The following is a 55866-nucleotide window of genomic DNA, read 5'->3' as shown; positions in this document are numbered from 1 at the left end:
GCTGGAGCCGTCGGCCCGCGAGCACGAGGAGCTGCTGGAAGCCGCGGCGACCGGCGACGTGGCGCGCACCGAGTCGCTGATGAACCACCATCTGCGCCACATCCGCGGAATCTGGGCGGACCGTCCCGAGCACCGCTGACTCACCGCAGATCCCAGGAGTGCGCGCAGGGCATCACCCCGGCCGCGGCGAGTTCCTCCCGATGCCGGATGATCTGCTCGATGACCTCGACGTCGTCCGCCACCGGGTGCCGGATGCCGGGCGCGGGCCATCGCACCTGCGGCATCGAGGCGGTCAGCGGCACCTCCGGCAGGGGGACGGTGAAATAGACCGCCTTACCGGAGACCTGGGCCGTCCCAAGCCTGCAGCGGGTGGGATGAACGCCCCAGCGTCCGCCGATCTCCGACGTCAGCGCGCTCACGAGCGTCAGCCCGCGCCCGCAACTGGCCTCGGACGGCGCAAGGGGCCCGGCCGGAATATAGGCGGGACCCCGCCAGGGAGCGGCGTCGAACACCGTGAACATGACCCGCGGCCGGTTCAATCGGCTGACGTACGCCCACACTTCGGCCCGCTCACGGTCACCGTGCAGGATCGCGTTCGCGGCCAGCTCCGAAATGATCGTCTGTGCGTCCTGGACCGTGTCCGGGGCCATCCCCAGCCCGATGGACACGGAACGGACGATGGACCGCGCGATCGCCGCCGCCTTCGGATCGGGCGGCAGCGGCCAGACCGGAAAGGCACCGCCGCTCAGTGAGGCGACCCCTTCCTCGTCCATGTGTGACTTCTCCGTCATGACGCTCGCTTTCCACGAGTTCACTGGCCGGTGCGCGCGGGACCGCCGGGAGAGGGCAGCGGTGAGGAGCCCTCTCCCGGCGGCCGGAGGGGACAGCGGCTCCCTTCTGCCGTCGGCGCGATCACGTCAACGACCGTGGGCTCGGTTACCGCTGCTTCCCGTGATCGCTCACTCTTGTGGAGGAGTACGGGAAGTATGGCCGTTTCGCTCAGCCGGGAGGCATCAGCTACGGCATAATCTCCGGCTATGGATCTCGATATCGGTCATCTGCGCATGGTGTGCGCGATGGCGGAAACGGGAAGCGTCACCCGGGCCGCGGCGCGGATGGGCGTGTCACAGCCCGCCATGTCGAGCCAGCTGCGCAAAGTCGAGGAACTGGTCGGCGGACGGCTCTTCGTCCGCAGCCGCTCCGGCCTGGAACCGACGGCGCTCGGGCAGCAGATCATCTCCCGAGCCCGGACGGTGCTGGCCGAACTGGACACCCTGATCGGCGACCTGCCCGGGAGCGGAGAGCCGAACGCGGCCCTCGGGCTCGGCAGCGTCCATCTGGCCTGTGTCGGAAGCATCGTGGCGCGGGTCAGCGAGGAGGTGCCGGGACGGCAGGTCTCGCTGCGCATCGAGCCGTCCTCGGCGCTGCTCGGAGATGCGCTCAACCGAGGCCATCTCGACGCCGCGCTGCTGGGGATCATGGAGGGGTTCGACGTCACGCTGAACCCGCCGGTGGTCAGCCGCACGCTGGTGCCCCGGTACCCGATCTTCGTCGCCCTCTCGGCGCACCATCCGCTGGCCGGGCAGAACGAGATCGACCTGATCGACCTGAAGGACGAGTCCTGGATCGGCCCGCCGGGCGCCGACGACGGCTCGCTCGCGTCGCTGCGCGCGTCCTGCCGTGCCGCCGGCTTCGAGCCGGTCGTGCGCTTCGAGGCGCCGAGCGGCGCGGCCTGCCCGCTGGTGGCGGCGGGGCACGGGGTGCGCCTGGTGGATCCGTCGTGGCCGCCGCAGCCCGGCACGGTCGTCCGGCCGCTGACCGGGGAACCGCAGGTCGCGAAGCTGATCGTGGCATGGCGCCGGGACCGGCTGAACGACGAGGACGCCACCGCCCTCTACCGGGGTTTCGCGGCCGCTTTCGTGGAGCACGCGGACCGGCATCCCGCGTTCGGCGCCTGGTGGCACGCGCACCCGCACGTCCATCCGCTGCTGTGATCATGCCCTGCCGCTGTTACCCCCACGTGGAACGGTATTCTGATCGCGGGTGGGGAGGAGGCGTCATGGATACGGTGGCCGATGCCGTGGTCGGATTGCCGGACCTCGGCGGTCACAGCAGCCTCCGAAGGCAGGTGGCCGAGGCGCTGCGCAGCGCGCTGGCCAGCGGAAAACTCCGGTCGGGCGTCGTGTACTCCGCGCCTACGCTGGCCGAGGAGTTCGGGATCTCCGCCACACCTGTGCGCGAAGCCATGATCGACCTGGTGCGGGACGGCCTGTTCGAGGCCGTCCGCAACCGCGGCTTCCGGGTGGTCCCCCTGTCCGAGCAGGATCTCGCCGAACTCAGCGAGATCCGCGAACTGGTCGAGATCCCGGCCGTCCTGGGGCTGGCCGGCGCCGTCCCCGAGGAGGCCCGCGCACGGCTGCGCGCCCTGGCCGCCGAGGTCACCGAGGCGGCGGCGAAGGACGACCTGCTGCGTTTCATCGACGCCGACCGCCGTTTTCACGCCGAATTGCTCAGGCTGACCGGCAATCAGACGCTCGTCCGGACGGTTCTCGACCTGCGCAGCCGGTCCCGGATGTACGGGCTCATCCAGCCCACGGCCACGCAGACGCGGATGACGGCGGCCGACGAGCACGTCCGGCTGCTGGACGCGCTGGTCGCCGGGGATGCCGACGCGGCGAGGGCCATCATGATGCGCCACCTCGACCACGTGCGAAACGTCGGAGCCTGAGCCCCCGGCGCTAGATCTGTGCGGCTTGACCCCTTGGCAAAGACCATTTTACATTTTACAGTGCAATTTCACATTGCATAGCGGACGCCACGGCACCCGGCCGTGGCACCCCCCGGTCCGCGAAGGAGGAACCCCCGAATGGTCCGCCAGAAGCGCAGACGCGCCGTCACGGTCCTGACCGTGGCCGCCGCTCTGTCCGCGGCTTCGCTCTCCCTGCCGGCGCACGCCGCCGTGCCGGGCGACCGCGGTGCGCCCCCCGCCCCGTCCCCCCGCCAAAGCTCCCAGCAGCTCCAGAAGGAGGCCAAGCAGACACTCATCAAGCAGATCACGAAGGACCACGGTGTCTCCGCCGCCGAGGCGCAGCGCCGCGCCGACCGCCAGCCCGCCCAGTTCAAGCTGGCGGCGAAGCTCGGCAAGGATCTCGGCGCCGCGTACGGCGGCGCCTGGATCGACCAGGCGCACGGCGGCAGGCTCACCGTCGGCGTGACCAAGAACGCGGCGGCGCCCAAGGCGCAGGTGGCCGCGAAGGCGTCCGGCATGAGCGACACGAGCACGGTCAAGGTCCGGTACAGCTTCGATCACCTGCAGAAGGTGTCCGGCGAACTGGCCAAGCGGATCGCCAAGGCCAACAAGGGCGCCAAGAGCGGCCTTCAGACCGGCCTCGTCACCTCCGGCAACGTGGTGAAGCTGAGCACGCTGCGCGGAGCCAAGCTCACCCCCGCGCAGAAGGACGTGCTGAGCTGGGCGAAGCGCACCTACGGCAGTGCGGTGAAGGTCTCCACCTACGCGCACAAGTCGGTGCCGCTGTACTGCTACGACGACTACAGCTGCGACCCGCCGCTGCGGTCCGGACTGGCGATCTTCACCGGCGGCGGCCGATGCACCAGTGCGTTCACCGCGTACTCGGGCAGCAGCTACTACATGCTCACCGCCGGGCACTGCGCGGAGATGGGCTACTGGTGGGACGTGTCCACCTACAGCTACGGCTACCAGAACGTCGGCGGCGCCGTCGACTACACCTTCGGCTGGTACGGCGACTACGCGATCGTCTCGGTCGATAATCCGGGCTGGTGGCAGCCGCGCGGATGGGTGTACCCGCAGACATCCATCTACGGCACCGAAAGCGACTACGTCGGCGGATACGTGTGCAAGCAGGGCTCGACCACCGGGTACACCTGCGGAGCGATCACCGAGATCGACGCCACCGTCTCCTACCCGGACCGGACGCTCTCCGGCATGACCTGGAGCGAGGCGTGCGACGGTCCCGGTGACAGTGGCAGCGGCGTCTTCGACGGCAACTACGCCCACGGCATCCTGAGCGGCGGCCCCAACTCCGGATGCGGCATGATCCACGAACCCATCGGCCGGGCCCTGTCCAGCCTGGGTGTGTCGCTGCTCAGCGGCTGACATCTCCGGCTCGGTCCCTCACAGAGAGAAAGGGGCGGTGCCGTACCCGGTCGCGGGTGCGGCACCGCCCCCCTCGTTCGCTCTCCCCCTCGGCTACGCCGTGAGGGACTGCATCCAGATCTCGATCTCCTCGGGATGGCGCGGCAGGTCGGAGGACATCAGCCGGGCGCCGTGCTCGGTGACCACGACGTCGTCCTCGATGCGGACGCCGATGCCGCGCAGTTCCGGGGGCAGCGTCAGGTCGTCCGGCTGGAGGTAGAGCCCCGGCTCGACGGTCAGGACATGCCCGGGACGCAGCACCCCGTCGAGGTACTGGGACGCCCGGGCCGCCGCACAGTCGTGGAGGTCCATGCCGAGCATGTGCCCGCTGCCGCAGAGCGTGTAGCGGCGGTAGCTGCCCGACTCGGGATCGAGCGCCTCCTCCGCGCTGCGCAGCACGCCCCAGTCCTGCAGGCCCTCGGCGATGACGCGCATCGCGGCCATGTGGAAGTCGCGGAAGCGGGCGCCGGGCTTGACCGCCGCCAGTCCCGCCTCCTGGGCGTGGTAGACGAGGTCGTAGACCTGCCGCTGCCGCGGGGTGAACCAGCCGCTGATCGGGAGCGTGCGGGTGATGTCGGCGGTGTAGAGGGTGTCGGTCTCGACGCCGGCGTCGAGGAGGAGCATCTCGCCGAGGCGCAGCGTGCCGTCGTTGCGGATCCAGTGCAGGACGCACGCGTGCGCGCCGGAGGCGGCGATCGTCTCGTACCCGACACCGTTGCCCTCCATGCGGGCGATGCGCTCGAACGTCCCCTCCACCCAGCGTTCCCCGCGGGGAAGCCCCGTCGCCTGCGGCAGCACGGCGGCGACGGCGGTGAACGCCTTCACCGTGTGGTCCACGGCGGCCTGGAGCTGGGCGATCTCCCAGTCATCCTTGATCAGGCGCAGCTCGGCGGCGACGGCGGCGAGTTCGCGGTCGAGGTCCGGGTCCCGCACCGGGACGGCCGCGTCCACCGCGGGGTCCACGCCCCGGATCACCCGGGTCGGGCACGGGCCGCGGAGCGCTCCGGGGAGGTCGTCCAGGGGCGCGCAGGTGATCCCGAGCTTCTCCTCGGTCTCGGCGAGGGTTTCGCGCGGGCCGACCCAGAACTCCCCGTGCCGGTGGTCGCGGTAGAAGCCCCTGTCACTGCGGGGGGACCGAGGTCTGCGATACAGGACCGCGTCGTGCCCCGCCGCTGTAGGCTGCAGCACCAGGACGGCATCGGTCCCGGTGTCCGCCGTGGAGTCACCGGAGAGGTGGGCGTAGACGGTGTGCGGACGGTAGCGGTAGTCGCAGTCGTTGCTGCGGACCTTCGGCGGCCCGGCGGGCAGGACGAGTCGTTCGCCGGGGAACTGGGCCGACAGGGCGGCGCGCCGTTTCTCCGCGTACGGGGCGACGGACAGCTGGGCCGGGGGTGGTTTCTCGCTCGCAGCCCAGTCGCGGGTCATGAAGGAGGCGAGAGCCTCGGAAACGGGCAAATCGTGACTACCCGTAGCGAAGCGGTCGGGGGGGTGGGTGTCCATGTCGGACATGTCCTCCATGTGGAAGTCCCGGATGTGGAGATTCGATAACGGGCCTTGCAGTGCAATTGCACTGTACTATTTTATATGGCACTCCGCCCGACAATGCACGGAGATGCCATGAAACGTCCGGTACGGACCTGCTTCACCCTCGCTCTTTCGCTCGCCGTCGCCGGCGGGCTGTCCGCCTGCGGCTCGGGGGACGACGACTCGTCCGCCGCCAAGTCCGGCGGCACCCTCACGGTCCTCTTCAACGATGACTTCGCCCATTTGGACCCGCAGCGCAACTACGTGATGTTCGCAATGGACTTCGGTACGCGGCTGCTCTACCGGACACTGACGACATATGCCGCGAAACCCGACCAGGAGGGCACCAAGGTCGTCCCGGACCTGGCGACCGACACCGGCACCACGTCCGACAAGGGGAAGACCTGGACCTTCCACCTCAAGCCCGGCCTGAAGTTCGAGGACGGCTCGCCCATCACCAGCGCCGAGGTCAAGTACGGCGTGGAGCGTTCCTTCGCCCCCGACCTGCCGGAAGGCCCCGGATACGCCCGGTCGATGCTGGAGGGCGGCGACAAGTACAAGGGGCCCTACAAGGACAAGGACGGCCTCGCCTCCATCGAGGCGCCGGATCCGCAGACCATCGTGTTCCACCTCAAGGAACCGTCGATGGACTGGCCGCTGATCACGACGCTGCCGACGTTCGCGCCCGTCCCGAAGGCCAAGGACACCGGCGTCAACTTCGACAAGCGGCCCTTCTCCTCCGGCCCCTACAAGGTGGAGTCCTACGACCGGGGCAAGAAGCTGGCGCTCGTCAGGAACACGTACTGGCAGAAGTCGAGCGACGGCGTCCGCCAGGCCAACCCCGACAAGATCGTCGTGGAGGAGGGCATCGCCCAGCCCACCATCGACCAGCGGCTGATCGCCGACCAGGGCAATGACCAGCGGGCCATCACGCTCTACAGCGTCGCCTCGCCGAGCATGCCCCGCATCCTGACCCGCCCGGACGTCAAGAAGCGGTTCGTCAGCGCGACGAGCCTCTGCACCCGGTTCCTGGGCATGAACACCTCCAAGCCGCCGTTCAACGACCCCAAGGTGCGGGAGGCGATGCAGTACGCCATCGACAAGGAGGCGTACCGCACCGCGCACGGCGGCAGCGGCGTCGGCGAGCTGGCCGGCTCCTACCTCCCGCCCGCCATGACCGGCGGGCAGCCCCAGGACGTCTACAAGGCGCCGCCCAACGGTGACCCGGCCAAGGCCAAGCAGATGCTCGCCGCCGCGGGCAAGAGCGCGGGCTTCTCGATCAAGCTGACCACGACCAGCAGCGAGCAGGGCAAGGCCGAGGCCGAGGCGGTCCAGCAGGGACTCGCGCGGGTGGGCGTGAAGGTCGAGATCAACGCCGTCTCGAAGAGCGTCTACTACGACACCATCGGCGACATCAAGAAGGAGGACGAGCTCGTCTTCTACGGCTGGTGCGCCGACTACCCGTCCGCCAGCTCGTTCATCCCGCCCATCTTCGATGGGAACAACATCACCCCGAAGGGCAACACCGTCGTTCACCAGCTGAACGACAAGGGGATGAACGAGAAGATCGCCGCGGCCATGAAGGCGAACGACCCCGCCCAGTGGCAGGCGGTCGACCGTGACCTGATGGGCCTGTCGCCGATGATCCCGCTGATCCACGACAAGCTGCCGCTGCTGCACGGCTCCAAGGTCACCGGCACCTTCGGTCACCCCATCTGGGAGGGCGAGTTCGACTTCGCCACCATCGGGGTCAAGTAATGGCCGCCCCGCCCCTCACCACCGAGGCGGCGGGCAGCGCGTCCGCGCCCGCCGGCCAGTCGCCGTGGCGACTGGTCGGCGGGCGGCTGCGCCGTGACCCGGCCGCCCTCGCCGGGCTGGCGATCATCGCGCTGTTCGTGCTGATGGCGATCGCCGCCCCGCTGCTCACCGCCCTCAACGGGCACGGTCCCAACGAGTTCCACCCCGAGAAGATCGATAAGGCGCTCGCGGGCGCGCCCAAGGGCGCGTTCGGCGGCATCGACGGCGACTTCTGGCTCGGCGTCGAACCCGGCACCGGCCGGGACGTCTTCAGCCGCATGGTCTACGGCGCCCGCGTCTCGCTGCTGATCTCCGTCGCGGCCACCGGCGTGGCCACCGTGGTCGGCACCGTCCTCGGGCTCACCGCCGGCTTCGCCGGCGGCCGGATCGACACCTTCATCAGCCGCATCATGGACATGGTCCTGTCGTTCCCGCAGCTCATCTTCATGATCGCCCTCGTCTCGGTGCTCCCGGAGGGGAACCGGATGCTGGAACTGGTGTTCGTCATGGGCTTCTTCGGCTGGCCCTATATCGGGCGCATCGTCCGCGGGCAGACGCTCACCCTGCGCCACCGGGAGTTCGTGGACGCCGCGCGGGCCACCGGCATGCTGCGCACGCGGATCGTGTTCCGCGAGGTCCTGCCCAACCTGCTGGCGCCGGTGCTGGTCTACGCGACGCTCACCATCCCGATCAACATCGGCACCGAGGCGGCGCTGTCGTTCCTCGGCATCGGCGTCCGGCCGCCGGACTCGTCCTGGGGGCAGATGATGTCCAAGGCGATCGACTGGTACCAGGTCGATCCGACGTTCTTCGTGGTGCCCGGCGTGTGCCTGCTGCTGACCGTGCTGGCGTTCACGCTGCTCGGCGACGCGTTCCGGGACGCCCTCGACCCGCGGGGAGCCGGCCGATGATCCGCTACCTCGCGCTGCGCTTCGCGGGACTCGCGGGCGTGCTGCTCGTCATCTGCGCGGTCACCTTCACGATCTTCTACGTGTTCCCCGCCGACCCGGCGCTGCAGGCGTGCGGGAAGTCGTGCACGCCGGAACGCCTGGCCATGCTCCATCACCAGATGGGGCTGGACCGTCCGCTGTGGCAGCAGTTCACCGACTACCTCGTCGGCATCTTCGCCGGACGCTCCTACGGCTCGGGGCCGCTCGCCGTCCAGTGCCATTTCCCGTGTCTCGGGTTCTCCTACCAGAACAACATGCCGGTCTGGGACCTGATGATGCAGCGGCTCCCCACCACCGTCTCGATCGGCGTCGGCGCCGCCCTCCTGTGGCTCGTCGGCGGCGTCACCGTCGGCGTCGTGTCGGCGCTGCGCAAGGACTCGCTGCTCGACCGGACGATGATGGTCGGCACGCTCACCTCCGCGTCCCTGCCGATCTACTTCACGGCGATGGCGCTGACCGTCGTCGTCGTCCAGATCGGGGGCCTGCTGCCGTACTCCAGCTACGTGCCGATCGCCGAGGATCCCATCGGCTGGACGAAGAACCTCATCCTGCCGTGGGTGGCGCTGGCGCTGCTGTACGCGGCCATGTACGCCCGGCTGTCGCGGGCGTCGATGGTGGAGACGATGGCCGAGCCGTACATCCGCACGGCCCGCGCCAAGGGCCTGCCCGAGCGGACGGTCGTCACCAAGCACGGGCTGCGGGCCGGGCTCACCCCCGTCCTCACCGTCTTCGGCATGGACCTCGGCGCGCTGCTCGGCGGCGCCGTCATCACCGAGAGCGTGTTCGGGCTGCCGGGCCTCGGCCAGCTCACCATCGACTCGATCAACAAGTCCGACCAGCCGGTCGTGATGGGCGTCGCGCTGCTGGCCGCGTTCTTCATCACCTTCGCCAACCTCGTCGTGGACCTGCTCTACGCCGCGATCGACCCCCAGGTGAGGTACGCATGAGCCTGCTGACCGTCCGGGACCTCGTCGTCGAGTTCCCCACGCCGAAGGGCACGGTCCGCGCGGTGGACGGGCTGTCGTTCACCGTGGACGAGGGCCGCACGCTCGGCATCGTCGGCGAGTCCGGCTCCGGCAAGTCCGTGACCAGCCTGGCGATCATGGGGCTGCACGACAAGGCGCAGGTGTCCGGGTCGATCGACCTCGCGGGCACCGAGGTCGTCGGCGCGGACCGGGAGAAGGTCCGGGCGCTGCGCGGCCGGCGGGTCGCAATGATCTTCCAGGACCCGCTGTCGTCGCTGCACCCGCACTACCGGGTCGGCGAGCAGATCGCCGAGGCGCGGCGGCTGCACTTCGGCGCGTCCCGCCGCGCCGCGCACAAGCACGCCGTGCAGCTCCTCGCCGACGTCGGCATCCCCCATCCGGACGAGCGCGCCGGCGACTATCCGCACCAGTTCTCCGGCGGCATGCGCCAGCGCGTCATGATCGCCATGGCGCTGGCGTGCGAGCCGGACCTGCTGATCGCCGACGAGCCGACCACCGCGCTGGACGTGACCGTCCAGGCGCAGATCCTGGAGCTGATCGCGCGGATCCAGCGCGAGCGGGGCCTCGCCGTCCTGATGATCACCCACGACCTCGGGGTGGTCGCGCGGGTCGCCGACGACGTCCTGGTCATGTACGCGGGCCGGGCCGTGGAGCAGGCGACCGCCGACGAGCTGTTCGCCGGGCCGCGCCACCCCTACACCCGCGGCCTGCTCGGCTCGCTGCCCCGGCTGACCGGACCACCCGGTGAGCTGACCCCGATCCCGGGTGCCCCGCCGTCGCTGTTGCGCCCGCCGGCGGGGTGCCCGTTCCACCCCCGGTGCTCGGAGCGGATCGACGTGTGCGAGACGACGCGCCCGGCACTCCAGGGCGCGCCACACCCGGCGGCCTGCCATCTGCTCACGATCGAGAAGGAGGTGGCGGGATGACGGCGCTGCTCCACCTGGAGGGGCTGACCAAGACGTTCCAGACCCGGCGCGGGACCGTGAAAGCGGTGGACGGGATCGATCTGGAGGTGCGGGCCGGGGAGACGCTCGGGCTGGTCGGCGAGTCCGGCTGCGGGAAGTCGACGACGGGGCGGATGCTCGTCCGGCTCCTGGACCCGACCGGCGGGCGGATCACCTTCGACGGGCGCGACATCACCGGGCTGTCCCAGCGGCAGATGCGCCCGCTCCGCAACGACCTGCAGATCATCTTCCAGGACCCGTTCGCATCGCTGAACCCGCGGCACACGGTCGGCTCCATCGTGGCCGCGCCGCTACAGGTGCAGGGCATGGACGAGGGCAACCATCGTTCCCGCGTGCAGGAGATGCTGGAGTTCGTCGGGCTCCACGCCGAGCACATCGACCGGTACCCGCACGAGTTCTCCGGCGGGCAGGCGCAGCGGATCGGTATCGCGCGGGCGCTGATCACCCATCCCCGGCTCGTCATCGCGGACGAGCCGGTGTCGGCGCTCGACGTGTCGATCCAGGCCCAGATCGTCAACCTGCTGGCACGGCTGCAGCGCAAGCTCGACCTGGCGTACGTGTTCATCGCGCACGACCTGGCGGTGGTGCGGCACGTGTGCAACCGGATCGCCGTGATGTACCTCGGCCGGATCGTCGAGATCGGCGACCGGGACGCGATCTACGGCTCGCCGGCGCACCCCTACACCAGGGCGCTGCTGTCGGCGATCCCGCTGCCCGACCCGGTGGCGGAGCGGACGCGGGAACGCATCGTGCTCCGCGGCGACCCGCCGAGCCCGTCGGCTCCCCCGCCGGGCTGCTCGTTCCACCCGCGGTGCTTCAAGGCGCAGGACCGCTGCCGGACCGAGCGCCCGCCGCTCGCTTCGGTGGCCGGGCGCGAGGTGGCCTGCCATTTCCCGGAGCTCGGCCCCTTCGGCTGACCGTCCCGCAACACGCCGACCGTCCCGCAACACCGGGCCGGGGCCGGACCGCGCGGTCCGGCCCCGGCCCGTTCCCGGTTCCGGTCCCGCTCATCTAGCGGGAGCGGCGTCGCAGGGTCGCCAGGCGGGCGGCTATCCGGTCCATGGTCGCGTTTTCGGGATTCCAGCCCCGGTGGAGGAGGGCGGTCAGGAGCGCCTCCAGGTAGGGGGCGGGGCGGGGCGGGCCAGGAAGGTCTTCGTCACGGGGATGACCTCCCAGCGCATCTCTTCGGCGAGCCAGCGGCGCCGGCCGGCGTCGTGGGCGCGGGCCTGGGGGCCCGTGTGGTGGCGTTCGCCGTCGTATTCGAGGCCCACCCGGAATTCCGGGTAGCCGAGGTCGATGTAGAGCGGCCGGCCTCGGGGACCCGTCACCGGTACCTGGGTTCGCGGGCGGGGGAAGCCGGCGTTCACGACGGCGACGCGGGCCCAGGATTCGCCGGGAGAGGCCGCGCCTCGGTCGGCCATGCGGATGATCTCGCGTAATCGCCTGTTGCCGCGGTATCCGGGCAGCGTCCGGGCCATCGCGGTGAGTTCGCCGGTGGCCACGCCCCGCCGGAGGAACTGGTCCAGCGCCACCACCGCTTCGACGCGGGGAAGCCAGCGGGCGCAGTCCAGTGCCGTGCGGGCGGGGGATGTGAGGCGTACATCGGACTCTTCCAGGACGTGACCGGGCGGCAGTTCCGCGGTGTCGGCGGTGACCGGGCCGGACGAACCGGGGCCGATGACCTCAACGTCCCAGTCGGCCTCGTTCGCTCCCGGGGGTAGGACGTCCAGGCCCCATATCCAGGCGGCGGTGCGGCGGGCTATGACGACTTCTCGTGGGAGAAGGCTGCTCAGGGCCGCGGCGCGGGCGGTGAGGGACGAGTCCCCGGCGGGGGTGAAGCAGACGCCGGGGCCGGCGGGAACGATCGAGCCGGCGGCCGTTCGCTTCCACATGAAACTGGAACCGTTCATGCGGCCATGGTGCCCGGCCGCTTCGGCGGACGGCGGCGGGCGCAAAAATGTGGACGACTTCGCGTTCTCGCAGTTCATCGGCCACCTGCTCCCGGTTTTCCACGCGATCGCGTTCCAGAGGTCAGCGGGAGACCGCGTCAAGCCCCCACTTGCCGATGCGGTCGATCAGGTCCGGTGTGGCGGCGACCTCGGCATGGCCGAAGGCCGGCTCGATCCACAGTTCTCTCGGGTCGGACGCCGCCTCGTACAACTGGTGGGCGTGTTCCATGGGGAAGAACGTGTCCGCGTCGCCGTGGACGACCAGCAGCGGCACCGGAGCGATGCGCCCGGCGACCTCGTGAGGCGCTTCGGGGACGGGCTCCCACCCCCCGGGCGCGATCCGGGTGCCACGGGCCATCCGGACGGCCAGGCGGCCCAGGCGCCGTTCGATCACCCAGTGGACGCGCCGCATCGGCACCGTCCCGCGGTAGTACCAGCGGGCGGGCGCGCTGACGGAGACCACCGCGTCGACCCCGCCGTGCAGCGCGGCGTGCCGGACGGCGACCGCGCCGCCCATCGAGAACCCCGCGACGGCGACCCGCCGGTAGCCCCTGCGGCGCGCCGCCGCGACGGCCGCGGAGACGTCCAGGATCTCCCGGTCACCGACCGTGGAACGCCCGCCGGACCTGCCGTGCCCGCGGAAGTCGAGACCGATGACACCGCCGTGCGCGTTGAGGACGCCGGCGATCCGGCGGAGCGCGGGCAGCCGCCACGAGCAGGTGAACCCGTGCGCCAGGACGAAGCACACGCGGCCGTCGCCCCGCAGATGGCCCGCGTCGATCCGCACGCCGTCGGCGGTGTAGAGCGTGAGAGGTTCGGGTGGCGCCACACCTCCATGGTCGGTCATCGGGTGACGTGCCTCCGCATTTGCTCCTGGATGGGGCTGGGCGGACGAGCCGCGGGGTAGATAGGGAGCGTGTCTGGTGGGGTGGCCGATCGGCGGGCTCGGGCGTCGGGCGGGCGGGTATGGACAGCGAAGACCGCGCGCTCGGGGTGAAGGCGCGCGGAACCCGGCGGGAGGCCGGCCCCCCGGGCGGACCGCGGCGGGGTGAGGGCGACGAGTACGCGTGCCGGGCGATGGTGTCCTCGGCGTGCGCCCATGAGCGGGCGGCGGCGCTGCTGGAGGAGATGGCCGCCGCCCACCCCGAGGAGGCCGACCTGCATCTGCAGTCGGCCGCCCGCCATCGCAGGTGGGCACGGAACGACCGTGAGCTGGCACAGTTGTACGCGCCCCGAGGCGGGGACCCGGGCGATTCGTGAGCGAGGCCGTCCGGCGTGGATGCGCACCCTAACGGAGGATGGAGCATGACCGTCGATCCGCGGACTCTGGGAACCGCGCGCCGCTCGCTGCACGGGGTGGCGGAGTTGGTGCTCGCCGGCCCGCAATACCGCCAGAGCGGGACGATCCGGCTTAAGGCCGTCCCGGGCGGGTTCGGTACCGTCCGGGCGCCCGACCTCCGCGTACGGGAGACGGAGCTCGTGTGCGGCGACCGGGAGATCCCGTTGAACGGCGCCACATGCCGTGAACTCGCCGCGGCGGCGAACATCGAGGCCGGGGCGGCGGAGAACCTCTACGAGGATGGCAGCGGCGTCGGCCTGGACGACGTCCTCAGTGTCGATGCCGAGGCCGCGCACCGCATCCAGGAGGCGTTCGGCCGCGCGCACGATGCCCTGTCCAGGTTCGCCCCGGAGATCGCGTCCGTGCTGTGGCCCGAACACTTCGATCTGGCCATCAGCCTCGACGAGGTCAACTACGGCGTCTCCCCGGGAGACGCACACCTGGACGAGCCGTACGCGTATGCGGGTCCGTGGAAGCCACGCCAAGGTTCGTTCTGGAACGCGTCCTTCGGCGCGGCGCGTCCCCTGCGCCTGCTGCCCGGCACCACGGCGCTGTTCGACTTCTTCATGGAGGCCAGGGACCGGGCCGCCCACGACCCCGAACGCCACCCCTGACGGCTCCCCGGCAAGGCGGCCAGTGAATGTGGGGGGAGGCCGCTGGTGCGGGCCGCCGTTCCGCCGAACGAGCGTGCCGGGCGGACGTTCAAGCCCGTCAGGGCGAGATGACCTCGTAAAGGTTGCCGCTGGAGTCGGAGAAGTAAACGCGCCGCCCGCCGAGCGGGTGGGAGGAGTCCACGCGTCCGTTGTCGGGGTGCGCGGGCTCGTCGCCGTAGGGGATCTCGCGGGCGTCGAGGCGCTCGACGATCGTGTCGAACGTCAGGGCGTCCACGTCGAAGGCCAGGTGGTGGCCCTGCGGGTAGGCGACCGTCATGAAGTCGAGGGTGAGCCCCTCGTTCCCCCGGATCGGGACGAAATGCCGCGCGTGCGGATGCGCGCCCGTGTACTCCAGGCCCATGACGGCGGCGAAGAAGCGGGCGGCCTCGTCGTTGTCGGCGGCGGTCACGATCGCGTGGTTCAGGCTGATCGTCATTCGGCGGTTCCTTCTTTGAGGGCGCCGTGCAGGAAGACGTCGAGGTACTCCTCCATGGACGGCTCCGAGGTGCCGGGCCCGGCGGACGGTCCGCCGGGCGGGCGTGCGCGCGTGAACGCCAGCCCCATGAACAGGCTCGCGATCTGGTCGACGGGCAGGCGGAGCCGGTCGCGCTCGGGTTCGAACAGTTCGGCGATGGCGTCGCGGGTCCGGTCCATGGCGGCACCGCGGTCGGGGGCGGCACCGGCGCTCTCCCCGCCGGCCCTGTTCCCGCCGGCCCCGTTCCCGCCGGCCCCGTGCATCCCGCCGCCGGGGTCGCCGGGGCCGGGCATCCCGCGCCCGCGGCGGCCGGTGGCGTGCAGGGCGCCGATGACCATGCCCATGCGGGCCAGGTAGGCGTCGATCGCGGCGCTCGCCTCGGCGAGCCGGGCCGGCAGCGGCTGGTCGAGCGGGATCGCCTCGATCTCCGCCAGGACGTGGTCGGGCCGCAGCGCCTCGGCGACGCACGCGTCCAGCAGTTCGTCCTTGTCGGCGAACACCCGGAAGATCGTTGCCTCGCCGATGCCGGCGGCGCGCGCGATCTGCCCGGTGGTCACGGCCGTGCCGTGCTCGGCGACCAGCGGCAGCGCGGTCCGGACGATCATCTCTCGGCGCTGCTGCGGGCGCATTCCCGGCGCCCGGCGCCGGCTTTTGCCCTCCATGCCGCCCACGGTACGGAGTGAGTACTCACTCCGTCAAGGGCGGATGGGACGATGCTCACCCCGCGCACCCGGTGGAACCGGATTCGCCGGCTGATAGCGTTGCGATGCTGCGCGCCCAGGAGCGAAGTCCGGTGTGAACCCGGCGCTGTCCCGCAACTGTGGTGCCCCTCTCGAAGTGGCCGAGCCAGGTCGCCTCCTTCGCGCGCCGACGATTTTCGACCTCGTGGAAGGGCGATCCGTCATGAGTCATGAGCGGGCCGCGGCTTCCCGGCAGCCTGGAGGCTTCTGTGAGACCCGTACGTACCTTCGGCGCGGTGATGGCGATCGGCGTCGTGGTGGTCACGGCCGCATGCGGCGGCGATGACGGCGAGGCCGGCGCCGCGAGCAGCGCCGAGACCGTCACCGTCCAGGCCGCGAACGGCGCGGTGAACGTCCCCGCCGCCCCCAAGCGGATCGTGTCGCTCTCCCCCACCCACACCGAGACGCTGTTCGCCATCGGCGCCGGCTCGCAGGTGGTGGCGGTCAGCGACTACTCCAACTACCCGGCGAACGCGCCCCGCACGAAGCTGTCCGGCTTCAAGCCGAACGCCGAGGCGATCATCAAGTACCGGCCCGACCTCGTCGTCCTGTCGGACGACATGGACGGCATCGTGAAGGCGCTGGAGAAGGTGAAGGTCCCCGTCCTGCTGGAGCCCGCGGCGACGAACATGGACGAGGCCTACGACGAGATCAACGACCTCGGCCAGGCCACCGGGCACACCGCCGAGGCGAAGAAGCTCACCGGCGACATGCGGACCGAGATCCAGCAGACGGTCGCGGCGGCGTCCAAGGCCAAGGGCCGGACGTACTACCACGAGCTCGACCCCCAGCTGCACTCGGTCACCTCGAAGACGTTCGTGGGCCAGGTGTACGGGCTGTTCGGCCTGCAGAACGTCGCCGACAAGGCCGACAAGGCGGCCGGCGGCTACCCGCAGCTGTCCCGTGAGCACGTGCTCAAGCAGGACCCCGACCTGATCTTCCTGGCCGACACCAAGTGCTGCGGCCAGGGCAGTGCCGCCCTGGCCAAGCGCCCCGGCTGGTCCGGCCTGGACGCCGTGAAGAACGAGAACGTGGTCGAACTCGACGACGACATCGCGTCCCGCTGGGGTCCCCGCCTGCCCCAGTTCGTCAAGGCGATCGGCGACGCCGTCCAGAAGGCGCGGTGACCACGGCCTTCAGGGCCCCCCGCAGGCTCCCCCGCGCGAAGCGGACGGGGCAGCCGCACGCCAGGCTGCGGGCGCTGCCCCTCGCGGTGGCGGTGGCGCTGCTCGCGGCGACCCTGCTGGCCGGTGTGCTGGTGGGCGCCGCCGGGCTGCCCGCCGGCGGGGTCCTGAAGGCGCTGGCGGACAAGATCCCGTTCGTGCACGTCGACTCCGGCCTCGGGGTGATCGACCAGAGCGTCCTGTTCGAACTGCGGGTGCCGCGCGCGCTGATGGCGGCGCTGGTCGGCGGGATGCTCGCCATGGCGGGCGCCGGGTACCAGGGCGTGTTCCGCAACCCGCTCGCCGACCCGTACCTGCTGGGCGCCGCGGCGGGCGCCGGGGTCGGGGCGACCCTCGTGATCGTCCTGGTGCCCGGCGATCCCGGGTACGGCGTGCCGCTCGCCGCGTTCGCCGGCGCGCTGTGCGGGGTCTGCCTCGCCTACGTGCTCGGCCGGACGGCGGAAGGCGACGGCGCGGCGACGCTCGTGCTGGCGGGCGTCGCGGTGTCGTCGTTCCTGGCGGCGGCACAGACGTTCATCCAGCAGCTGAAGGCCGAGGAGCTGCAGCGGATCTTCTCCTGGATTCTCGGCGGGGTCGGCTCGGCGGACTGGGACCAGCTCGCGCTGGTCGCCCCGTACGCGCTGATCTCCACGGTGGTGCTGCTCACCCACGGCCGGCTCCTGGACGTGCTGAGCGTCGGGGACGAGGAGGCCGCGAGCCTCGGGCTGGCGGCGCCGCGGGTGCGGCTGACCGTGCTGGTCGCGGCGTCGCTGGCGACGGCGTCGGCGGTGGCGGTGAGCGGTCTGATCGGGTTCGTCGGCATCGTCGTGCCGCATGTGGTGCGGCGGCTGGCGGGCGGCTCGTACCGGGTCGTGCTGCCGCTGTCGCTGCTCGGCGGGGCGGCGTTCCTGGAGGTGGCGGACCTCGTGGCGCGGACGGCGACCAGCCCCGGCGAGCTTCCGCTCGGCGTGGTGACGGCGTTCGTCGGCGGCCCGTTCTTCGTCGTGGTGCTGCGCGCGTCCCGCAGGCAGGTGGGGACGTGACGGTCCGGGTGCGGGACCTGGAGGTGTCGCTCGGCGGCCGGCGGGTCCTGGCAGGCGTGTCGCTGGAGGTCCCCGCCGGGTCGTGGACGGCCGTCATCGGGCCGAACGGCGCCGGGAAGTCGACGCTGCTGCGCGCGGTCCTCGGCCTGGTGGCCTCGCGCGGCGAGATCAGCGTGGCGGGCGAGGATTCGCAGCGCCTCAAACCGAGGCAGCGGGCCCACCTCGTCGCCTATGCCGCGCAGAGCCCGAACCTCCCCGTGGGCATGACGGTGTTCGACTACACCCTTCTGGGGCGTTCCCCCTACATCCCGCATCTCGGGCGGGAGAGCGCCCGCGACCGGTCCATCACCGAGGAGGTCCTCGACCGCCTGGACCTCACGGCCTTCGCGGCCCGTCCCCTGGATCACCTCTCCGGCGGGGAGCGGCAGCGCGTCGTGCTGGCGCGCGCGCTGGCGCAGCAGACGCCGGTCCTCCTGCTGGACGAGCCGACGTCCGCGCTCGACATCGGCCATCAGCAGCAGGTGATGGAGCTGGTCGACCGGTTGCGGCTGTCCGACGAGCTGACCGTGGTGACCACCATCCACGACCTCACCCTCGCCGGCCAGTACGCCGACGCGCTGGTCCTGATCTCGGGCGGCCGGGTCGCCGCGGCCGGAACGCCGGAGGAGGTCCTCACCGGGCCCACCGTCGAAAAGCATTTCGACGCCCGCGTCCACGTCACCACCGGTCCGGGCGGCCGGCCGCTCCTGTCGCTGGAGCGCCCGTGAACCTGGAGACCGTGTGGCGCGAGGAGGGCGGAAAACGGCTCGCCGCGACGGTGTGGCGGCCCGGCGACGGCCACCGGGCGATCTCGTCCGCGATGCTGGGCGGCGGGATCGGCCCGGCCCGGTGGGTGCTGAACGCGCAGGTCCCGGGCGCCTACGCGCGCACCGACCCGGTCGTTCACCTGGCCGAGCTGGCGGCGTCGTACGGGCTGGACGGGCCGGGCGTCGGGATGCTCACGGCCGCCTCCGTGTCCCGCACGATGCGGCGGGAGGACGAAGGCGTCGGCGCCTCGGCGACGGTCGGGCTGCGCGTGCCGACCTGGGCCGCCGCCCCCGCCGGAGCCGCCGACCCGGAGCTCGCGCCGCTGGAGGGGAAACCCGCCTGGCAGCCCGGCACCGTCAACATCGTCGTCGCCGTGCCCGTCCCGCTGAGCGACGCGGCCCTGGTGAACGCGGTCGTGACCGCCACCGAGGCCAAGACCCAGGCGCTCCTGGAGGCGGGCTTCCCGTGCACGGGCACCGCGTCCGACGCCATCTGCGTCGCGGCCCCCACCGCCGGGCCGGAGGAGATCTTCGCCGGGCCCCGCTCGATCTGGGGCGCGAGGATCGCCCGCGCGGTGCACGCCGCCGTCCACGCCGGCGCGCTCGACTACGCCCGCTACCTGGAAACCCCCAGCAATTAGCACCGGCCGCCGTACCACCCCGGTGGGATACGGCGGCCGGTTTCAGGGCCACAGCAGTCTGGGATCCGAGCCTCACCTCCTACCCGTGTGTCGCGTCGCCTGCGTGACGGTCAACCGGCGGGGGGCGTGGCGTCGTCGAGCGGGGCGACCTTCTTCCATGTGCCGTTGTACGCACGAACAGCCGGAGGCGTTCGACGTTCCCGGCGACGGCTTCCCGAACGTTCCCCGGCAGGCGGTCAGCCCGCGTGTTCCGCAGGTGGTCCCCGCAAGGGGCCGGCCGGCGGGACGGACCGTGGACGCCGCGGGGATCGACCGGCCCCGGTCAGCGGATCCCGCTGACCGCGACGGTCCGGTTACGTATCATGAGTGGCCAGTGCCGGGGGGCTTGGGATTCGGGACCTACACGGCGATGGGGCGTGGATGACGGGACCGCACGGCGGCGACGGCAACCGATCACCGGAGCCGGGACGCCCGGACGGTTTACCGCCCTGGCTCCGCCGCGCCCTCCAGGTCGTCATCCTCGACGCGTCCTCCACCGTGGTCGTCAGCCTGGGGGTGACGCTCGTCCACGGCTCGTTCTGGCTGAACGCGGCCATCACGCTGCTGGTCGTCGCGCTGGCGACCGCGGCACTGTTCGTCTTCTATCCCGATACGGCGCGCACCGCGCTGGAACGCGTGTGGAAGGTACTGCGGCGGGGCGGCACGGCGCTCGCGTGGGGGTGCGCCGGAGCCGCGGCGATGGCGCTGGTCCTGCTCGCCGGGGCCGGCGCGCATCGCGTGTGGCGGCACACCGACGCGTGCGGGCAGCCGCTGGAGCTGCGGGTGCTGACCGCGCCGGAGACGCTGACGCCGCTGCGCGCCGCCGCGGCCGAGTTCGTGAACGCCGACGAGGACCGCGGCTGCCGCAAGTACAGCGTCACCGTCGTCCCGGAGGCCGGGCCCCTCTCCCTGTACGACGGGTTCAGCCTTCTGTGGCGGCGCAGCAAGCCGGCGGGCGTGGGGCGTGCCGACGACGAGCAGCTTCTGGGCCCGCAGCCCGACATCTGGCTCCCCTCCTCCACGGCGGAGTACGACTTCGTCCCTAAGAGCCCGGGGCAGATCGACACCCGGAACGCCGCAGGGGGCGGGTCTCCGGTGCCCCGCACGGCGGCGCTGGCCGGCGGGGGCCCGGCCGCGGGTCCGGGCGGCGGGGAGGGCGATCCGTCCTTCCGGATGCTCGGCTCGCTCGGGTCGTCGCCGCTGGTGCTGGCGCTGTTCCCCGGCGCGCACGGGTCCGTCGCCGATCCGAGCAGGATGCCGATCGCGCCCGACCCGGCGGCGCTGCTGACGCGGATCGCGGACGCGGGGGTGAAGCTGCGCGCGATCGCCCGGCCCGTCCCGGAGACGTCGTCGGCGTCGCTGGCCGTCGCGCCCGCGCTCTACGATGCGCTGCCCGGCGACGACCGGAGCGACGAGCGGTTCGCCGAGCCCGCCGACCTGGTCGCGTCGGACGCGGTGTCGCTGCTGTGCCGGTTCCGGCAGCGGGCCGCCGCGGGGCAGGCCGACCCTCCCGACGACATCGCGGTCGCCGTCCCCGAGCAGGTGCTGCACGACTACGACACGGGGCTGCCGCTCGGGGACGACCGCTGCGGCGCCGTCGATCCCGACGCCCCCCAGTCGGTGAAGTGGCGCCTTTATCCGTACTACGCGAACGGCCTGCCGACGCTCGACTACCCGTTCGTCCAGGTGCGGTGGCGCGGGCAGGACACGCGGGAGCGGGACGCGGCGGTGACCGCGTTCTACCGCTGGCTGCAGCGCAACCCGCTGACCTTGCAGGGTTTCCGGAACGGCGAGGGCCGTATCCCGTCCGTGCGGGAGGGCGACGGCCGGCACCACTATCTGGCACGGCTGCAGGGCGTCATGGGAAGCCGGGTGATGCCGGACGCCGTGCGCCCGACGACGCCGGACGACGTCCAGCGGAGCCTGGACCGCGTCGGCGCGGCCCGTCCGCGGACGGCGCTGGCGCTGCTGCTGGACGCGTCCGGGTCGATGGGCGGCGCGGCGCAGGGACGCGGGGGTTCCCGGCTCGCCCGCGGGACGTCGTTCCTGCGGAGCCTGGTGTCGCAGTTGCAGAGCAATGACCGCGTCGGTCTGCAGGTGTCGTCGTCGGCGTCGCCGGACGACCCGGATCTGGTGGGGAACGTCCCGCAGGAAGCGGCGTCACCGGAGCAGAAGAACACCGTCCTGAGCGACCTGCAGGCGACCGCCTCCGGTGGGACCGACCGGGCGCTCGGCGACGCGATCGCGGCGGCCGGCGTCGGGTCCGGCCGGCAGAATCTCATCCTCGTCACCGACGGGCAGAGTCCCGGCACCAACCCCCGGCTCGGCGCGCGGACGGCGTGGCTGTCGGGCGAGTTCCGCAAGCGGCACCCCGGCCTCCGGCTGACCGTGGTGCTGACGGGCCCGGCGACGTGCGCGTCCTCGCCGGTGAAGGAGATCGTGGCGGCGTTCGGCAAGGACGGCGGCGGCTGCGTGCCGCTGACCGGCGCGCCCGAGGTCGAGCAGGCCGCGGCACTGCTGGCGGAGCTGCGATGAGGGTGCTGCCGAGCGGGCGCCGGGCCCGGGTGAGCGCCGTGGCCGGGGCGGCGCTGGTGCTGGCCGCGTGGCTGGTCGTGGTGCTGCGGCCGGACGCGTCGTATCCGGCGTTGAAGGCCGGCTGCGACCGGGGGGAGCTGTTCGTCGCGGGCGGCACGGACGTCAGCCTGAAGAACCAGCGCCGCGCGCTGATCCAGCAGTGGAACAAGGGCCACCGCCCGCACGCCACGCTCGTGGAGGTGGCGGACTCCACCGACCTCCAGCACAGCCAGATCAAGGCGGTCGAGGAGTCGAAGGGCTGCGCCTACGACGTCCTGATCATGGACAACACGTGGACGGCGCAGTTCGCGGACGCCGGTTATCTGCGTCCGCTCGACGGCGTCGAAGATCTGGATGACTTCTTCCCGGTGGCGCTGCGCACGGGTCGGTGGAAGGGGAAGCAGTACGCCGTCCCGTTCAACGTGGACGTCGGCCTCCTCTACTACCGGGAGGGCGTGACGCCGCCGACCACATGGCAGGGGCTTCTCACCTCCGATGTGGCGACGCAGCTCGCCGGCTACGAGGGCCTGACGGTGAACGCGCTGGAGGCGGTCTGGAACGACGGCGGCGGCGGGGTGCTCACCGGCGAGGGCCGGCCGAGCGGGAAGGAGCTGCGGACGAAGGTGTATCCGGCACTGGTCCGGCTGGCGTCCCGCCTGCGGGGACGGCTGGGCCTGTCACGGCAGTACAAGGAGCCGGAGAGCATCGAGGCGTTCGCGGCGGACGCGGCGCTGATGCGCAACTGGCCGTACGCGTTCTCGGCGCTCGCGTCCGAGCCGCGCATGCGCGACGGCGCGCGGCTGCGGTTCGGGGTGACGGCGCTGCCGGGCCGCACGGTGCTCGGCGGCCAGAACCTCGCCGTGTCGAAGTACTCCCCCCGACCGGACGCGGCCGCCCGCCTGGTCGGGTTCCTGAGCGGGGCGCAGAGCCAGCGGCTGCTGTTCGCGTGCGGCGGCTTCGTTCCGGGACGCTACTCGGCGCTCGGGCTGTCGCCCGGTCACCGCTCCCCCGCCGATGTGCGGGCGCCGGCCTGCCCGTCCCGGTCCGGGGAGGCCGGCCCGCCGGACGAAGCGCAGCTGACCGGGTTCGGCCGGGCCGTGGTGACCGCGCTGGGCCGGGTGCGGCCACGTCCGGTGACGCCGCACTACAGCACGTTCAGCGACACGTTCCGGGGCTGCGTCCAGAAGATCTTCAACGGGGAGGGGACGGACGCCGCGTCGTTCGCGCGGGCCGTCGAACGCTCCCTGGACGGGCGTCCGGCGTCCTGTTAGCGGACGGCTTCGAGCGCCGCCCGGGCCATGGTGTGCAGGAGGCCGCCCATCGCCTCGCGGTCGAGCCCGGCGGCGCTGCGCGGGGTCGAGTTGAGCAGGCCGAAGCAGGCGTGGACGGCCGCACGCGTGCGGCCGGCGGGGAGCCCGGGGTTCAGCCGGCGCAGGACGGCGACCCATTCCTCCACGTAGGCGCGTTGCAGCCGGCGGATGCGGTGCCGCTGCGGTTCGGGAACGTTGTCCAGCTCGCGCTCATGGACGGTGATCAGCGCGGGGTTGTCGAGGGCGAACGCGATGTGCCAGTGCAGCAGCGCGTCCAGGGCGCGGCCCGGGTCGGGGTCGGCGGCGCGGCGGACGCCCTCGGCGAGCAGCCGCTCGCTGATGTCGAGGAGCATCTCGGCGAGGACGGCGTCCTTGCCGCTGAAGTGCCGGTACAGGGCGGGGCCGGTGAGACCGACGGCGCGTCCGAGGTCGCCGATGGACACCCCGTGGTAGCCGCGGCGCGCGAACAGCTCGGCGGCGGCGCCGAGGATCTCGGCCCGGCGCGGGTTCGGCGGGCCTTCGAGCGCCGCGGCCGGCTGGGAGGTCATGCGCCCAGTCTAGACTAGAGTTGTTAACGAGCGTTAACATCGGCATTGTTAATGAGCGTTAACCGGGAAGGGGGGTCATGGGCGGACCCGAGATCGGCTCCCGCGCCGACGTCGCGGGCGAGGCGTTCAAGGCGAACGCCGCGCACAACGAGGCCCTGGTCGCGGAGCTGCGCGACCGCATCGACCGGGCCGGGCGCGGCGGTCCGGAGCGGGCCCGCGAGCGGCATGTCGCGCGGGGGAAGCTGCTTCCCCGCGACCGGGTCGACACGCTTTTGGACCCCGGTTCGCCCTTCCTGGAACTGTCGCCGCTGGCCGCGGACGGCATGTACGGGGACGAGGCCCCGGGCGCCGGAATCATCACCGGGGTCGGGCGCGTCTCCGGCCGCGAATGCGTCATCGTCGCCAACGACGCGACGGTGAAGGGCGGCACCTACTACCCCGTCACGGTGAAGAAGCACCTGCGGGCGCAGGAGGTGGCGCTGCACAACCGGCTCCCCTGCCTCTACCTGGTCGACTCCGGCGGCGCGTTCCTGCCCCGGCAGGACGAGGTGTTCCCCGACCGCGAGCACTTCGGCCGCATCTTCTACAACCAGGCCACGATGTCGGGGCGGGGCATCGCGCAGATCGCGGCGGTGATGGGCTCGTGCACGGCGGGCGGCGCCTACGTCCCGGCGATGAGCGACGAGGCCGTCATCGTCCGCGACCAGGGCACGATCTTCCTCGGCGGGCCGCCGCTGGTGAAGGCCGCGACCGGGGAGGTCGTCACGGCCGAGGAGCTGGGCGGCGGCGAGCTGCACTCCCGCACCTCCGGCGTGACCGACCATCTGGCTGAGGACGACGCGCACGCGCTGCGGATCGTCCGCGACATCGTCGCCACGCTGGGGCCGCGTGAGCCGCGCCCGTGGGACGTCGTCCCGGCCGGGGAACCGGCCGCCGATCCGTCCGAGCTGTACGGGATCGTCCCGCCCGACTCGCGCACCCCCTACGACGTGCGCGAGGTCATCGCCCGGATCGTGGACGGCAGCCGCTTCCAGGAGTTCAAGAAGGAGTACGGCGCCACGCTCGTCACCGGGTTCGCCCGCATCCACGGGCACCCGGTCGGGATCGTCGCGAACAACGGCATCCTGTTCGGCGAGTCGGCGCAGAAGGGCGCGCACTTCATCGAGCTGTGCGACCGGCGCAGCGTCCCGCTGGTGTTCCTGCAGAACATCACCGGGTTCATGGTCGGACGCGAGTACGAGGCGGGCGGCATCGCCAAGCACGGCGCGAAGATGGTCACCGCCGTCGCGTGCGCCCGCGTCCCCAAGTTCACCGTCGTGATCGGCGGCTCGTTCGGCGCGGGCAACTACGCGATGTGCGGGCGGGCGTACTCGCCGCGCTTCCTGTGGATGTGGCCGAACGCCCGGATCTCGGTCATGGGCGGCGAGCAGGCCGCGAGCGTCCTTGCGACCGTGCGCCGCGACCAGGTGGAGGCGCGCGGCGAGCGGTGGCCCGCCGGGGACGAGGAGCGGTTCAAGGCGCCGATCCGCGAGCAGTACGAGGCGCAGGGCAATCCGTACTACTCGACGGCGCGGCTGTGGGACGACGGAGTGATCGACCCGCTCGACACCCGGCGCGTGCTGGGTCTCGGGCTGTCGGTGGCCGCCAACGCACCGCTGGAGCCGGTCGGCTACGGCGTCTTCCGGATGTGAGGGTGTTGATGTTCGACAGCGTGCTGGTCGCCAACCGCGGGGAGATCGCCGTCCGGGTGTTCCGGACCCTGCGGCGGCTCGGCGTCCGGTCCGCGGCGGTCCACACCGATGCCGACGCCCTGGCCCGGCATGTCCGGGAGGCGGACGAGGCCCTGTGGATTCCGTCGTATCTGGACATCGAGGCGGTGATCGCGGCGGCGCGCGCCTGCGGGGCGTCGGCCGTCCATCCCGGGTACGGGTTCCTCGCCGAGAACACCGCGTTCGCGCGGGCGTGCGGCGAGGCCGGGCTGACGTTCATCGGCCCGCCGGCCGAGGCGATCGAGGCGATGGGCGACAAGATCCGCGCGAAGCGGACCGTCGCCGCGGCCGGTGTCCCGGTCGTTCCCGGGCGGGACGAACCCGGGCTGTCCGACGCCGAACTGGAGGCCGCCGCACTGGAGATCGGGCTGCCGGTGCTGCTCAAGCCGTCCGCCGGGGGCGGCGGGAAGGGCATGCGGCTCGTCCGGGACCCGGCCGATCTCGCCGGGGCCATCGCGTCCGCCCGCCGGGAGGCGCGCGGCTCCTTCGGCGACGACACGCTGCTCGCCGAGCGGTTCGTGGAAAACCCCCGGCACATCGAGATCCAGGTCTTCGCCGACACCCACGGCAACGCCGTCCACCTGGGCGAACGCGAATGCAGCCTGCAGCGCCGGCACCAGAAGATCATCGAGGAGGCGCCGTCCCCGCTGCTGGACGCCGCGGCCCGCGAGCGGATGGGCGCCGCCGCCGTCGCCGTGGCCCGGGCCGTCGGGTACACGGGCGCCGGGACGGTCGAGTACATCGTCTCCGCCGACCGGCCGGACGAGTTCTACTTCATGGAGATGAACACCCGGCTCCAGGTCGAGCACCCGGTCACCGAACTGGTCACGGGCCTTGACCTGGTCGAACTCCAGCTCCGGGTGGCCGCGGGGGAGCCGCTGCCGGTCACGCGGGACGACGTGGCGCTGGACGGCCACTCCATCGAGGCCCGCGTCTACGCCGAAGATCCCGCGCGCGGTTTCCTGCCCACGGGCGGACGCGTGCTGGCGCTGAGCGAGCCCGCCGCGCGGGTCGACTCGGGGCTCGACGTCGGCACCGAGGTCGGCGGCTCCTACGACCCGATGCTGGCCAAGGTGATCGTCCACGGCGCGGACCGCGCCGAGGCCCTGCACCGCCTGGACCGGGCGCTCGCCGGGTACACGCTGCTGGGCGTCCCGACGAACGTCGCGTTCCTGCGCGCGCTGCTGCGGCACCCGTCCGTGGTGGCGGGCGAGCTGGACACGGGCCTGGTCGAACGCGTCCTGGACGAGCTGGTCGCGGGCGCGTCCGTGCCGCCCGAGGTGCTGGCCGCCGCCGCGCTGGAACGGATGCGGGCGCTCGAATCCGGCGACGACCCGTGGGACGTCCCGGACGGCTGGCGTCCCGGCGCCCACGCCTGGACGCCGTGGATCATCACCCCGTCCGGCGGCGACCCGGTGGAGGTCCGCGTCCAGGGCCGCGCCGCGTCCGCGCGCGTCGCGGTCGGCGACGGCGCGCCGGTCGCCGCGGCGCTGAGCGGCCCGTTCACGCTCACCTACGCTGGAAGGACGACCTCGTTCGAGGCCGCCCGCGACGGCGACACGCTGTGGCTCGGCCGCGACGGGCACGCGTGGGCGCTGAGCGAGCACGTCCGCGCCGAGGGCGGCGCCGCGTCGGGCGCCGCCGGCGACGGCGTGCTGCGCAGCCCGATGCCGGGGACGGTCCTGGCCGTCAAGGCGGCCGAGGGCGACCGGGTCGAGGCCGGGCAGCCGCTCGTGGTCGTCGAGGCGATGAAGATGGAGCACACCGTCACCGCGCCGCTCGCCGGCGTCGTGGCGAAGCTGCCGGTCCGCGCGGGCGCGCAGGTCGCCCTCGACGCGGTGCTGGCCGTCATCGAGGAGGCATGACGATGCGGGTACCCCTCTCCGGTCTTCCCGGGCGGGTCACGATCTACGAGGTCGGGCCGCGGGACGGGCTGCAGAACGAGAAGGCGGTCGTCCCCGCCGAGGTCAAGTCCGAGTTCGTGACCCGGCTGGCGGACGCGGGGCTGCGCACGATCGAGACGACCAGCTTCGTCCATCCGAAGTGGGTGCCGCAGCTCGCCGACGCCGAGGACCTCCTGGACATCCTGCCGCGTTCGCCGCAGTTGCGTTATCCCGTCCTCGTCCCGAACGAGCGGGGCCTGGAGCGGGCGCTCTCCAACGGCGTCACCGAGATCGCCGTCTTCGGCAGCGCGACCGAGACGTTCGCCCGCCGCAACCTCAACCGCACCGTGGACGAGTCCCTCGCGATGTTCGCCCCGGTCGTGGAACGCGCGCGCGCCGAGGGCCTCTGGGTGCGCGCCTACGTCTCCATGGTGTGCGGTGACCCGTGGGAGGGCGACGTTCCCATCGCGCAGGTCGTGTCCGTGGCGTCCCGCATGATGGACATGGGCTGCTCCCAGCTCAGCCTTGGCGACACCATCGGCGTGGGCACGCCCGGCCAGGTCACCGCCCTCATCCAGGCGCTGGGCGAGGCGGGCATCGGCACCGAGCGGCTCGCCGTCCACTTCCACGACACCTACGGGCAGGCCCTCGCCAACACGCTCGCCGCGCTGCAGGCCGGCGTCACCGTGGTGGACGCGTCCGCGGGCGGCCTCGGCGGCTGCCCGTACGCCGAGAGCGCCACCGGCAACCTGGCCACCGAGGACCTCGTCTGGATGCTGGACGGCCTCGGCATCGACACCGGCGTCGACCTCGGCAGGCTCGCCGCCACCAGCCGCTGGATGGCCGGCCGCCTCGGCCGCCCCAGCCCGTCCCGCGTAGTCCAGGCCCTCTCACCGGAATCGGAGTAGCCCCAATGATCGACTTCACGCTCAGCGACGAGCAGGAGGAGCTGCGGCGCACGGTCGAGCGGTTCGCCCGCGAGACGGTCGCGCCGGTGATCGGGGACCTGTACGAGCGCGGCGAGTTCCCCTACGAGATCGTCGCCGCGATGGGCGAGATGGGGCTGTTCGGGCTCCCGTTCCCCGAGGAGCACGGCGGCATGGGCGGCGACTACTTCGCGCTCTGCCTGGCCCTGGAGGAGCTGGCCCGCGTCGACTCGTCCGTCGCGATCACGCTGGAGGCCGGTGTCTCGCTGGGCGCGATGCCGATCTACCGGTTCGGGTCGGCCGAGCAGAAGAAGCGCTGGCTGCCGCAGCTCACCTCCGGGGAGAGGCTGGCCGGGTTCGGGCTGACCGAACCGGGCGGCGGGTCGGACGTGCCCGGCGGCATGCGCACCACCGCCCGGCTGGACGGCGACTCCTGGGTGATCAACGGGTCGAAGGCGTTCATCACCAACTCCGGCACCGACATCACCGCGTTCGTCACCGTCACCGCGTTCACCGGCGAGAACGAGATCTCCACGATCATCGTCCCGAACGGCACCCCCGGCTTCACGGTCGGCCGCAAGTACTCCAAGGTCGGCTGGTCGGCCTCCGACACGCGCGAGCTGTCGTTCGACGACGTGCGGGTCCCGGCCGAGAACCTGGTCGGCGAGCGCGGCCGGGGTTACGCACAGTTCCTCCGCATCCTGGACGAGGGGCGCATCGCGATCGCCGCCCTGTCGGTCGGCCTCGCCCAGGGCTGCGTGGACGAGAGCCTCCGCTACGTGCGGGAGCGGGAGGCGTTCGGCAAGGAGATCGGCCGCTACCAGGCCATCCAGTTCAAGGTCGCGGACATGGAGATGCGCGCGCACACCGCCCGCCTCGCCTACTACGCGGCGGCGGCGAAGATGCTGCGCGGCGAGCCGTTCAAGAAGGAGGCGGCGATCGCGAAGCTGGTCGCCTCCAACGCCGCGATGGACAACTCCCGCGACGCCACGCAGATCTTCGGCGGCTACGGCTTCATGAACGAGTACGCCGTCGGCCGCTTCTACCGCGACGCGAAGATCCTCGAAGTGGGCGAAGGCACCTCCGAGGTCCAGCGCATGCTGATCGCCCGCGCCCTCGGCCTGCCGCCGTCCTGACGCCGGCGGACCTGCGCGCCGCCCGGACGCACGGCGGCCGCCGGGCGGCGCGCTAAGGTCGGGTCATGCTGTCGCGCGCCTACGGGATCGCCCGGTCGCTGGTCATGTACCACGGAATCCCGGGCAAGCACCGGCGTGCGCTGCGCCTTTACGGCGAGTTCCTCGGGCCCGGCGACGTCGCGTTCGACATCGGCGCGCACGTGGGCGGCCGGGTGCGCGTGTGGCGGCATCTGGGGGCGCGCGTGGTCGCGGTCGAGCCGCAGCCCGACTGCCTGCGCGTCCTGCGGCTCCTCTTCGGCCGCGACCGGGACGTCGCCATCGTGCCGGGTGCCGCCGGGGCGGAGCCGGGCACGGCGCGGCTGGCGCTGTCCAGCGCGACGCCGACGGTGTCCTCGATGTCGCCCGGCTGGATCGAGTCGGTGACGGCGGACCGCGGCTTCGCCCGCGTCCGCTGGGACCGCTCCGCCGAGGTCGAGGTGACCACGCTGGACGACCTCATCGCGGCCCACGGCATGCCCGCCTTCTGCAAGATCGACGTCGAGGGCTTCGAGGCGGACGTCCTCGCGGGGCTTTCCCACCCGGTTCCCGCCCTGTCGTTCGAGTACGTCCCGTCGGCGCACGACGCGTCCATGGAGGCACTGCGCATCGTGGACGGGCTCGGCGCGTACGAGTACAACTACTCCCCCGTCGAGACGATGCGGCTGGCGAGCCCCCGGTGGCTCGACGCGTCCGAGCTGAGGCGGGGGCTGGAGCGCATCCGCCCACGCGGCCGCTCCGGCGACGTCTACGCCCGCCTGACCGGCGGACACCCCGGCACGCAGCACGCGGAACGCACACGCCCCGCCGCGCGATAGGCCGCCCCGGAGCGCGCGGGAAGACGCTCGCGCTTCATCGGACGGCCCCGGCGAGGACCGTCGTCACCATCTTGCGGACGGAGTCGCGCTCGGGCGCCGGTCCGGTCCGGTCGGCGAACAGCAGGTGGGCGGTTCCGATCAATGTCGGAGCGAGCATCTCGACCTCGGCGTCGGAGGCGATGCGGCCCAGTTCGCGCTCGGCGCCGAGATAGCCCTCGATCATGGTCACCGCCTCCGTCAGGACCGGGACGCCGGCGGGCCAGGTGTGCCGCAGCCGGGCGCGCAACTCGTCCCGGAAGGTGATGAGCGCGACGATCGCGACGGCGGCCGACCCGAACAGGCCGATCAGCGCGTCGGTGAGGTTGCCGGCGACCGTCCCCGTCCCCGCGGACTCGCGCAGGGCCGCGACCTGCGGATCCATCCGGCCGACGCGGTCGCGGACGAACTCGGCGAGAAAGGCGTCGAAATCGGCGAAGTGCCGGTGCAGCACCCCCTTGGCGACGCCCGCCTCCGTGGTGACCGCCCGGCTGGTCAGCGCGCTGGGTCCGTCCCGGAGCAGGACGCGCTCGGCCGCGTCGAACAGTTGCTCGCGCACATCGCGAAGGGCCACCCCTGTCGGCACCGTGCATCCTCTCCTGGACAAGTGGGCAAGCGCCCACTAAAATGGGCACATGCCCACTTTACCGAATGAGCCTCATCGGGCGCGCCAGGTGGCCGAGTCGTTCGGCGCCGACGCCGAACGCTACGACCGCACCCGGCCCGCCTACCCCGGCGCCCTGGTGAAGCGGCTCGCCGCCGCCGGTACCGCCGTCCTCGACGCCGGCTGCGGAACCGGCATCACGGCCCGCCCGTTCCAGGCGGCCGGCTGCCGGGTGCTCGGCGTCGACCCCGACGCGCGCATGGCCGACCTGGCCCGGCACGGCGGCGTCGAGACCGAGGTGTCGACGTTCGAAGCCTGGGACCCGGCCGGACGGACGTTCGACACCGTCATCGCCGGGCAGTCCTGGCACTGGATCGACCCAGTCGCCGGCGCGGCCAAGGCGGCGGAGGCGCTGCGCCCGGGCGGACGCCTGGCGGTGTTCTGGAACGCGTTCCAGCTCCCGCCCGAACTGGCGGAGGCCACCCTCGCCGCGTATCGCGAGGCCGTGCCCGACTCCCCCATCTTCCAGCGGGGCTTGCCCGGCCCGGAGGCGTACGAGCTCATGTGCGCCCGAGCGTCCGACGGCATACGCCGGGCAGGCGCCTTCGAGGACCCGGAACAGTGGCGATTCCCCTGGGAACGCCACTACACCCGCGCCGAGTGGCTGGACCAGGTGCCCACGTTCGGCGGCCACAGCCAGCTTCCGCCGGACAAGCAGCAACACGTCCTGGCGGCCATGGGCACGGCCATCGACACGATGGGCGGCGAATTCACTATGGCTTACACTACCGCGGTGGCCACCGCTATCAGGTGTGGGTAACGCCCCCTTGGAGCAACCGATCCCGCACAGCCTCGGCCTCGCTCGCCGTAAGACCGGCCCCACCCAGATAGGAGACGGCGTCCAGCGAGTTGAGAACGGCGAGCAGAGCCTCCCGCTCGGTGGTGCCGTGCCGCTCCAGGATTTCCAGTGAGCAGTACTCCGGGTACACCATCGCTATGCGCGGGTTGCTGATCTCGTAGTCGGCGATGATCTCGTCGTGGAGCACACCGGCGAGCATGAGCAGCAGCATGCTGACGAGTCCCGTCCGGTCGCGCCCGGCCCCGCAGTGGACGAGCACGCCTCCCGGCTCGGCCTGCGCCACCGCCCTGACCGCCGCGGCGCACCGCTCGGCCTTCCGCTCCAGGAAGACCGGGTAGTACAGCGGCGTCCCGTCGAGGTCCCGGCCCCAGATCAGCTCCCACATCGCGGTGTCGGCGGTGTCGTCCAGCGGGGCGTGGACGCAGGTCAGCGGGTCCGGCGGCAGGACGGTCCGCTCCTCCTCGTTGCGCAGGTCGACGACCGTGCGGATCCCGTACCCGATCAGCTCGTCCCACCCTCGCGGGGTCAACCGGTCGAGCATCCCCGACCGCACGACCGCCCCCGGCCGGACCGCCCGCCCATCGCCCGTCCGCAGCCCGCCCAGATCCCGGACGTTCAGCGCCCCTTCCCATTCCAGATCACGCATGATCATTAAGACGCCGCGCACCATGGCGGAGTTCGACGCACCCGCGACGGCAAAGGAGAGCGGACCGCTCAGCCGAGGACGAGCGGGAGCTTCGCGGCGAGACCGCCGAGCGCGGCCTGCTCCGCATCGGTGGGCGCACGGCGTCCGGTGCCGATCAGCAGCGCGTCCTTGTCGGAGAACGAGGCGGGGAACGGAGTCCCGGCGATCTTCTCCAGGGACGCCCGCGCCGCCGCGAGGGTCTCGGCGGGCGGCTCGGCGGCGGACGGCAGATACGCGATCAGGTCGAGATGGTGCAGGGTCCATTCGAGCACGTACGCGGACAGGTAGTCACCGGCGGTCAGCACCATGTCCTGGGTGCTGACACGGGCGGCGGGATCGGCGAGCACGGCGGCGCGGCCCGCGGCGGAACCGACGTCGTCCAGATGGAACTTGAGCAGCCGCGGCTCGCCGTACGCGGCGGCCAGCCGGGGGATCAGCGCGTCGAGCGGGTCCTCGCCGGTCGGGGGTTCCACGAGCTTCCAGTAGGTGACCGCGTCCACGGTCGGTTCGGTCTCGGCGGGCGTGACGAGGGTGATCAGGACGTCCTGGGCGTCGATGACCAGGTGGCACACCAGGTCCCGTACGAGCCAGCCGGTACAGCCGGACGGCCGCTCGAAGTCCTCGTCCGCGACATCGGCGACCGCCGCGAGCAACGCCGTCCAAGAGCGCGAGAAGAGATCCACCGCGGCACGGTAATGCCGCACCGGAACACCGGACAAACGTATTTCGGGCGGCCGCGTCCACACCGTCCCCCGAGACCCTGGCGTCAGGCAGTGCGGCCGAGCGAGCCGCCCTTGATGCCCGCGAGCAGCGACGCCCACACGGACTGTCCCAGCACCAACACTGAGTCTTTTTCAGCGTGGCGGGGTCTCGCGGAGTTGCAGGGTGTGGATGGCTTTGGCGAGGTGTCCGGCGCGGTGGGGCAGCAGCGCAGCTTCCGGCGAAGCGTGTGCGGATGGCGGTTTCGATCGCGGTGCGGTCCATCCGGCGATGGCGCGCGTGCAGGTTGCTGGCGACGACCGGCACGGACTGATCGGCTCGCTCGCGAGCACGCCATCCCCGCCGGGCGTCTACACCGAGTCCTGAACGTCCACCAGTTCCGCAAGGTGGGCCTGGCAGTTCGGGCAGGTCGCGATGTCCTCGTGCGAGCAGTCCACCTCCCGCGCCAGGGCGATTCAACCCCACGCCCTGGAAGTCCCGAACACTCCCCCAGCACCTCATGGCTGATCTCCGGCTGGCTCCGCGGGATCAAACGCCCGGTGAGGGAGTTCGTCAGCGTTCTCCCTCGGCGTACCAGATCGTGCTGCGCAGGTCGGCTCCTCTGATCACCTGGACGCGCCAAGGCTCCAGCCGTAGGAGGTGCAGCTCTGGGTCGCCGAGCCCGCCGCGCCAGAAGTTGCCCAGGTCGTACCCGGCCCCCTTCGGGCTCGTACGCCGGTAAAGCTCCCACACATGGCGCTTGGTCTCCAGGTCGTCGGCCCAGGCGGCGACGGCATCGATGCTCACCGCGTTCTGCCGCGGCGTCCAGTAGGAGAACGTGGTGTGCGGGTTGCCCGCCAGATGGGCGGCCTTGACCGGCGTCTTGTACGTGGCGAGCCAGCCCAGCGGGTCGCCCTCAAGGGTCTCCCAGACCGGGATCAGCACTCGTGCGCGGGGCCGCCCCTTCTTGTCGACGGTGGTCATGGTCGCGTACACGATGTCGCCGATGTAGGCGTCGAACTGGTTCTTGATCTCGGTGAACGAGGTCACGTGCGCGGCCAACTCTCTCTCCCTCCTGTACGTGCTCTGCTCAGACGGTGGTCGTGGCCGACTCGGCCAGGGCGCTCTGAGCCGGTCCTGAGGCCGCACGGGGGGTGCGGAGGCCGAACGCGATGACGACCGCGCCGAGCACCGCCGCCACCACCGGGACGACCAGCGCGGTCCGCAGCGCGTCCAGCCCCGACCCGGCGGCGACGCTGGCGGCGGTGACGGCCGACAGCCCAAGCGCCGTGCCGAACTGCATGGCCGTGTAGAGCAGGCCGCCTGCCAGGCCGTGCTCGTCCTCGTCGACACCCTCGGTCGCGGCCATGGTCAGCGGGCCGTACGCCAGCGAGAAGGCCAGGCCGAGCAGGAGCAGCGCCGGAAGCATGGCGGCGTAGGTCCAGTCCATTCCAACGGGCAGGAACAGCGCGTACCCGACCGCCGCGACCACGATGCCGCCGAACAGCACCCGGGGGTTGCCGAAGCGGTTCACCAGGCGCGGCGTCAGCGTGGGCGCGAGCACCGTGTCAATCCCGATCACGAGCATGGCCAGGCCGGTCTGCATCGTGTTCCAGCCGCGTAGCTCCTGGAAGTACAGGGTGGCCAGGAACTGGAAGCCCGCGAACGCGAACAGGAACAGCAGCGCCCCCACGTTCACTCGTACCAGCGGCGCGGTGCGCAGGATGCCCAGCCGCACCAGGGGCGATGACGACCGCCGCTCGACCGCGACGAACAGCCCCAGTAGTGCCAGCCCCGCGGCGAACACGCCGCCGGTCAGGCCGGGGCCGTCGCCCGGGTGCTCCAACCGGACCACCCCGTACACCAGCAGCAACATGGCCCCTGTGATGGCGAACGCCCCCGCCAGATCGAAGCCGTCTGAGGGCCGCTCGCCACCGGTGTCGCGGACGAGGACCAGCGCCGCCGTCAGGATCACCATCGACAGGATGACCGGCGCGAAGAACACCCACCGCCAGCCGAACGACGTGAGCACGCCGCCGGCGACCAGGCCGAGCGAGAATCCGCCCGCTGCCGTCCCCGCGTACACGCCGAGCGCCTTGGTACGCACGGGCCCCTCGGGAAAGTTGGACGTGACCAGCGCCAAGCCGGCGGGCGCCATGAACGCGGCCGCGACCCCCGTGACGAATCGTGCGGCCAACAGCATCCAGCCTTCGGTGGCGAACCCGCCGAGCCCGGAGAAAGCCAGGAAGACGGCCAGCCACAGGACGAACATCCGCCGGTGCCCCAGCAGGTCGGCGGCACGCCCGCCCAGCAGCATGAACCCGCCGTAGCCGAGCACGTAGGCGCTGACCACGCCGCTGAGCATCCCGGTGGACAGGCCCAGGTCGGCGCGGATCGACGGCAGTGCCACGTTCAGCATCGCCACGTCGATCCCCTCCAGGAAGATCGCGCCGCAAAGCACCAGCAGTACGCCCCACGCGCGCCCTGTCATTCGGGCGGGGTGGCCGGCGGCGCCGGATCCGCTGACGGAATTGGACATCGGAGTCTGACCCCATCTCCTCCGGGAACCGGCCCGGAGTGGTTCCCCGAGCGCCTGCCAGTTCCCTCTTGTAACTGGCAGCATCGTCAGGCACCATCGGTGACCATGGAAGACGGCACTTTCGAGTCCCTCGGTTACTGCGGGGATACCGGCATCGACGACGACGTTCTCCAGTGGGACCAGCGCGCGGACTGCGAGGTGCGGCAGATCCTCGACCGCGTCGCCGACAAGTGGTCGCTCCTGGTGATCGCACTGCTCGACAAGCGGAGCCTGCGCTTCACCGAGCTGCGCCGCGCGATCGACGGGGTCAGCCAGCGAATGCTGACCCGCACGCTGCGGCACCTGGAGCGCGATGGGCTGGTGAGCCGGACGGTACATCCGACCGTCCCGCCGCGGGTGGACTACGAGCTGACGCCGATGGGCGTGACCCTGCACAGCACCATCCGCGCCCTGGTCGTCTGGACCGAGGAGCACCAGAACGCCATCGCCGCGGCGCGCGCCGCCTACGACAGGCGCGCGGCCGCCGAGCGGGAGGCCGCCGAACGCGAAGAGGCCGAACGCCGGGCCGTCGCCCGCACGGCCCGGCCGACCAGGGGCTGACCACTCTGATCACGGCCGACGGCGATGACCGGCCGAGCGGATCGGGTGGCGTGAGCGAGGTCGACGGCATCACACGGGACGACGGACATGTCGCGATCCGTGATCCCGACGTCATCAAAGGCCCGATCACGTGGGTCGATCACCCCGGCCCCCAGGTCCGAGCGGAGCCGCCGGATCGACCGCCGACAGGGGCCAGTGGCCCCACAAGCGGCTGCGGAGAGATTTTTCCTTCCCTGGTGCGATGAGTTCGGGGTGGGGGCGTGGTCTACCCCCGTGACTCGTGAAGGGAGGGGTTCGGTGTCGCGTGCGTCACATCTCGTTGGCCTCGGGTGCGGGTGCGTCCGCAGGGTGGACGGGGAGGAGCAGGGCGGTTCTGTCGGACCCCGCTGGAATACTCCCGGAGCGCGCGAAGTTTAACGGTTCGCGAAAGTGTCAGTCGCTGCAGTATTTTGCGACGTACTCCCTGAAGACCTGACCTGACCACGGTCCTGCACGCCTGCATGCGGGCCCTGACGATTGGAAAAGAGTTGACCGCTCCCGCATCTGCGCAGACGGCGGACGGTTCGTTGAAGGAACCCGAGGCAGGCGGCGGTCTCGACCGCGGTGTGCTCGCGGTGGCCATGGTCGTCGTCCTCGGCGCGATCATGTCCATCCTGGACGTGACCGTCGTGAACGTCGCCATCAACGACCTCGCGAAGGAGTTCAAGACCTCGCTGGCGACGATCCAGTGGGTCGCCACCGGCTACACCCTGGCGCTGGCCACGGTGATCCCGATCACCGGCTGGGCCTCGGCGAGGTTCGGCACCAAGCGCCTGTACATGATCTCGATCGGGCTGTTCGTGATCGGCTCGATGCTGGCGGGGGTCGCCTGGTCGGCCGAGTCGCTGATCGCGTTCCGGGTGCTCCAGGGCCTCGGCGGCGGCATGATCATGCCGGCCGGCATGACGATCCTGACCCAGGCGGCGGGGCCGCAGCGGGTCGGCCAGGTGATGAGCATCGTCGGCGTGCCGATGCTGCTCGGCCCGATCCTCGGCCCGATCATCGGCGGTTATCTCGTCGACGACGTGTCGTGGCGCTGGATCTTCTTCATCAACCTGCCGATCGGCATCGTGGCGCTGCTGATGGCGGCGCGGATCCTCAAGCGGGACGAGCCGAAGCCGGCGGAACGGCTCGACTTGATCGGGTTGATCCTGCTCTCCCCCGGCCTGGCCTCGCTGATCTACGGCATAGCCAAGGGCGCCGAGCTCAAGGACTTCCTGAAGACCGAGGCGCTGGTCTTCTGGGCGGCCGGCGCCGTGCTGGTGCTCGGGTTCGTGGTCCGGGCGCTGAAGGCGAAGAACCCGCTGATCGACCTGCGGCTGCTCAAGCGCCGCTCGGTCGCGGCCGCGTCCGGGACGATGGTGCTGTTCATGATCGCGTTCATGGGCGCGATGCTGCTGCTGCCGCTGTACTACCAGACGGTGCGCGGCGAGGGCGCGCTGCAGTCCGGCCTGCTGCTGGCCCCGCAGGGGCTCGGCGCGATGGTCACGATGCCGATCGGCGGCAAGCTGACCGACCGGATCGGGCCCGGACGGGTCGTGCTGGTCGGCATGGTCATCGTGGTGCTGTCGGTGTCCGGGTTCGCCGCGGTCCTGGAGGCGGACACGTCCTACTGGGCGCTCGGCGGGGCGCTGTTCGTGATGGGTCTCGGCATGGGCATGACGATGATGCCGACCATGGCGGCCGCGATCCAGACGCTCGTCCACGACGAGGTGCCGCGCGCGAGCACGATGCTGAACATCATCCAGCAGGTGTCGGCGTCCATCGGCACCGCGATGATCTCGGTCCTGCTGGCGAACCGGCTCACGGCCGAGCTCAGCGGGCTGGGCGGCGGCGCCGGTGGCGGCATCGGCAGCGCGGAGAAGATCCCGCCGGAGATCATGAAGGTGATCGCCGGGCCGATGGCGAACGCGTTCCAGCACACCTACTGGTACTCGGCCGGGCTGCTGCTCCTGGCGTTCCTGCCGGCGCTGCTGCTGCCGCGCAAGAAGCCGGAGACCACGGCGGCCGACGCGCCGATGCCGATGCACTGAGTCTCTCCGCGAAGAGGTAAGGGCTCACTGAGGACGCTTCTGGTGCGTTCCAGACCCCGGCCGGGTTCCGAAGGTCCCCGGGCCGGGGTTTTCCCTTTCAGGGGGCTCTCAGGCCGTCGCAGGGCGCTCGCCGGCCCGGTACTCGTCCTTCAGGAGCCGCTTGTAGAGCTTCCCGGTGGGATGCCGGGGCAGTTCGGGACGGAAGTCGACCGTCCGCGGGCACTTGTAGTGCGCGAGGCGGTCGCGGCAGTACGCGATCAGCTCGGCCGCAAGCTCGGGGCCCGCGTCGTCCATGGACAGCGGCTGGACGACGGCCTTCACCGCCTCGCCCATCTCGGCGTCCGGGACGCCGAACACCGCCACGTCGGCGACCTTCGGGTGCACCGCGAGGACGTTCTCGGCCTCCTGCGGGTAGATGTTCACCCCGCCGCTGATGATCATGTAGGCGCGGCGGTCGGTGAGGTGCAGGAAGCCGTCCTCGTCCACGTATCCGACGTCGCCGAGGGTCGTCCAGCCGCGCCCCCGCGGGTCGCGGGACGCGGCGGTCCCGGCCTCGTCGGCGTGGTATTCGAACGTGGGGCCGTTGCCGAAATAGAGCGTTCCAGGCTCCCCGGGCGGCAGCTCCCGGCCGTCCTCGTCGCAGACGTGGACCTCACCCAGGATGGGACGTCCGACGGTGCCCTTGTGGGCGAGCCAGTCCTCGGTGTTGGTGTAGACGAAGCAGTTGCCCTCGGTGCCGGCGTAGTACTCGTGCAGGATCGGCCCCCACCAGCCGATCATCTGTTCCTTCACCGGGACCGGGCAGGGCGCGGCGGCGTGCACGGCGCAGGTCAGCGACGACATGTCGTAGCGGGCGCGGGTCTCCTCCGGGAGCTTGAGCATCCGGATGAACATGGTCGGCACCCACTGGCTGTGGGTGGCGCGGTACTTCTCGATGGCCGCGAGGGCCTGCTCGGGGTCGAACTTCTCCATCACCACGACGGTGGCGCCGAGCCGGTGGAAGACGAGCGAGTACCGCAGCGGGGCCGCGTGATAGAGCGGCGCCGGGCACAGATAGACCGAGTCGGCGTCGGCCGAGAACAGGTGCGAGATCAGCATGTAGAGCGGCCCGGCCTCGCCCATGGACGCCTTGGACAGAGGCGGTTTCACTCCCTTGGGGCGGCCGGTGGTGCCGGACGAGTAGAGCATGTCCATGCCTTCGCACTCGTCCTCGATCGGGGTGGAGGGGTACCGGCCGACGCGCTCCTCGTAGGACTCGTAGCCGGGGGCCGTGCCGCCGAGCATGAGGCGCAGCGGCACGTCCGGCGCGGACCGCGCGGCCGTCTCCATCGACGCACCGGTGATGAAGACCTTGGCCTCGCAGTTCTCCACGATGTAGGCGAGCTCCCCGGGCTGGAGCCGCGAGCTGATGGCGGTGTAGTAGAGCCCCGACCGCTGGGCGGCCCAGGCGATGGCCAGGTAGAGCGGATGGTTCTCCAGCATGAACGCGATGTGGTCCCCCGGGCGCAGCCCCTCCGCGCGGAGCAGCTGCGCGAGCCGGTTGGACTCCTCGTTCAGTTCCCGGAAGGTGATGCTCCGTCCGGAGCCCGCCATGATCACGGCGGGCTTGTCGGGTGTCTGAGCCGCGATCTGCCCCAGGTGCATGGCCGCACGCTACCCGCCCGGACCGCGGAATGGAATGCCGTTCGGTTTGTGGTTCGTCAGAGGAGCATGTGGTCGAAGTCGCCGTCCTTGGCTCCCCCTACGAACGCCTCGACCTCCTCGCGCGTGTAGACGAGGATCGCCCCTTCGGGGTCCCGGGAGTTGCGCACGGCGATCTCCCCGGTGGGGAGCTCGGCCATCTCGACGCAGTTCCCGGACGGGTTGCTCCGCCGGCTCTTCTGCCAGACGAGTCCGCTGCGCCGGACGTCCGACATGTGGTGGCCGTCCATGTTTGCCCCCTTAGGCGTCTCAGCCTCCGCACGGGAGGCCACGATCTCGCCCCACCCCACACAATGGTACGAGATGCACGTGCATTCGTTCTTGCATTCGTTCATGCAGACGGTCTTGCATCTGCACGACTTGGGGAGCAAGATAGCGAACACTCGCCGGTGACCACCCCGCACGCCTCTGAGGTTTGACAAATGACCGTTGACCAGGCAGACGAAGTCGCAGCTCCCGCCGCCATGGGGGGCCGCCGGCCGCGGCACGCCGCCTCCGCGCACGCGCCCTGGCAGGATTCGGCGCCGGCCCCGGCCGGCCCGAACGGCCCCGCGAACCCGCTCGCGCTGGTCCCGGTCGCCGTGCCGGGCCTGGCCGGGCTCTGGCCCGCACCGCACACCGGCACCCCGCGCACGGCGCGGCGCGTGCTGCCCGCGGAGATCACCGCGCCCCGGTCGGCGCGCGAGTTCACGCAGGCCACACTGGACGAGTGGGGGTTCACCGGCGACGCCGGGGACGTGGTCGTCGCGGTGTCGGAACTGGTGACGAACGCGCTGCGGCACGGCCTGGAGGGGCTCCCCCAGCCGCTGCCGCTGTGCCCGATCCAGCTCGTGCTGGTCGGTCACCCGCGGCGGCTCGTCGTCTCGGTCACCGACCCGTCGAGGCGCACGCCCGAGCCCCTCCCGAGCGACCCGGACCGGTTCGCCGAGAGCGGCCGCGGCCTCGTCGTCGTCGGCGCGGTCAGCGACGCATGGGGCTGGGCACGGCTCGCCACCGGCGGGAAGGCCGTCTGGGCGGCCTTCGACCTCCGGGTCAGCCCTCCGGCGCCGCCGCAGCAGGCTCGGCCGGAACCGGATGCTCCGGACGCTCCAACTCGCTGAGGAACGACTGGGCCCAGCGGTCCACGTCGTGCTCGATCACACGGCGGCGCATCGAGCGCATCCGCCGCGCCTGCTCGGCGGGCCCGGCGTTCAGCGCGGCCAGCAGCGTGCCCTTGAGCCCGTCGATGTCGTAGGGGTTGACCTGGAACGCGCCTCGCTTCAGCTCGGCGGCGGCGCCCGTGAACTCGCTCAGCACCAGCGCCCCGCGCAGGTCCCTGCGGCAGGCGACGTACTCCTTGGCGACCAGGTTCATGCCGTCCCGCAGCGGGGTCACCACCATCACGTCCGCCGCCAGGTAGAGCGCGGTCAGCTCGGCACGGTCATACGAATTGTGCAAATAGTGGATGACCGGAAACCCGATCTCGCTGTGTTCCCCGTTGATCCGCCCGACCAGCTGCTCAATCTCCTCCCGGAGGAGCTGGTACTGCTCCACGCGCTCCCGGCTCGGCGTGGCGATCTGCACGAACACGGCCTGGCCCGGCTTGATGTGGCCCTCCTGGACCAGCTCCCCGAACGCCTGGAGCCGCTGCGTGATCCCCTTGGTGTAGTCGAGCCGGTCGACGCCGAGCAGGACGGTGGCCTCCCCCAGGTCGGCGCGGATCTCCCGCGCCCGCTCCTGGACGTCCGCGCGTCCGACCAGCTCGTTCAGCTCGCTCACGTCCACGGAGATGGGGAACGCGCGGGCCCGCACGACGCGGTCGTCCCAGAAGACGTCCTGCTTGACGTGGCGGGCGTCCAGGAGCCGCCGGCAGAGCCGCACGAAGTTCGCCGCGGCGCCCGGCAACTGGAAGCCGACCAGGTCGGCGCCCAGCAGGCCCTCCAGGATCTGCCGCCGCCACGGCAGCTGCCAGAACAGCTCCAGCGGCGGGAACGGGATGTGCAGGAAGAAGCCGATGCGCAGGTCGGGACGTAGCTCGCGCAGCATCCGCGGGACGAGCTGGAGCTGGTAGTCCTGCACCCAGACGATCGCGCCCTCGGCCGCGACCTCGGCCGCCGCCTCCGCGAACCGCCGGTTGACCTGGACGTAGGCGTCCCACATCGAGCGGTCGTAGACGGGCGTGGCGACGACGTCGTGGTAGAGCGGCCACAGCGTCGCGTTCGAGAAGCCCTCGTAGTAGAGCTCGACCTCCCGCGCGGACTGCACGACGGGGTGGAGCGACATGCCGTCCTCTTCGAACGGCTCGAGCTCCTCGTCCGGCGCACCGGCCCAGCCGATCCAGGTGCCCTGACGCCGCCGCATGACCGGGGCGATCGCGCTCACCAGACCCCCGGGACTGCGCCGCCAGCGGGGAGCGCCGTCCCCGTCCACGGTCCGGTCGACCGGAAGTCGATTGGCCACCACCACGAACTCGCTACCGCGCGACACCTGCGACCCGCCTCTCCAGGAACCCTTCAGCGATCACTCATGCCCAAAAACGGTCATCAGGAACATCTTGTCACTTCGACGCTAAGAGGCGGCGGCCGGAAAAGGTCGCTGTCAGGCGAGCGGGAGCACCCTCTCCCCGGATGAGAGCAGGCCAAATTCCTTTCCGGTCCGGGTTACCACTGTTGATTCGGCGGTCAGTCGGCGCGGCAGAGGGCGGAAAAGTTGTCCATATCACACTGCCGGGCAGGGTCCTGCCCGGAGTTCCATCGCCCGTGAGACGCTCGGCGGCGTACCGCCGCCGGAGGAGAGCAATCCACCCGGGGGGCGCGCCCGGCCGCACGGCCGGCTCCGCGCACGCCGGCCGCGACGCCGCCGCCACCTGCGAGGAGCATGAGCATGCGCGACTTCGGGGGAATCGTCGAGCTGCGCCCCGCGCGGGTCGTGCGGCCGGGGTCGGCGCGGGAGGTCGCGGCGGCCGTCCGCGAGGCCGCCGCGCGCGGGCTGGAGGTGGTCCCGCGCGGCCTCGGGCACTCCGCCCACGGCCAGTCGCTGACCACGGGCATCTCACTCGATCTGCGCGGGCTCGCGGGCGTCGGCGAGGTCGGCGCGCGGCACGCGGCCGTCGGCGCCGGGACGAGCTGGCGCGAGGTCCTCGCCGCGACGCTGCCGCTCGGGCTGACACCGCCCGTCCTGACCGACCACCTGGACGTGACGGTCGGCGGGACGATCTCCGCGGGCGGCATCGGCGGGACCTCGCACCTTTACGGGACGCAGGCCGAGAACGTCCTCGCCCTCGACGTCGTCGCGGACGGTGAGCCCGTGGCCTGCTCCCCCGGCGTCCGCCCCGAGCTCTTCGACGCCGTCCGCGCCGGGCTCGGCCGGCACGGCGTCATCACCGGGGCGACACTGCGGCTCGTCCCCGCGCCGCGGCGGGTGCTGAGCTGCACGATCCCCTGCCGGGACGCCGCGGACCTGCTCCGCGTCCAGCGCGAGGTCCGGGCCGAGCACATCTCCGGCCAGGTCAAGCCGTCGGAGGACGGCTGGCGCTTCGAGGCCAAGGCCGTCCTCTACCGTGCCGGGGCGGCCCCGCCGGCCGGCACCGCGCGGACCGAGGACCTCGCCTACCCCGAGTTCACCGACCGGCTGCGTCCCGACGTGGAGGAGCTGATCGCGCTCGGCGAGTGGGCGCGCCCGCACCCGTGGGGCATGGTCTTCCTGCCCGCGTCCCGGGCCGCCGCGGTGATCGAGGCGACGCTCGCCGAGATGACGCCGGCCGACCTGGGTCTCGGCGTCATCCTGATCAAGGCGCTGCGGGTCGGCCACGTCCCGATGCTGGCGGTGCCGGACGACCCGGTCCTGTTCGGCGTCCTGCGCACCGCCTCACCGGGCTGCGCACCGGTCGCGGAGATGCTCGCCGCCAACCGGCGCCTGCTCGACCGGGCGCTGGGCATCGGCGGAAGCCGCTACCCCGTCGACGCCGTCCCCGCGACCGGACAGGGCCCCCGAGGCTGGGCGCCAAAGCCCCGGTCTTGACGCCGGAGCGATGCACGTGGTCCAGTGGCTGAGCCACTGGACCACTGGAGGTTTCTGTGCCGTCCTCGCCGATCCCCCGCGACACCGTCGTGGACTCGCTCGTCGGCCGGCTGCGCGACGACGTGCTGAGCGGCCGCTACCCGCCCGGTTCGTACCTGCCGCCCGAGCGGGAGCTGGCGGCCGGCTACGCGGTCACCCGCACGTCGCTGAAGCACGCGATCGTCCGGCTCGCGCAGGCGGGGCTGCTGGAGACGCGGCACGGGGTGGGCACGCGGGTGCGCGACTACGAGCGGCTCGGCGGGCCGGAGCTGCTGCCCATGCTGGTAAGCACGGTCGGGCCGGCCTGGAAGGCGGAGATCTTCCAGGTGCGGCGCGAGGTCGGCGCGCTGGTGGCGGCCAAGGCGGCCGCGAACGCGACGGACGCGCAGCGGGCGCGGCTGCGGGAACTGGCCGGCGAGGTCCGGGACGCCCGGGACGCGGACACGGCGCAGCTCGCCGAATGCGAGATCCACCGGGTGATCGCGGCGGCCACCGGCAACCGGGTGTACGGGTTCATGGTCAACGCCCTGCTGAACGCGTACCTGACCGTCCGGGACGGGTTCACGCACGCGTTCGCCGACCCCGCGGCGGCGGCGGACCGGCTCGCACCGCTGATCGGCGCGCTGTGCGGCGGCGACGCGGAGCGGGCCCGCGCGGCCGCCGCCGCGTACTTCACCGAGACCGAGGCGATCATGCTGGAGGGGACGCGATGAGCGGCCGCCGTACGACGTTCAGCGAGGTCATGGCGGGAACTCTGCGGCTCGCCGGGGAGGAGCGCCCGCGGCCGATGCGGCTGGAGCTGGACGTCGACCTCCCCGGGGTGCTCCGCCCCTGGGGCGACACGGAGGGCGCCCTCACCGGACGTGTCGTCGTGCCGGGCTGGGCGGACGACGAGGCGGCCTCGGGACGGCTGCGCGTCGCGCCGCTCGCCGCCCGCCGCATCCGGTACACGATGGATTTCACCGCCGCGGACGGGCGCCGCCTCCATCTGGACGGCTGGAAAACGGTCGCACCGCGCCGGCCCGTCCGGTCGATGACGTCCCTTCCCGTCACCGTGACCGACGAGGACGGGACGGTGCTCGGCGAGGCGCGGCTGCGGTTCGACCTGCGCCGCGACCTCGCCGCGTTCCTGGCGAGCTTCCGCCTCCCCGCGCGGCCGGACGATCCGATGCGATCGCGCTGGCGGGGCCGGCCCGGCCGGCTGGAGGTCTGGTACACGACGCTGACCGACCCCGCGACCGGCACCGGCGTCTGGCTCCACCACGAGCTGGTCGCGCCGGACACCGGCGAGGCGCGGGCGCACGGCTGGGCCGCCGTCTTCCCGCCCGGCGGATCACCGGTGTTCGCCCGGTTCGGCCCGCACGGGTGGAGCCGTCCCGAGGACGCCGTGTTCACCGCCGGTCCCGTCGTACAGACCGCCGGCAGGCTCACCGGCACCGCCGGGACGATCGGCTGGGACCTGCGCGAATCGGGCGGTGGGCGCCCCCTCCACACCTTCCCGCGCTGGGCCTGGGAGCGGGAGCTGCTGCCGGCCGCGCAGATCGTCCCGAAGCCGACCGCGGTCTACGACGGCGTGGTGCGCTTCGGCGACCGGACACTGACCCTGCGGGGCGCGCCCGGCGGGTCCGCCCGCATCTACGGGCACGGCAACGCGCGGCGGTGGGCATGGCTGCACGCCGATCTCGGCGGCGGCGACGTGTGCGAGATCGTGGCGGCCGTCTCGACGCGGCCGGGCCTGGACCGGCTGCCCCCGCTCCCGCTGGTCCGGCTGCGGGTGGACGGGACGGACCTGCCCTCCGGCGATCCGCTGCTCGCGGCGCTCCGGCTGCGCGCCGGCATCGGCCTGCCGACGTGGACCGTCCAGGGACGCCTCGGCGACCGGTGGCTGCGCGTCGAGGTGACGCAGCGGCCCGAGGAGACCGTCGCGGTCGACTACGCCGACCCGGACGGCGCGCCCGCCGTCTGCCACAACTCCGAACGCGCGGACGTGCGGATCTTCCTGGCGCGCAGGGCCGGCCGCTCCTGGGAGACCGAGCGCGAGTGGCACCTGGCCGGCACCGGCCATGCGGAGGTGGGGCTGCGGTGAGCGCCATGTCCGGGACGATCTCGCTGCTGCTCGGCATCGAGGACGCGGGCGAGCTGGCCAGGGTCACCGCCGGCGCCGAGGCCATCGCGCGGACGCTGCCCGGACCCGCGCGGCTCGGGCTGGCCGCCGGCACCGGCACGCTGGACGCGCTGTCGCGGCTCACCACCGGGCGCCCGCTCGAACGGCTGGACGCGCGGGGCCGGGACGCGCTCTGCGCGCGGCTGGCCTCGCACGCGGCCACGTCCCGGATCGTCGAGACGGTGAAGATCCCGCTGCTGCTCGCCGCCGGGACCGAGCTGCTGCCGGGACCGCCGGAACCGGACGCGCCGGCACGGCCCGACGCCGCGCTGGACTGCACGCCGTCCCGCGAATGGCCGGCCTGCTCGACCGCCGACACCGTGGTGATCGGATCCGGCGCCGGCGGCGCGATGGCGGCCAGGACGCTCGCCCGGCGCGGCATGTCGGTGATCGTCCTTGAGGAGGGGCGGCGGTTCACGGCCGCGGAGTTCCGGGAACGCCCGCCGCTCGACCGGTTCCTCGACCTGTACCGGGACGGCGGCGCCACGGTGGCGCTGGGCCGTCCGCCGCTGCTGCTGCCCGAGGGCCGCGCGGTCGGCGGGTCGACCGTCGTCAACAGCGGGACCTGCTACCGGACGCCGGACCGCGTCCTGCGCCGGTGGGCGTCCCTCGGCGTCCCGGTCGAGGATTTCGGTGCCCACCTGGACGAGGTCGAGGCCACGCTGCGGGTCGCGCGGCAGCCCGTCGAGCCGCTCGGACGCAACGGGCTGCTCGCGCTCGCGGGGGCCGAGCGGCTCGGCTGGCAGGCCGCCCCGCTGCGCCGCAACGCGCCGGGCTGCAGGGGCAGCTCCCAATGCGCCGTGGGGTGCCCCCACAACGCCAAGTACGGCGTTCACCTGAACGCTCTCCCGCAGGCGTGTGAAGCGGGCGCGCGCATTGTGACCCATGCGCGGGCCGAGCGGATCCTCGTCGAACGCGGGATCGCCACCGGCGTGCGCGCGCGCCGCCCGGACGGCTCGTGCTTCGAGATCATCACACCCCGCGTCGTCATCGCGGCCGGCGCCACGCAGACGCCGCTGCTGCTGCGGCGCTCGGGGCTCGGCGGGCATCCGGAGCTGGGACGGGGCATGGCCGTCCACCCCGCGACGAACGTGGCGGGACGCTTCGCCGAGCCGGTCGAGTCGTGGTCGGGGGTGATGCAGAGCGTCGGCATCGAGGAACTGCACGGCGACGGCATCCTCATCGAGGCGACGGCGACCCCGCCCGGCATGACCTCGTTCCCGCTGCCCGGGATCGGCCGGCGGCTGCGCGGCGAGCTGGACGGCGCCCGCCGCCTCGCGGTGCTCGGCGCGATGATCGCGGACGCCCCGTCCGGCCGCGTGCACGGCTCGCGGCACCGCGCGCTGCTCCGCTACGACCTGACCCGGGAGGGCGCGGGCCGGCTGCGCCGCGCGATGGTCGCGATGGGCCGCATCCTGTTCGCCGCCGGAGCCGAGGAGGTGCTCACCGGACTGGCCCGCAGCCCCGTCGTCCGGGACGAGGACGAGCTGACGCGCGCGGCCGCGGCGGCGTCGCGCGCCGACCTGCACCTGGCCGGGTTCCATCCGACGGGCACGGCGAAACTCGGCGCCGGCGACACCGCCCCGGTCGACCCGTCCGGGCGGCTGCGGGGCGTGCGCGGCGTGCACGTCGCGGACGCGTCCGTCCTGCCGACGTGCCCGGAGGTGAACCCGCAGCTCACCATCATGGCGATGGCGCTGCGGATCGCCGGCGGCATCGCCTGACGGGCTCGCGGCACCGTGTCCGCGAGCCCGCCGGCGCAGATCAGGCGGCGGCCCCCAGCACGCCGTGCGGGTCGAGGATGTACTTGCGCGCCGCGCCCCGGTCGAACTCGGCGTACCCCTCGGGCGCCTGGTCGAGCGGGATGACCGACGCGTTGACGTTCCGCGCGATCTGCACCCGGTCGTGCAGGATCGCCATCATCAACTGCCGGTTGTACGACATCACCGGGCACTGCCCCGTGATGAAGTACTGCGACTTGGCCCAGCCGAGCCCGATCCGGATCCCGAGCTGGCCCACCCTCGCGTTCTCGTCCTCCGCCCCCGGGTCGCCGGTCACGTACAGGCCGGGGATGCCGACCCCGCCGGCCGCCCGGGTGACCTCCATCAGCGTGTTGAGAACGGCCGCGGGCCGCTCCCCCGCCGAGCCCTCGGGCCCGTGGCCGCGCGCCTCGAACCCGACGCAGTCGACGGCCGCGTCCACCTCCGGGACGCCGAGGATCCGCTCGATCTGCTCCGGCACGTTCTCGTGCCGGGACAGGTCGATCGTCTCGCAGCCGAATCCGCGCGCCTGCTCCAGCCGCTCCGCGTTCATGTCGCCGACGATCACGACGGCGGCGCCGAGCAGCAGGCAGGAGGTCGCGCTGGCGAGGCCGACCGGTCCCGCGCCCGCCACGTACACGGTCGAACCGGTCGTCACGCCCGCCGAGTAGGCGCCGTGGTAGCCGGTCGGGAAGATGTCCGACAGCATCGCCAGGTCGGGCAGCTTCGCCATGACCGTGTCGCGGTCGGCGGGGAACTTGAGCAGGTTGAAGTCCGCGTACGGGACGACCGCGTACTGGGCCTGGCCGCCGTGCCAGCCGCCCATGTCGACGTACCCGTACGCGGCGCCCGGCCGGGCCCGGTTGACGTTCTCGCACACGCCGGTATGGCGTTCCTTGCAGTTGCGGCAGCGGCCGCACGCGATGTTGAACGGGACGCTGACGAGATCGCCCTGCTTGATGAACTCGACGTCCCTGCCCGTCTCGATCACCTCGCCGGTGATCTCGTGGCCGAGCGTGAGCCCGGCGGGTGCGGTCGTCCGGCCGCGCACCATGTGCTGGTCGGAGCCGCAGATGTTGGTGGCCAGGACCTTGAGGATGGCGCCGTGCTGGAGCTGGCGTCCGTCCTGCTCGGCCAGCTCCAGACGGGGGAAGTCCAGGTCCTCGACCGTGACCCTGCCCGGCGCCTGGTAGACGACGCCTCGGTTGGTGTCAGCCACGACCTCTCCCTCCGCGTTGCGGACAAGTGCGTGACCCATACCCGGTTTAAGGCTGTTAGTCCGATTTTTTGACACTCGCCCCAGGAGCCCGGACAGGGGGCCGCTGGAGCACCCCCGGCACACCCGGATGGTGGCCGTGCTGGGCCGCGAGGACTGACTCGGCCGTCCGGATTCAGCGGAGAGTGAAATCACGCCTTCCAGACGCGGGCCGCCCCGGACGGGTCGAAGGCCCGGTTCCCGCAGGCTGCACGGTCCGGGACGGGAGGTACCACCCGGTTCCGGACACCGGGCGCCCGTCATGATCCAGTAAAGGATCTTTTTGATCGACTTTTCCGTTGTCAGACCTTTCTTGTAGCGTTCGCAGCGTTTTGTGAACCGCATTCATGATCGGACTTTCCCGCCGCAAGATCATCTGAGGACGCCGCGATGCCCCTGGCGACAGGTCTGGCCGCGGCCGCGCTCCTGGGCCTGCTGACGCTCCTGGCCACCGCGCGGCGCGGCAGGCGCCGACAACGTTCGGAGAACGAGCACCCCGAGTCCCTGACGGCCGTCCTGGAACCGGGGGACGAGGAGTACCTCGCGTGGCTGGCCGATCACCACTGGCCCCGCGACGAGTACCTCGACCTGGAGCACGAGTGGCTGGAGGAGCTGGCCTTCGGCGAACCGGCCGGGCACTACCAGTCGCCGCTGTGCCCGCGGTGCAACCTGCGGCGCGAGGACGTCTGGCCATGCCCCGCCTGCGGCCGGCTGCTGCACTCGTCCTGCGGCCACGGGATGCGGCGCCGCACGGTCGACCGCCCGTACCGCACGCACGCCACCAACTCCGAGGCCGTCATCGCCGAGTGGATCTGCACGGGCTGCACGGCCGTCGTCGGCCTGGACGTGGACCACGGCGACGAACCCGACGGGGGGCTATTGCGATGAAACGCCCCGATTGCCCGGTATCGCCATGCTTCACACGCGCCGCACGGTAAAGAATCCGCCATCGACTTGCATATTTCGGACGCACGACGGCAGGCTGCATTATGTCCTTAATCACAGGGACACCGTGGAGGAACCCCGTGACCGATCAGCACGCCACCATCTGCAGGCACGAGCCGTCCTGTCCGGCACCGGACCGCCTCGACCGTGAGGCCGCGCGCATCGTCGCCAACCACCCCGAGCAGGGCTGGAGCCTGCTCTGCAACGGCATCGTCCTCTTCGAGGACACCGGCGAACTACTTCCCGACGGCCGCGTGATCGCTCCGCACCGCCCCGTCACGACCGCCTAGCGCGAACGCACGTGGTCACCGGATCACGTGCCTGTCATATCCGAGCCGGACGAGTTCCTCGTACGCCGCCCAGGCCGCCGCCGGAACGGGCACCGGCACCTGGAAGCCCCGTTCCGCGTAGACGACCATGCGCTGCAGGTCCCCCACCATCAGCTCGATGAACTGGCGCTCGTCCGCGCCGAACGCGTCGAACCCCAGGTCGGGGGCGGAGGCGGACCACCGGGCCTCCGGCCACTGGCGCCGCGCCGTCGCGAGCGCCCGGCGCGTCATGTAGGGCTTGGCGACGAGAATCCCGCTCCGCACGGCGATCCCCCGCTCCCGCACCAGCCGCCGGGACGCGGTGATGTTCTCCCCCGTGTTGGTCGCCGTCTCCTCCAGCAGCAGGGCCTCGGCCGGAACGCCGTGCTCGCGCACGACCCGCCCGAAGACCTCCGCCTCGGTCTCGGCCCACCCTTCGGTGATCTTGCCGCGCCCGCCGGAGACGATCACCAGCGGCGCCCATTCCCCATGCCAAAGCCTCGCCGCGTGCACCGCCACCCGCGTGTCGTGGCACCCGAGCGCGAGGATCACGTCAGCCTGGGAGAGCGGACCGGACACGACGAGGTGATCCCAGATGATCCTCGCCAGTTCGCGCGCGTGCGCGTCCACGTGAGACTCCACCGGGTCATTCTCTCCGGCGGCCGCATGTCGGGCTCCCATCCACGGGATCGCCCCGATAACGTTCAACTGTTTTGCTACTTACGCAAGAATCATGTGGAACTCGACCACGAAAGGACGGTGTGGTGTGATCCCAGTCCTGGTCCTCATGTCGCTGGGCGCCCTGTTCGGCCTCTGCCTGGCCGGGCTGCTCCGCCCCATGCCGTCAGGGCCCGCTCCCGACCCGCCGCCCGCCGACACCCCGTCCGGGCACGTACACCCCGAGTCCATGACCGCCGAACTCGGTCCCGGCGAGGAGGAGTATCTCGCCGGGCTCGCCAGCGAACTGTGGCCCGAGGACGAATACCTGGAACTCGAACGCACCATCGACGGCGAGGAGGAGTCCGGCGGCAGCGGCATGCTCCTTTGACTCCCCGCCGGCCGCCCCCTGCCGCTCATGACCCGCCGCTCGTACCCGGGCGGCGGGTCAGGTGGCGGGGAGGGGCTCGCCGGTCTCCAGGAGGGTCTTCAGGCCGGACAGGACGCGCGGCCAGCCGTGCCGTGACATGCCGAGCAGCGTCTCGCCGGCCGTGTGGACGACCGTCAGCCCGACCGTCCCCCCGGCGGGTTCGATCTCGAAGGTCACCGTGGAGCGGGGTTCGGCCATCAGCTTGAGGCGCGTCTCCTCGTCCACGCCGACGCTCTTCGCCCACTCGGGCGTGAACGTGTGCCACGTGTAGGAGAGGCGGCGGCCCGGTTCGGCCTCCAGGACGACCTGCTCCGGGTCGGCCATCGCCGGGCCGTCCTCGTGCCAGGTGATCGTGGAGCCGGGCTTCCAGTCCGTCTCGAAGGAGACGCCCCAGTAGCGGCGGGTGAAGGCGGGATCGGTGAGGGCCTCCCAGAGGCGTTCCGGGGTGGTCTTGATGTAGGTCGTGTAGACGAACTCGCCTGCGGTCATCGGGACTTTCTCCAATGCGGTCTTCAGGTCGGCGAGCGCGCGCCGGTTCCTTCAGGACCGCACGGTGCCCGCCGTCCGGCAGCCGACGGGGACGGCCTAGGGTTTGCGGCCCACACCGCCGTAGGCGTCGACCGCCTCGGGCTCGCCGGGCGTGTCCGGGCGCCAGTGCGTCACCGGGACGATCCCGGGCTCCAGCACCTCCAGCCCCTCGAAGAATCCCGCGATCTGCTCGGGCGTCCGCAGCGCGAGCTGCGCGTTGCCCGAGGCGTTCCAGAGCTCGACGATCCGGTCGGACGCCTCACCGTGCACGACGTTCGTCCCGTCGTACATGGCGAAGTAGCTGCCGGACGGCACCGCGTCCATGAGCCGCCGCACGATCCCGTACGCCTGCTCGTCGTCCGGGACGAACTCCAGGATGCCCATCAGCGTGTACGCGATCGGCTTGCCGAAGTCGAGCGTCTCGGCGGCGGCCTCCAGGATGAGGTCGGGCTCGCGCAGGTCGGCCTGGGTGTAGGCCGTGCGCCCCTCGGGGGTGCTGGTGAGCAGTGCCCTCGCGTGCTCCAGCACCAGGGGATCGTTGTCGACGTAGACGATCCTCGACTCGGGCGCGGCCCGCTGGGCGACCTCGTGGGTGTTGTCGACCGTGGGCATGCCCGTCCCGATGTCGATGAACTGGCGGATGCCCGCCTCGGCGGCCAGATACCACACGACCCGGTTGAGGAACCGCCGGGAGGCGCGCGCCAGCCGTGCCACGTCCGGCAGCATCCCCAGGATCTGGTCACCGACCTCACGGTCCACTGGATAGTTGTCCTTGCCGCCCAGCCAGTAGTTCCAGATGCGCGCCACGTGCGGGACGCTCGTGTCAATACCGGGACCGGGCCTCTGCTCGCTCATCCGCACCTCCTCGGCGCGTTCCTTCCCCGCCGCGGGCGCGGTCAGTCCTCGCCGTGCCCGCCGCCGAGGACCTTCCCGGTCGCGGCGTCCACGGCGACCTCGTGCTCGGCACCGTTCCGTCCGATCACCTCGACCTCCCAGACGGCGCCGCGGTGCCCGCGCCGGAACTCGGCGGACACGGCGTGGCCCGGGACGGCCTTCAGCGCCGCCCCGGCCGCGGCCGGCGCCGTGACCTCCGCCTTCCGCAGCGCGGCGGAGTCGGCCTTCCCCTCCTCGTCCCGGTCGTCGGCACGGTTCGCCAGGACCTTGCCGGTGCCGGAGTCCACGGTCACGTCGCGCCGGGCACCGTTGCCGGCGAGGACGCCGACCTCCCAGACGGTCTTGCCGTGCTCCCCGTCGAGTTCGACCTCCTCGACCTTGCCGGAGACGGCCTTCAGCGCCGCGTCCACCGCCTGCGCGAGCGAGACCGCCGGCTCGGGCGAGCCGTCGGCGGGGTGGTCATCGTGCCGGTCGTCGTCGGACGGCACCGCGCCGCGGCCCCGGTCGTCGCCGTGGCCGGCGGCGACGGCCGCCGTCGCTCCCCCGCCCGCGAGGACGCCGGCGGCGACCACCGTCACCACCAGCCCGCGTCCCGTGAACATGCGCCGTACGTCGATCCCCATCGAAACTCCCGCCTTCCGGTGTCGTCTCCGTTGCGGAACCGACGATGCAGGGCGTTCCTGTAGCGCGGCTGAAGCAACCTGAAGCCGTCTTCAGGTGGCGTTTGGCACCCTGGGGGGCATGCGCCTGCTGATCGTGGAGGACGAGAAGCGCCTGGCCACCTCCCTCGCGCGGGGGCTGGCGGCCGAGGGCTTCGTGGTCGATGCCGTCCATGACGGGGCGGAGGGCCTGCAGCGGGCGCTCGGCGGGGAGTACGACCTGATCATCCTCGACATCATGCTGCCCGGGATGAACGGCTACCGGGTGTGCGCGGCGCTGCGGGCGGCGGGCGAGGAGACCCCGATCCTGATGCTGACCGCCAAGGACGGCGAGTACGACGAGGCCGAGGGCCTGGACACGGGCGCGGACGACTACCTCACCAAGCCGTTCTCCTACGTGGTGCTGGTGGCGCGCGTCCGCGCGCTGCTGCGCCGCCGGACGCGGGGCGCCGCGCCCGCGATCGTGCTCGGCGACCTCACCGTGGACCCGGGGGCGCGGCGGGTGCTGCGGGGCGACGCGGAGGTGGAGCTGACCGCCAAGGAGTTCGCCGTGCTGGAGCACCTGGCGGCGAACGCGGGGCAGGTCGTGTCGAAGGCGCAGATCATGGAGGCGGTCTGGGACTTCGCCTACGAGGGCGACCCCAACATCGTCGAGGTGTACGTGAGCGCGCTGCGCCGCAAGCTGGACGTCCCGTTCGGACGCCGGTCGATCACGACGGTGCGCGGCGCCGGATACCGGCTGGCCCGGGACGGGGGCGCCTGACATGGCCCGCCGCCCGGCGTCCGTCCGGGCCCGGACGACACTCGGCGCGACGGCGGTGGTGGCCGGCGCGCTGGTCGCCGCCGGGCTCGCGGTGGTCCTGCTGCTGCGCGCGAACCTGGCCGGGCAGGCGGACCTGCGGGCCGAGGTGGCGGCGCGGGACGTCGCCTCGCAGCTCGCGGCCGGCGCCTCCTTCGGGGGCCTCGACCTGCCGGACGCCGAGGACCGGCCCGTGCAGGTCGTCGGCGAGGACGGACGGGTGCGGGCGGCGAGCAAGGACCTGGAGGCGATCCACGGCACCGGCTCCCCCGCCGTGCGGCCCGGCGGCTCGGGGCGCGGGCACGACGACGATGAGGGCCGGGACGACGACCCGCGGCGCGGCAAGGTGTCGGGCGACGACCCGGCGTTCACCACCGGCAGCGCGACCGTGGACGGCCGGACCGCCGACTACCGGTTCGCGGCGGTCGAGGTGACGACCCCGCGGGGCGAGACCGTCACCGTGTACGCGGGCGCCGGCCTCGCCGCCACCCGGGACGCGGTCGCCGCGGTCACCCGCGCGATGCTCGCCGGCCTGCCGCTGCTGCTCGCCGTGGTCGCGGGCGTGACATGGCTGGTCACGCGGCGGGCGCTCCGCCCGGTGGAGGCCGTCCGGGCGGAGCTGGCGGAGATCACCGCATCCGGTGATCTCGGCCGGCGGGTGCCCGTCCCGGACGCGCGGGACGAGATCGCCTGCCTCGCCGCCACGACCAACGAGACCCTCGCCGCGCTGGAGGACTCGGTGGCGCGGCAGCGCGGCTTCGTCGCGGACGCCTCGCACGAGCTGCGCAGCCCGATCGCGTCGCTGCGCACGCAACTGGAGGTCGCGGCGGCGCATCCGGAACTGCTGGACGTGGACGGTCTCGTCGAGGACGTGGTGCGGCTCCAGCATCTCGCCGCCGATCTGCTGCTCCTCGCCCGTATCGACGCCGGTGACCGGCCACCGGCGCGTCCCGTCGCGCTCGGGCGGCTCGTCCGGGAGGAGCTGGAGCGCCGCGCGGCGGGCGACCGGATCGCCGTGCGGGCGTCGATCGAGGCGGACCCGCGGGTCATGGGCGTCCCGGGCCGGCTCGCCCGGGTGGTCGGCAACCTGCTCGACAACGCCCAGCGGCACGCCGGCGAGACCGTCCGGCTGTCGCTGCGCGAAGAGGCGGGCACGGCGGTGCTGGGGGTCGCCGACGACGGGCCGGGCGTACCGGCCGCCGACCGCGAGCGGATCTTCGAGCGGTTCGTGCGGCTGGACGACGCCCGCAGCCGGGACGAGGGCGGCGCCGGGCTCGGCCTGGCCATCGCCCGCGATCTGGTGCGGGCGCACGGCGGGAGCCTCACGGCCCGTGAGGCTCCCGGTGGCGGCGCGCTCTTCGAGGCGCGGTTGCCGGTTATTTGAGGAGCT

General features: G+C 72.2%; 55 protein-coding genes (1 of these 55 only partly in view). 35 read left to right on the top strand and 20 right to left on the bottom strand.

Going from position 1 to position 55866, the window contains the following annotated elements:
- Positions 1-139, top strand: partial view of a GntR family transcriptional regulator gene (locus AF1_RS11050; protein WP_242608883.1) — the 3' portion only. Its footprint begins 491 nt before the window's first position; only the last 139 of its 630 coding nucleotides appear in the window; the start codon falls outside the window, past its left edge; the stop codon is at positions 137-139.
- Between the two features lies 1 nt (position 140).
- Here the strand turns inward: AF1_RS11050 and AF1_RS11045 are convergent, their stop codons facing one another.
- Positions 141-773, bottom strand: coding sequence for an ATP-binding protein (locus tag AF1_RS11045; RefSeq protein WP_165488402.1), 633 nt, complete (start codon positions 771-773; stop codon positions 141-143).
- A 264-nt stretch (positions 774-1037) separates the two neighbouring features.
- Here AF1_RS11045 and AF1_RS11040 point away from each other — a divergent pair, with 264 nt between their 5' ends.
- The 3 genes from AF1_RS11040 (at position 1038) to AF1_RS11030 (ending at position 4135) form a co-directional block, all read left to right on the top strand.
- On the top strand, positions 1038-1994 hold the full coding sequence (locus AF1_RS11040; RefSeq protein ID WP_067796108.1) for a LysR family transcriptional regulator: 957 nt from the start codon (positions 1038-1040) through the stop codon (positions 1992-1994).
- Between the two features lie 65 nt (positions 1995-2059).
- Positions 2060-2728 (top strand): GntR family transcriptional regulator, encoded by a 669-nt coding sequence (locus tag AF1_RS11035; protein WP_067796105.1) that lies wholly within the window; start codon positions 2060-2062, stop codon positions 2726-2728.
- Positions 2729-2866: 138 nt separating this feature from the next.
- Positions 2867-4135 carry a S1 family peptidase gene (locus AF1_RS11030; RefSeq protein WP_067796102.1) on the top strand — a complete coding sequence of 423 codons (1269 nt, stop codon included), beginning with the start codon at positions 2867-2869 and terminating at the stop codon, positions 4133-4135.
- A 93-nt stretch (positions 4136-4228) separates the two neighbouring features.
- Here AF1_RS11030 and AF1_RS11025 read toward each other — a convergent pair whose 3' ends face one another.
- On the bottom strand, positions 4229-5599 hold the full coding sequence (locus tag AF1_RS11025; RefSeq protein ID WP_242608882.1) for an aminopeptidase P family protein: 1371 nt from the start codon (positions 5597-5599) through the stop codon (positions 4229-4231).
- A 192-nt stretch (positions 5600-5791) separates the two neighbouring features.
- Between AF1_RS11025 and AF1_RS11020 the strand changes: the two genes are divergently transcribed.
- From AF1_RS11020 to AF1_RS11000, 5 genes are read left to right on the top strand one after another with little or no spacing between them, the layout of a single operon-like run.
- The gene (locus tag AF1_RS11020) at positions 5792-7456 is read left to right on the top strand and encodes an ABC transporter substrate-binding protein (protein WP_084262771.1); all 1665 of its coding nucleotides are present in this window, start codon (positions 5792-5794) and stop codon (positions 7454-7456) included.
- Positions 7456-8406, top strand: coding sequence for an ABC transporter permease (locus AF1_RS11015; protein WP_067796096.1), 951 nt, complete (start codon positions 7456-7458; stop codon positions 8404-8406). Before AF1_RS11020 ends, AF1_RS11015 begins: the two co-directional genes overlap by 1 nt.
- Positions 8403-9392: an ABC transporter permease gene (locus AF1_RS11010; protein ID WP_067796092.1), complete on the top strand. Its 990-nt coding sequence runs from the start codon at positions 8403-8405 to the stop codon at positions 9390-9392. The genes AF1_RS11015 and AF1_RS11010 overlap by 4 nt, the downstream gene beginning before the upstream one ends.
- On the top strand, positions 9389-10357 hold the full coding sequence (locus AF1_RS11005; protein ID WP_067796089.1) for an ABC transporter ATP-binding protein: 969 nt from the start codon (positions 9389-9391) through the stop codon (positions 10355-10357). The genes AF1_RS11010 and AF1_RS11005 overlap by 4 nt, the downstream gene beginning before the upstream one ends.
- Positions 10354-11313, top strand: a complete 960-nt coding sequence (locus AF1_RS11000) for an ABC transporter ATP-binding protein (protein ID WP_067796086.1) — start codon at positions 10354-10356, stop codon at positions 11311-11313. The genes AF1_RS11005 and AF1_RS11000 overlap by 4 nt, the downstream gene beginning before the upstream one ends.
- A 186-nt stretch (positions 11314-11499) precedes the next feature.
- Here AF1_RS11000 and AF1_RS10995 read toward each other — a convergent pair whose 3' ends face one another.
- Positions 11500-12306, bottom strand: coding sequence for a hypothetical protein (locus AF1_RS10995; RefSeq protein ID WP_131732737.1), 807 nt, complete (start codon positions 12304-12306; stop codon positions 11500-11502).
- Positions 12307-12427: 121 nt separating this feature from the next.
- A complete protein-coding gene (locus AF1_RS10990) occupies positions 12428-13192 on the bottom strand; it encodes an alpha/beta hydrolase (protein WP_067796081.1) in 765 nt (254 codons plus the stop codon).
- Positions 13193-13311: 119 nt separating this feature from the next.
- Between AF1_RS10990 and AF1_RS10985 the strand changes: the two genes are divergently transcribed.
- The gene (locus AF1_RS10985) at positions 13312-13605 is read left to right on the top strand and encodes a hypothetical protein (protein ID WP_067796078.1); all 294 of its coding nucleotides are present in this window, start codon (positions 13312-13314) and stop codon (positions 13603-13605) included.
- A 45-nt stretch (positions 13606-13650) separates the two neighbouring features.
- Positions 13651-14298 carry a hypothetical protein gene (locus tag AF1_RS10980; protein WP_084262770.1) on the top strand — a complete coding sequence of 216 codons (648 nt, stop codon included), beginning with the start codon at positions 13651-13653 and terminating at the stop codon, positions 14296-14298.
- A gap of 97 nt (positions 14299-14395) precedes the next feature.
- Here AF1_RS10980 and AF1_RS10975 read toward each other — a convergent pair whose 3' ends face one another.
- Positions 14396-14773 (bottom strand): VOC family protein, encoded by a 378-nt coding sequence (locus AF1_RS10975; RefSeq protein ID WP_067796075.1) that lies wholly within the window; start codon positions 14771-14773, stop codon positions 14396-14398.
- The gene (locus AF1_RS10970; RefSeq protein WP_067796072.1) at positions 14770-15474 is read right to left on the bottom strand and encodes a TetR/AcrR family transcriptional regulator; all 705 of its coding nucleotides are present in this window, start codon (positions 15472-15474) and stop codon (positions 14770-14772) included. Before AF1_RS10970 ends, AF1_RS10975 begins: the two co-directional genes overlap by 4 nt.
- Positions 15475-15761: 287 nt before the next feature.
- On the opposite strand from AF1_RS10970, the gene AF1_RS10965 reads away from it, so the two are divergent.
- The 6 genes from AF1_RS10965 (at position 15762) to AF1_RS10940 (ending at position 23089) form a co-directional block, all read left to right on the top strand.
- Complete coding sequence (locus AF1_RS10965) at positions 15762-16679, top strand: ABC transporter substrate-binding protein (RefSeq protein WP_067796069.1); 918 nt, start codon at positions 15762-15764, stop codon at positions 16677-16679.
- 65 nt (positions 16680-16744) lie between these two features.
- Positions 16745-17758, top strand: coding sequence for a FecCD family ABC transporter permease (locus tag AF1_RS10960; RefSeq protein WP_067796151.1), 1014 nt, complete (start codon positions 16745-16747; stop codon positions 17756-17758).
- Positions 17755-18525: an ABC transporter ATP-binding protein gene (locus tag AF1_RS10955; RefSeq protein ID WP_067796068.1), complete on the top strand. Its 771-nt coding sequence runs from the start codon at positions 17755-17757 to the stop codon at positions 18523-18525. Before AF1_RS10960 ends, AF1_RS10955 begins: the two co-directional genes overlap by 4 nt.
- Before the next feature lie 2 nt (positions 18526-18527).
- Positions 18528-19205: an adenosylcobinamide amidohydrolase gene (locus AF1_RS10950; protein ID WP_407642222.1), complete on the top strand. Its 678-nt coding sequence runs from the start codon at positions 18528-18530 to the stop codon at positions 19203-19205.
- Between the two features lie 420 nt (positions 19206-19625).
- Entirely contained in the window at positions 19626-21779 is a 2154-nt protein-coding gene (locus AF1_RS10945) for a vWA domain-containing protein (protein WP_067796063.1), read from the top strand.
- Positions 21776-23089: an extracellular solute-binding protein gene (locus AF1_RS10940; protein ID WP_084262768.1), complete on the top strand. Its 1314-nt coding sequence runs from the start codon at positions 21776-21778 to the stop codon at positions 23087-23089. Before AF1_RS10945 ends, AF1_RS10940 begins: the two co-directional genes overlap by 4 nt.
- Here AF1_RS10940 and AF1_RS10935 read toward each other — a convergent pair.
- The gene (locus tag AF1_RS10935; RefSeq protein WP_067796057.1) at positions 23086-23676 is read right to left on the bottom strand and encodes an SACE_7040 family transcriptional regulator; all 591 of its coding nucleotides are present in this window, start codon (positions 23674-23676) and stop codon (positions 23086-23088) included. The two genes, AF1_RS10940 and AF1_RS10935, sit on opposite strands and share 4 nt — an antisense overlap.
- A 77-nt stretch (positions 23677-23753) precedes the next feature.
- Here AF1_RS10935 and AF1_RS10930 point away from each other — a divergent pair, with 77 nt between their 5' ends.
- From AF1_RS10930 to AF1_RS10910, 5 genes are all read left to right on the top strand, one after another.
- Positions 23754-25367, top strand: a complete 1614-nt coding sequence (locus AF1_RS10930; RefSeq protein ID WP_067796054.1) for a carboxyl transferase domain-containing protein — start codon at positions 23754-23756, stop codon at positions 25365-25367.
- A gap of 8 nt (positions 25368-25375) precedes the next feature.
- On the top strand, positions 25376-27310 hold the full coding sequence (locus AF1_RS10925; RefSeq protein WP_067796148.1) for an acetyl/propionyl/methylcrotonyl-CoA carboxylase subunit alpha: 1935 nt from the start codon (positions 25376-25378) through the stop codon (positions 27308-27310).
- Positions 27311-27312: 2 nt separating this feature from the next.
- Positions 27313-28236 carry a hydroxymethylglutaryl-CoA lyase gene (locus AF1_RS10920; protein ID WP_174548843.1) on the top strand — a complete coding sequence of 308 codons (924 nt, stop codon included), beginning with the start codon at positions 27313-27315 and terminating at the stop codon, positions 28234-28236.
- A 5-nt stretch (positions 28237-28241) separates the two neighbouring features.
- A complete protein-coding gene (locus AF1_RS10915) occupies positions 28242-29390 on the top strand; it encodes an acyl-CoA dehydrogenase family protein (RefSeq protein WP_067796050.1) in 1149 nt (382 codons plus the stop codon).
- A 65-nt stretch (positions 29391-29455) separates the two neighbouring features.
- A complete protein-coding gene (locus AF1_RS10910) occupies positions 29456-30244 on the top strand; it encodes an FkbM family methyltransferase (protein WP_067796048.1) in 789 nt (262 codons plus the stop codon).
- Positions 30245-30278: 34 nt separating this feature from the next.
- On the opposite strand, the gene AF1_RS10905 is transcribed toward AF1_RS10910, so the two are convergent.
- Positions 30279-30866 (bottom strand): TetR/AcrR family transcriptional regulator, encoded by a 588-nt coding sequence (locus tag AF1_RS10905; protein WP_067796044.1) that lies wholly within the window; start codon positions 30864-30866, stop codon positions 30279-30281.
- Between the two features lie 49 nt (positions 30867-30915).
- Here AF1_RS10905 and AF1_RS10900 point away from each other — a divergent pair, with 49 nt between their 5' ends.
- Complete coding sequence (locus AF1_RS10900; protein ID WP_067796042.1) at positions 30916-31704, top strand: class I SAM-dependent methyltransferase; 789 nt, start codon at positions 30916-30918, stop codon at positions 31702-31704.
- On the opposite strand, the gene AF1_RS10895 is transcribed toward AF1_RS10900, so the two are convergent.
- The 4 genes from AF1_RS10895 to AF1_RS10880 all read right to left on the bottom strand — a co-directional run bounded on the left by AF1_RS10895 (position 31691) and on the right by AF1_RS10880 (position 35618).
- Entirely contained in the window at positions 31691-32389 is a 699-nt protein-coding gene (locus AF1_RS10895; RefSeq protein ID WP_255218794.1) for a tyrosine-protein phosphatase, read from the bottom strand. The genes AF1_RS10900 and AF1_RS10895 overlap by 14 nt on opposite strands.
- A 68-nt stretch (positions 32390-32457) precedes the next feature.
- Complete coding sequence (locus tag AF1_RS10890; RefSeq protein ID WP_067796145.1) at positions 32458-33111, bottom strand: maleylpyruvate isomerase N-terminal domain-containing protein; 654 nt, start codon at positions 33109-33111, stop codon at positions 32458-32460.
- Positions 33112-33700: 589 nt separating this feature from the next.
- Positions 33701-34189, bottom strand: a complete 489-nt coding sequence (locus AF1_RS10885) for a pyridoxamine 5'-phosphate oxidase family protein (protein WP_067796038.1) — start codon at positions 34187-34189, stop codon at positions 33701-33703.
- 28 nt (positions 34190-34217) lie between these two features.
- Complete coding sequence (locus AF1_RS10880; protein ID WP_067796142.1) at positions 34218-35618, bottom strand: MFS transporter; 1401 nt, start codon at positions 35616-35618, stop codon at positions 34218-34220.
- 153 nt (positions 35619-35771) lie between these two features.
- On the opposite strand from AF1_RS10880, the gene AF1_RS10875 reads away from it, so the two are divergent.
- Entirely contained in the window at positions 35772-36266 is a 495-nt protein-coding gene (locus tag AF1_RS10875; protein ID WP_067796036.1) for a winged helix-turn-helix transcriptional regulator, read from the top strand.
- A 566-nt stretch (positions 36267-36832) separates the two neighbouring features.
- Positions 36833-38338 carry a DHA2 family efflux MFS transporter permease subunit gene (locus tag AF1_RS10870; RefSeq protein WP_067796031.1) on the top strand — a complete coding sequence of 502 codons (1506 nt, stop codon included), beginning with the start codon at positions 36833-36835 and terminating at the stop codon, positions 38336-38338.
- 108 nt (positions 38339-38446) lie between these two features.
- On the opposite strand, the gene AF1_RS10865 is transcribed toward AF1_RS10870, so the two are convergent.
- Both AF1_RS10865 and AF1_RS10860 read right to left on the bottom strand, forming a co-directional pair.
- The gene (locus tag AF1_RS10865; protein WP_067796029.1) at positions 38447-39982 is read right to left on the bottom strand and encodes an AMP-binding protein; all 1536 of its coding nucleotides are present in this window, start codon (positions 39980-39982) and stop codon (positions 38447-38449) included.
- A 56-nt stretch (positions 39983-40038) separates the two neighbouring features.
- Positions 40039-40269 (bottom strand): DUF397 domain-containing protein, encoded by a 231-nt coding sequence (locus tag AF1_RS10860; protein ID WP_067796025.1) that lies wholly within the window; start codon positions 40267-40269, stop codon positions 40039-40041.
- A 192-nt stretch (positions 40270-40461) separates the two neighbouring features.
- Here AF1_RS10860 and AF1_RS10855 point away from each other — a divergent pair, with 192 nt between their 5' ends.
- Positions 40462-41139, top strand: a complete 678-nt coding sequence (locus tag AF1_RS10855; RefSeq protein WP_067796024.1) for an ATP-binding protein — start codon at positions 40462-40464, stop codon at positions 41137-41139.
- Here the strand turns inward: AF1_RS10855 and AF1_RS10850 are convergent.
- Positions 41072-42505 carry an alpha,alpha-trehalose-phosphate synthase (UDP-forming) gene (locus AF1_RS10850; protein ID WP_084262766.1) on the bottom strand — a complete coding sequence of 478 codons (1434 nt, stop codon included), beginning with the start codon at positions 42503-42505 and terminating at the stop codon, positions 41072-41074. The genes AF1_RS10855 and AF1_RS10850 overlap by 68 nt on opposite strands.
- A gap of 396 nt (positions 42506-42901) precedes the next feature.
- On the opposite strand from AF1_RS10850, the gene AF1_RS10845 reads away from it, so the two are divergent.
- Genes AF1_RS10845 through AF1_RS10830 form a run of 4 tightly spaced genes read left to right on the top strand, consistent with a single transcriptional unit; the run spans position 42902 to position 47965 of the window.
- Positions 42902-44038 carry an FAD-binding protein gene (locus tag AF1_RS10845; protein WP_067796017.1) on the top strand — a complete coding sequence of 379 codons (1137 nt, stop codon included), beginning with the start codon at positions 42902-42904 and terminating at the stop codon, positions 44036-44038.
- 56 nt (positions 44039-44094) lie between these two features.
- Positions 44095-44790, top strand: a complete 696-nt coding sequence (locus tag AF1_RS10840) for a FadR/GntR family transcriptional regulator (RefSeq protein WP_174548842.1) — start codon at positions 44095-44097, stop codon at positions 44788-44790.
- Positions 44787-46163, top strand: a complete 1377-nt coding sequence (locus AF1_RS10835; RefSeq protein ID WP_207394092.1) for a hypothetical protein — start codon at positions 44787-44789, stop codon at positions 46161-46163. Before AF1_RS10840 ends, AF1_RS10835 begins: the two co-directional genes overlap by 4 nt.
- A 5-nt stretch (positions 46164-46168) precedes the next feature.
- Positions 46169-47965, top strand: coding sequence for a GMC family oxidoreductase (locus tag AF1_RS10830; RefSeq protein ID WP_067796135.1), 1797 nt, complete (start codon positions 46169-46171; stop codon positions 47963-47965).
- A gap of 40 nt (positions 47966-48005) precedes the next feature.
- Here AF1_RS10830 and fdhA read toward each other — a convergent pair whose 3' ends face one another.
- Complete coding sequence (gene fdhA / locus AF1_RS10825) at positions 48006-49220, bottom strand: formaldehyde dehydrogenase, glutathione-independent (RefSeq protein WP_242608881.1); 1215 nt, start codon at positions 49218-49220, stop codon at positions 48006-48008.
- Positions 49221-49646: 426 nt separating this feature from the next.
- On the opposite strand from fdhA, the gene AF1_RS35630 reads away from it, so the two are divergent.
- Both AF1_RS35630 and AF1_RS10815 read left to right on the top strand, forming a co-directional pair.
- Entirely contained in the window at positions 49647-50144 is a 498-nt protein-coding gene (locus AF1_RS35630; RefSeq protein WP_067796011.1) for a hypothetical protein, read from the top strand.
- A 158-nt stretch (positions 50145-50302) separates the two neighbouring features.
- Complete coding sequence (locus tag AF1_RS10815) at positions 50303-50491, top strand: DUF5999 family protein (protein WP_067796131.1); 189 nt, start codon at positions 50303-50305, stop codon at positions 50489-50491.
- Between the two features lie 15 nt (positions 50492-50506).
- Here the strand turns inward: AF1_RS10815 and AF1_RS10810 are convergent, their stop codons facing one another.
- Positions 50507-51151 (bottom strand): YdcF family protein, encoded by a 645-nt coding sequence (locus AF1_RS10810; RefSeq protein ID WP_165488401.1) that lies wholly within the window; start codon positions 51149-51151, stop codon positions 50507-50509.
- 124 nt (positions 51152-51275) lie between these two features.
- On the opposite strand from AF1_RS10810, the gene AF1_RS10805 reads away from it, so the two are divergent.
- Complete coding sequence (locus tag AF1_RS10805; RefSeq protein ID WP_067796005.1) at positions 51276-51557, top strand: hypothetical protein; 282 nt, start codon at positions 51276-51278, stop codon at positions 51555-51557.
- 57 nt (positions 51558-51614) lie between these two features.
- On the opposite strand, the gene AF1_RS10800 is transcribed toward AF1_RS10805, so the two are convergent.
- From AF1_RS10800 to AF1_RS10790, 3 genes are all read right to left on the bottom strand, one after another.
- On the bottom strand, positions 51615-52085 hold the full coding sequence (locus AF1_RS10800; RefSeq protein ID WP_084262772.1) for an SRPBCC family protein: 471 nt from the start codon (positions 52083-52085) through the stop codon (positions 51615-51617).
- 96 nt (positions 52086-52181) lie between these two features.
- Complete coding sequence (locus tag AF1_RS10795; protein WP_067795999.1) at positions 52182-52979, bottom strand: SAM-dependent methyltransferase; 798 nt, start codon at positions 52977-52979, stop codon at positions 52182-52184.
- A gap of 41 nt (positions 52980-53020) precedes the next feature.
- The gene (locus AF1_RS10790; RefSeq protein WP_067795997.1) at positions 53021-53641 is read right to left on the bottom strand and encodes a PepSY domain-containing protein; all 621 of its coding nucleotides are present in this window, start codon (positions 53639-53641) and stop codon (positions 53021-53023) included.
- Between the two features lie 118 nt (positions 53642-53759).
- Between AF1_RS10790 and AF1_RS10785 the strand changes: the two genes are divergently transcribed.
- A complete protein-coding gene (locus tag AF1_RS10785; protein ID WP_067795994.1) occupies positions 53760-54440 on the top strand; it encodes a response regulator transcription factor in 681 nt (226 codons plus the stop codon).
- A 1-nt stretch (position 54441) separates the two neighbouring features.
- Positions 54442-55860, top strand: a complete 1419-nt coding sequence (locus AF1_RS10780; protein WP_067795992.1) for a sensor histidine kinase — start codon at positions 54442-54444, stop codon at positions 55858-55860.
- Positions 55861-55866 lie beyond the last annotated feature (6 nt).

This window comes from Actinomadura formosensis NBRC 14204, from assembly GCF_001552155.1.
GTDB lineage: Bacteria > Actinomycetota > Actinomycetes > Streptosporangiales > Streptosporangiaceae > Spirillospora > Spirillospora formosensis.
Note: the sequence above shows the minus strand (reverse complement) of the source record. Positions and strands in the feature narration are given on the sequence as shown.

Bases quoted from the DNA above. Each gene is read 5' to 3' on its own strand.
- AF1_RS10990 (WP_067796081.1), bottom strand. From the start codon at position 13,192: ATGACCGACCATGGAGGTGTGGCGCCACCCGAACCTCTCACGCTCTAC.
- AF1_RS10995 (WP_131732737.1), bottom strand. From the start codon at position 12,306: ATGAACGGTTCCAGTTTCATGTGGAAGCGAACGGCCGCCGGCTCGATC.
- AF1_RS11000 (WP_067796086.1), top strand. From the start codon at position 10,354: ATGACGGCGCTGCTCCACCTGGAGGGGCTGACCAAGACGTTCCAGACC.
- AF1_RS10895 (WP_255218794.1), bottom strand. From the start codon at position 32,389: ATGCGTGATCTGGAATGGGAAGGGGCGCTGAACGTCCGGGATCTGGGC.
- AF1_RS10880 (WP_067796142.1), bottom strand. From the start codon at position 35,618: ATGACAGGGCGCGCGTGGGGCGTACTGCTGGTGCTTTGCGGCGCGATC.
- AF1_RS35630 (WP_067796011.1), top strand. From the start codon at position 49,647: ATGCCCCTGGCGACAGGTCTGGCCGCGGCCGCGCTCCTGGGCCTGCTG.
- AF1_RS10865 (WP_067796029.1), bottom strand. From the start codon at position 39,982: ATGCACCTGGGGCAGATCGCGGCTCAGACACCCGACAAGCCCGCCGTG.
- AF1_RS11025 (WP_242608882.1), bottom strand. From the start codon at position 5,599: ATGACCCGCGACTGGGCTGCGAGCGAGAAACCACCCCCGGCCCAGCTG.
- AF1_RS11020 (WP_084262771.1), top strand. From the start codon at position 5,792: ATGAAACGTCCGGTACGGACCTGCTTCACCCTCGCTCTTTCGCTCGCC.
- AF1_RS10785 (WP_067795994.1), top strand. From the start codon at position 53,760: ATGCGCCTGCTGATCGTGGAGGACGAGAAGCGCCTGGCCACCTCCCTC.
- AF1_RS10845 (WP_067796017.1), top strand. From the start codon at position 42,902: ATGCGCGACTTCGGGGGAATCGTCGAGCTGCGCCCCGCGCGGGTCGTG.
- AF1_RS10925 (WP_067796148.1), top strand. From the start codon at position 25,376: ATGTTCGACAGCGTGCTGGTCGCCAACCGCGGGGAGATCGCCGTCCGG.
- AF1_RS10985 (WP_067796078.1), top strand. From the start codon at position 13,312: ATGGACAGCGAAGACCGCGCGCTCGGGGTGAAGGCGCGCGGAACCCGG.
- AF1_RS10835 (WP_207394092.1), top strand. From the start codon at position 44,787: ATGAGCGGCCGCCGTACGACGTTCAGCGAGGTCATGGCGGGAACTCTG.
- AF1_RS10935 (WP_067796057.1), bottom strand. From the start codon at position 23,676: ATGACCTCCCAGCCGGCCGCGGCGCTCGAAGGCCCGCCGAACCCGCGC.
- AF1_RS10970 (WP_067796072.1), bottom strand. From the start codon at position 15,474: ATGGAGGGCAAAAGCCGGCGCCGGGCGCCGGGAATGCGCCCGCAGCAG.
- AF1_RS10800 (WP_084262772.1), bottom strand. From the start codon at position 52,085: ATGACCGCAGGCGAGTTCGTCTACACGACCTACATCAAGACCACCCCG.
- AF1_RS10930 (WP_067796054.1), top strand. From the start codon at position 23,754: ATGGGCGGACCCGAGATCGGCTCCCGCGCCGACGTCGCGGGCGAGGCG.
- AF1_RS10945 (WP_067796063.1), top strand. From the start codon at position 19,626: ATGACGGGACCGCACGGCGGCGACGGCAACCGATCACCGGAGCCGGGA.
- AF1_RS10915 (WP_067796050.1), top strand. From the start codon at position 28,242: ATGATCGACTTCACGCTCAGCGACGAGCAGGAGGAGCTGCGGCGCACG.
- AF1_RS10975 (WP_067796075.1), bottom strand. From the start codon at position 14,773: ATGACGATCAGCCTGAACCACGCGATCGTGACCGCCGCCGACAACGAC.
- AF1_RS11030 (WP_067796102.1), top strand. From the start codon at position 2,867: ATGGTCCGCCAGAAGCGCAGACGCGCCGTCACGGTCCTGACCGTGGCC.
- AF1_RS10875 (WP_067796036.1), top strand. From the start codon at position 35,772: ATGGAAGACGGCACTTTCGAGTCCCTCGGTTACTGCGGGGATACCGGC.
- AF1_RS10860 (WP_067796025.1), bottom strand. From the start codon at position 40,269: ATGGACGGCCACCACATGTCGGACGTCCGGCGCAGCGGACTCGTCTGG.
- AF1_RS11005 (WP_067796089.1), top strand. From the start codon at position 9,389: ATGAGCCTGCTGACCGTCCGGGACCTCGTCGTCGAGTTCCCCACGCCG.
- AF1_RS10855 (WP_067796024.1), top strand. From the start codon at position 40,462: ATGACCGTTGACCAGGCAGACGAAGTCGCAGCTCCCGCCGCCATGGGG.
- AF1_RS10795 (WP_067795999.1), bottom strand. From the start codon at position 52,979: ATGAGCGAGCAGAGGCCCGGTCCCGGTATTGACACGAGCGTCCCGCAC.
- AF1_RS10790 (WP_067795997.1), bottom strand. From the start codon at position 53,641: ATGGGGATCGACGTACGGCGCATGTTCACGGGACGCGGGCTGGTGGTG.
- AF1_RS10940 (WP_084262768.1), top strand. From the start codon at position 21,776: ATGAGGGTGCTGCCGAGCGGGCGCCGGGCCCGGGTGAGCGCCGTGGCC.
- AF1_RS11015 (WP_067796096.1), top strand. From the start codon at position 7,456: ATGGCCGCCCCGCCCCTCACCACCGAGGCGGCGGGCAGCGCGTCCGCG.
- AF1_RS10780 (WP_067795992.1), top strand. From the start codon at position 54,442: ATGGCCCGCCGCCCGGCGTCCGTCCGGGCCCGGACGACACTCGGCGCG.
- AF1_RS10900 (WP_067796042.1), top strand. From the start codon at position 30,916: ATGCCCACTTTACCGAATGAGCCTCATCGGGCGCGCCAGGTGGCCGAG.
- AF1_RS11010 (WP_067796092.1), top strand. From the start codon at position 8,403: ATGATCCGCTACCTCGCGCTGCGCTTCGCGGGACTCGCGGGCGTGCTG.
- AF1_RS11035 (WP_067796105.1), top strand. From the start codon at position 2,060: ATGGATACGGTGGCCGATGCCGTGGTCGGATTGCCGGACCTCGGCGGT.
- AF1_RS10980 (WP_084262770.1), top strand. From the start codon at position 13,651: ATGACCGTCGATCCGCGGACTCTGGGAACCGCGCGCCGCTCGCTGCAC.
- AF1_RS11040 (WP_067796108.1), top strand. From the start codon at position 1,038: ATGGATCTCGATATCGGTCATCTGCGCATGGTGTGCGCGATGGCGGAA.
- AF1_RS10910 (WP_067796048.1), top strand. From the start codon at position 29,456: ATGCTGTCGCGCGCCTACGGGATCGCCCGGTCGCTGGTCATGTACCAC.
- AF1_RS10830 (WP_067796135.1), top strand. From the start codon at position 46,169: ATGTCCGGGACGATCTCGCTGCTGCTCGGCATCGAGGACGCGGGCGAG.
- AF1_RS11045 (WP_165488402.1), bottom strand. From the start codon at position 773: ATGGACGAGGAAGGGGTCGCCTCACTGAGCGGCGGTGCCTTTCCGGTC.
- AF1_RS10920 (WP_174548843.1), top strand. From the start codon at position 27,313: ATGCGGGTACCCCTCTCCGGTCTTCCCGGGCGGGTCACGATCTACGAG.